Genomic DNA, 55,074 nt, shown 5'->3' with positions numbered 1-55,074 from the left:
CGTCGGCGTCTTCACGACCCTCGGCGCCGCGGTGACCGGCAGCATCATGGGCATGCTCGCCGGCTACTACGGCGGCTGGATCGACTCGCTGCTCTCGCGTCTCACCGACGTCTTCTTCGGCATCCCGCTGCTGCTGGGCGCGATCGTCGCCCTGAACGCCTTCACCCACCGCACCGTGTGGACCGTGGTGGCCGCGATGGTCTTCCTCGGCTGGACCCAGATCACCCGCGTCATGCGCGGTTCGGTGATCACCGTCAAGCAGCAGGACTACGTGCAGGCCGCGCGGGCGCTCGGCGCGAGCACCGGCCGGATCCTGCTGCGGCACATCCTGCCCAACGCGGTCGCCCCGGTGATCGTCGTCTCCACCATCGCGCTCGGTGGCTACATCTCGCTCGAGGCGACCCTGTCCTTCCTCGGCATCGGCCTCCCGGACAGCGCCATCTCCTGGGGCAACGACATCTCGTCCGCGCAGACGGTCATCCGTACCGCGCCGCACGTGCTGTTCTTCCCCAGTGCCCTGCTGAGCATCACCGTGCTCGCGTTCATCATGCTCGGCGACGCGGTCCGCGACGCCCTCGACCCGAAGCTGCGCTGAGGGAGGCGTACGTGACGATCATCGAAGACACCGAATCCGTCCCCGCCTCCACCGAGGAGCACCAGGGGCCGCTGCTGGACGTGCGCGACCTGCATGTCGAGTTCCACACCCGGGACGGCGTGGCCAAGGCCGTCAACGGCGTCAACTACAGCGTGAGCGCGGGCGAGACGCTGGCGGTGCTGGGCGAGTCCGGCTCCGGCAAGTCCGTCACCGCCCAGGCGATCATGGGCATCCTCGACATGCCGCCGGGAAGGATCCCCAAGGGGGAGATCCTCTTCCGCGGCCAGGACATGCTCAAGATGTCCGCCGAGGAGCGCCGCAAGATCCGTGGCCGCCGTATCGCCATGATCTTCCAGGACGCGCTCAGCTCCCTGAACCCGGTGCTGAGCGTCGGCTACCAGCTCGGTGAGATGTTCCGCATCCACCTGGGCCTGTCCCGGAAGGAGGCCAAGGCCAAGGCCATCGAGCTGATGGACCGGGTGAAGATCCCGGCCGCCGCGGCCCGGGTCGACGACTACCCGCACCAGTTCTCCGGCGGTATGCGCCAGCGCATCATGATCGCCATGGCGCTGGCTCTGGAGCCGGACCTGATCATCGCCGACGAGCCCACCACGGCCCTCGACGTGACGGTCCAGGCCCAGGTCATGGACCTGCTCGCGGATCTGCAGCGCGAGTACAACATGGGCCTGATCCTGATCACCCACGACCTCGGTGTCGTCGCCGACGTGGCCGACAAGATCGCGGTGATGTACGCGGGCCGGATCGTGGAGACCGCCCCGGTCCACGAGCTGTACAAGCGCCCCGCGCACCCGTACACCAAGGGTCTGCTGGACTCGATCCCGCGCCTGGACCAGAAGGGCCAGGAGCTGTTCGCGATCAAGGGTCTGCCGCCCAACCTGCTGCACACCCCCGCGGGCTGCGCCTTCAACCCGCGCTGCCCCATGGCCCAGGACGTCTGCCGCACCGACGTCCCGGTCCTGCACCCGGTCACCGAGAAGGACGGCGCCGAGCTGTCCGGCCGCGGCTCGGCGTGCCACTTCTGGAAGGAGACGCTCCATGGCTGAGTCCCCCAAGAAAGACATGACGGCCGACGCCACGCCGAACGTCTCCGACGTCGAGGTGGTGGACGCGCACTCCGAGGAGGAGGCGGTCGCGGCCATCGAGGCACCGGTCGAGCGCGGTGAGCCGATCCTCCAGGTCCGCAACCTGGTCAAGCACTTCCCGCTGACCCAGGGCATCCTGTTCAAGCGGCAGGTCGGCGCGGTCAAGGCCGTCGACGGCGTCTCCTTCGACCTGTACCAGGGCGAGACCCTGGGCATCGTGGGCGAGTCCGGCTGCGGCAAGTCGACGGTGGCCAAGCTCCTGATGAACCTGGAGTCGGCCACGGCCGGCGAGATCTTCTACAAGGGCCAGGACATCACCAAGCTGTCCGGCCGGGCGCTGAAGGCGGTGCGCCGGAACATCCAGATGGTGTTCCAGGACCCGTACACCTCGCTGAACCCCCGTATGACGGTGGGCGACATCATCGGCGAGCCCTTCGACATCCACCCCGAGGTGGCCCCGAAGGGCGACCGGCGCCGCAAGGTGCAGGAGCTGCTGGACGTCGTCGGCCTGAACCCCGAGTACATCCACCGCTACCCGCACCAGTTCTCCGGCGGCCAGCGCCAGCGCATCGGCATCGCCCGCGGTCTCGCGCTCAACCCGGAGATCATCATCTGCGACGAGCCGGTCTCCGCGCTCGACGTGTCCGTCCAGGCCCAGGTCGTCAACCTGATGGAGCGCCTGCAGGACGAGTTCAACCTGTCCTACGTCTTCATCGCGCACGACCTGTCCATCGTCCGGCACATCTCGGACCGCGTGGGCGTCATGTACCTCGGCCGCATGGTCGAGATCGGTACGGACGAGCAGATCTACGAGCACTCGACGCACCCCTACACCCAGGCGCTGCTGTCGGCCGTCCCGGTCCCGGACCCGGACGCCCGTGAGAACCGCGAGCGCATCATCCTGACCGGCGACGTCCCGTCCCCGGCCAACCCGCCCTCCGGCTGCCGGTTCCGCACCCGCTGCTGGAAGGCGGAGGACCGGTGCTCGCAGGAGACCCCGCTGCTGGCGATCCCCGAGCCGTACAAGGCCTCGGACTCCCTGGCCGCCCACGAGTCGGCCTGCCACTTCGCCGAGGAGAAGGACGTCGTGAACGCGGCCTGACCCTCCCGCTCCACCCCGTCGTTCCACCCGGATCCCGGCACCCCTCCAAGGTGTGCCGGGATCCGGCGTTCACGGGCGCGCACCCCGTTCCCGATCGCCTGCGACATGTCCGCCATCCGGATGACCTCCTCACCCGGACGAGTGGAGTCAGTAGGTGAAATGTCGCCTGAATGCTGAGATTGACCGAGAAGGGACAGCGCCCCGGCGCTGAGGTCGGCGCACTCCAGGGAGGCACTCCATGCGGGGAGTCAGGCACGCGAGTTGGGCGGCGGTCATGGCGGTGGCCGCCCTCGTGACGGCCGGCTGCGGGGCGGGCGGCGGCAGCGGCTCCGGGGTGCTCAGCTCGTCCTGGGGCGATCCGCAGAACCCGCTGGAGCCGTCCAACACCAATGAGGTGCAGGGCGGGAAGGTCCTCGACATGATCTTCCGGGGGCTCAAGCGCTACAACCCGCGGACCGGCGCCGCCGAGGACATGCTCGCTCAGAAGATCGACACCACCGACTCGCAGAACTTCACGATCACCGTGAAGGACGGCTGGAAGTTCAGCAACGGCGAGGCGGTCACGGCCACGTCCTTCGTCGACGCCTGGAACTACGGGGCGAGCCTGAAGAACAACCAGAAGAACGCGTACTTCTTCCAGTACATCGAGGGCTACGACAAGGTCCACCCCGAGTCGGGCTCCCAGTCCGCCGACACCCTCTCCGGGCTCAAGGTCACCGGCCCGCGCACCTTCACCGTGCGGCTCGGCCAGAAGTTCTCCTCCTTCCCCGACACCCTCGGCTACGCGGCCTTCGCACCGCTGCCCCGGACGTTCTTCAGCGACCACGCCGCCTGGCTCAGGAAGCCCGTCGGCAACGGGCCCTACCAGGTCGACTCGTACACCAAGGGCTCCCAGATGTCCCTGCGGAAATGGGACGCCTACCCCGGCCCGGACAAGGCACAGAACGACGGGGTCGACCTGAAGGTCTACACCGACAGCAACACCGCCTACACCGACCTGCTGGCCGGCAACCTCGACCTCGTGGACGACGTGCCCGCCACCCAGCTGAAGAACGTCAAGAAGGACCTCGACGGCCGCTACATCAACACCCCCGCCGGCATCATCCAGACACTCGCCTTCCCTTACTACGACGCCCGATGGAACAAGCCGGGCATGGAGAAGGTCCGCACCGGCCTGTCCATGGCGATCAACCGCGACCAGATCACCCGCTCGATCTTCTCCAGGACGCGGACCCCGGCCACCGACTGGACCTCTCCCGTGCTCGGCGAGGCCGGCGGCTACCGGTCGGGACTGTGCGGCGACGCCTGCTCCTACAACCCGGCCCAGGCCAAGAAGCTGATCCAGGAGGGCGGCGGGCTGCCCGGCGGCCAGGTCAGGATCACGTACAACGCGGACACCGGCTCCCACAAGGAGTGGGTGGACGCCCTGTGCAACTCGATCAACAACGCCCTGGGCAACGACAAGGCGTGCGTCGGCAACCCGGTCGGCACCTTCGCCGACTTCCGCAACCAGATCGGCGGGCACAAGATGTCCGGGCCGTTCCGGGCCGGCTGGCAGATGGACTACCCGCTCATCCAGAACTTCCTCCAGCCGCTCTACTACACCAACGCCTCCTCCAACGACGGCAAGTGGTCCAACAAGGACTTCGACAAGCTGGTCGACCAGGCGAACGCGCAGAGCGACACCACCCAGGCCGTGAAGCTGTTCCAGCAGGCCGAGGAGGTGGTGCGGGACAACATGGCCGCCATCCCGCTCTGGTACCAGAACGGCAGCGCGGGCTACTCGTCCCGCCTGTCCCACGTGGTCCTCAACCCGTTCAGCGTCCCCGTCTACAACGAGATCAAGGTCGGCTGAGCCCCGCCCGGCAGCCCCTGACCCCGGAGGACCCATGGGACAGTACGTCGTTCGGCGCCTGCTGCAGATGATCCCGGTCTTCATCGGCGCGACGCTGCTCATCTTCCTGATGGTCAACGTGATGGGAGACCCCATCGCGGGCCTGTGCGGGGAGCGCCAGTGCGACCCCGCCACGGCCGCCCAACTGCGCCGCGAGTTCGGCCTCGACAAGCCCGTGTGGCAGCAGTACGCGACCTACATGGGCCACCTCTTCACCGGTGACTTCGGCACCGCCTTCAACGGGCAGCCGGTCACCGAGCTGATGGGGACGTCGTTCCCGCCCACCATCCGGCTCACGATCGTGGCGATCCTCTTCGAGATCGTCATCGGGATCGTGCTCGGCGTGCTCACCGGCCTGCGCCGCGGGCGCCCCGTCGACACCTCGATCCTGCTGCTCACCCTGGTCGTGATCTCCGTGCCGACCTTCGTCACCGGCCTGCTGCTCCAGCTCCTGCTGGGCGTCGAGTGGGGCTGGATCAAGCCGTCGGTCTCGCCGGAGGCCACCTTCGGCGAGCTGATCGTCCCGGGCCTCGTGCTCGCCTCGGTCTCCCTCGCCTACGTCACCCGGCTCACCCGCACCTCGATCGCCGAGAACAAGCGCTCCGACTACGTCCGCACGGCCATCGCCAAGGGGCTGCCCCGCCACCGGGTGATCGTCCGGCATCTGCTGCGCAACTCGCTCATCCCCGTCGTCACGTTCATCGGCACCGACATCGGCGCCCTGATGGGCGGAGCGATCCTCACCGAGCGGATCTTCAACATCCACGGCGTCGGCTACCAGCTCTACCAGGGCATCCTGCGCCAGAACACCCAGACCGTCGTGGGCTTCGTGACGATCCTCGTCCTCGTGTTCCTGGTGGCCAACCTCGTCGTCGACCTCCTGTACGCCGTACTCGACCCGAGGATCCGCTATGCCTGAGCAGCCGTACGAGCCGGAGGGCGCCATCGCCGGGACCGGCATGGGCGGTGCGATGGACCTCGCCACGAGCGAGGCGACCACCCTGGAGCGCATCCCGGGCGCGCCCCCGGGCGCCGGCCCGGCGGCCAAGCCGCGCAGCCTGTGGTCGGACGCCTGGCGCGACCTGCGCCGCAACCCCGTCTTCATCGTGTCCGGCCTGGTGATCCTCTTCCTGGTCCTCATCTCCGTCTGGCCCTCCCTGATCACCTCCGGCAACCCCCTCACCTGCGACCTCGCCAAGGCCCAGGAGGGATCCCAGCCCGGCCACCCCTTCGGCTTCGACGGCCAGGGCTGCGACGTCTACACCAGGACCGTCTACGGCGCCCGCACCTCGGTCACGGTCGGCGTCTGCGCCACCCTCGGCGTCGCGCTCCTCGGCTCCGTCCTCGGCGCGCTCGCCGGGTTCGTCGGCGGCGGCTGGGACGCGATCCTCTCCCGCGCCACCGACATCTTCTTCGCCATCCCGGTCGTGCTCGGCGGCCTGGTCCTGCTGTCCGTGGTCACCAGCAACACCGTGTGGCCGGTGATCGGGTTCATGGTGCTGCTCGGCTGGCCGCAGATCTCCCGTATCGCCCGAGGCTCGGTCATCACCGCCAAGCAGAACGACTACGTACAGGCGGCCCGCGCCCTCGGCGCCTCCAACTCCCGCATCCTGCTGCGCCATATCGCGCCCAACGCCGTGGCCCCGGTGATCGTCGTGTGCACCATCGCGCTCGGCACCTACATCGCCCTGGAGGCCACCCTGTCGTACCTCGGCGTCGGGCTGAAGCCGCCCAGCGTGTCCTGGGGCATCGACATCTCCGCCGCCTCCCCGTACATCCGCAACGCACCGCACGCGCTGCTGTGGCCCTCCGGCGCGCTCGCGATCACCGTGCTCGCGTTCATCATGCTCGGCGACGCGGTGCGCGACGCCCTCGACCCGAAGCTGAGGTGACGTCCGTGCTGCTCGAAGTGCGCGACCTGCATGTCGAGTTCCGCACCCGGGACGGTGCGGCCAAGGCCGTCAACGGGGTCAGCTACGCGGTGGACGCCGGCCAGACGCTGGCGGTGCTCGGCGAGTCCGGCTCCGGCAAGTCCGTCACCGCGCAGGCCGTCATGGGCATCCTCGACGTCCCGCCCGGCCGGATCACCGGCGGCGAGGTCCTCTTCGAGGGGCGGGACCTGCTCACCCTGAAGGAGGAGGCGCGGCGCAGGATCCGCGGGGCCGAGATGGCCATGATCTTCCAGGACGCGCTGTCCGCCCTCAACCCCGTGCTCACCGTGGGCGAGCAGCTCGGCGAGATGTTCCTCGTGCACCGGGGGATGTCCCGCAAGGACGCCCGGGCCAAGGCGGTCGAGCTGATGGAGCGGGTGCGCATCCCCGGCGCGGCGCAGCGCGTGCGCGACTACCCGCACCAGTTCTCGGGCGGTATGCGCCAGCGGATCATGATCGCCATGGCGCTGGCCCTGGAACCCGCGCTGATCATCGCGGACGAGCCGACCACCGCCCTGGACGTCACCGTCCAGGCCCAGGTCATGGACCTGCTGGCGGAGCTGCAGCGCGAGTACCGGATGGGGCTCATCCTCATCACCCACGACCTCGGCGTGGTCGCGGACGTCGCGGACCGGATCGCGGTGATGTACGCGGGCCGGATCGTGGAGTCCGCGCCCGTGCACGACATCTACAAGGCGCCCGCCCACCCTTACACCCGGGGCCTGCTGGACTCCATCCCGAGGGTCGACCAGAAGGGCCGGGAGCTCTACGCCATCCGGGGCCTGCCCCCGAACCTCATGAACATCCCGCCCGGCTGCGCCTTCCACCCCCGCTGTCCCATGGCCCAGGACGTCTGCCGCACCGATCCGCCGCCGCTCTACGAGGTGACCGGCGGCGCGGGGGGCGGCGGAGGGGACCGGACGAGCGCCTGCCACTTCTGGAGGGAGTGCCTCGATGGCCGGTCCTGAGCCGATCCTCGAAGTCAGCGGGCTGGTCAAGCACTACCCGCTGACCCGGGGGATCCTGTTCAAGCATCAGGTGGGGTCCGTCAAGGCGGTCGACGGCGTCGACTTCACCCTCGGCGAGGGGGAGACCCTGGGCATCGTGGGGGAGTCCGGGTGCGGCAAGTCGACGGTCGCGAGGATGCTGGTCAACCTGGAGCCGCCGACATCCGGTTCGATCAGATATCGGGGCGAGGACATCACCAGGCTGTCCGGCCGGGCGCTGAAGGCGGTGCGCCGGAACATCCAGATGGTGTTCCAGGACCCGTACACCTCGCTGAACCCCCGTATGACGGTGGGCGACATCATCGGCGAGCCGTACGAGATCCACCCGGAGGTCGCCCCGAAGGGCGACCGGCGCCGCCGGGTGCAGGAGCTGCTGGACGTCGTCGGCCTGAACCCGGAGTACGTCAACCGCTATCCGCACCAGTTCTCCGGCGGCCAGCGCCAGCGCATCGGCATCGCCCGCGGTCTGGCGCTCAACCCGGAGATCATCATCTGCGACGAGCCGGTCTCCGCGCTCGACGTGTCCGTCCAGGCCCAGGTGATCAACCTCCTGGCCCGGCTCCAGGGCGAGTTCGGGCTGTCGTACGTCTTCATCGCGCACGACCTGTCCATCGTCCGGCACATCTCGGACCGGGTGGGCGTCATGTACCTCGGGCGGATCGTGGAGACGGGCCGGGACGCCCAGATCTACGATCATCCGACGCACCCCTACACCCAGGCGCTGCTGTCGGCGGTCCCCGTGCCCGACCCGGACGCGCGGGAGCGCCGGGAGCGGATCATCCTGAGCGGTGACGTGCCCTCCCCGACGAACGTCCCCTCCGGCTGCCGGTTCCGCACCCGCTGCTGGAAGGCCCAGGACCGGTGTGCGCGGGAGGTGCCGCCGCTCGCGGTCCCGGTGCGGTTCGTGGGCACCGCGGGTCCCGCCGCACACGACTCGGCCTGCCTCTTCGCGGAGGAGAAACAGGTGGTGCCGCCCGAGGCGGGCGCGTGAACCTCGTTAACACAGGGGCAACTTGATCGACTTGGCGCGGATATACGGGCGCAGCAGAGTGTTTCCCGTACGGCCGTGCGGGTGCCGTGTACGGGCCGGGGTGCTCCATACGGCCCCGGCCCGTTGGCCCGTGCGCTCCCGGGCTAGGAGCCTGCCGCCAGGGACCGCTTGAGGAAGTCCAGTTGGAGCCTCAGCAGGTTCTCGGCGACTGCCTCCTGCGGCGTCATGTGGGTCACCCCGGACAGCGGGAGGACCTCGTGCGGGCGGCCCGCGGCCAGGAGCGCGGAGGACAGCCGCAGGGAGTGCGCCACCACCACGTTGTCGTCCGCGAGGCCATGGATGATCATCATCGGCCGGGCCGGCTCGGCGGCGTCCACCAGGCCCGCGTCGTCCAGCAGCGAGTTGCGGCGGTAGACCTCGGGCTGCTGCTCGGGATGCCCCAGGTAGCGCTCCTGGTAGTGGGTGTCGTACAGCCGCAGGTCCGTCACCGGGGCGCCGACCACCGCCGCGTGGAACACGTCCGGGCGGCGCAGCGCGGCGAGCGCCGCCAGGTAGCCGCCGAAGGACCAGCCGCGGATCGCCACCCGCGTCAGGTCCAGCGGGAAGTCGCCGGCCAGGGCGTGCAGCGCCTCCACCTGATCCGCGAGCACGACCGACGCGAGGTCGTCGCGCACGGCCTTCTCCCAGGCCGGGGAGCGTCCCGGCGTCCCCCGGCCGTCCGCGACGATCACGGCGAAGCCCTGGTCGGCGAACCACTGCGAGGTCAGATGGGCGTTGTGCGCGGCGACCACGCGCTGCCCGTGCGGACCGCCGTAGGGGTCCATGAGGACGGGCAGCGGGGTGTCACCGGAGTAATCCGTTGGCATGAGTACGGCGCATGGAATGCGACGTGCGCCCCCCAGAGTGAGCGTCACGCGCGGGGACATACCGGGATGTTCGGCATAGGACGTCAGGGTCAGGGTCCTGCCGTCGCCGTTGCCGCCGCCGCTCCCGGTCGCCGACGGCCCTGGCTCGCCCGGCTTCCCTTCGCGCAGCACCCGCGCCGTGGCACCCGGGCGGTCGAGTGCCGAGGAGACGAGTACGGTCACGCCCCCAGCGCGCACCGCGGTGTGCACGCCCGGCTCGTGCGACACCCGCTCCACGCCGAGTTCGCTGACCCGGTACACATGGATCTCACCGATCTCCGGATCGGCCGCCGACTCGCCCGCGGATGCCGCCACCAGCACATCGTCGTCCCGCACGTCGAGCACGGCCCGCACGTGCAACTGCGCGCCCGTCAGGGGCCGTTCCCCCACGGCCAGGACCCGCGCGCCCCCCTCGTCGGCGATCCGCACCAGCTGCCCCGACGGGCTCCAGCACGGCACACCGGTGAAGATTTCAAGCCAATCCGGATCTTCGTCCGCGTGCACCATCCGGGTGGTCCCGGAATCCGGGTCGACCGCCAGGAAGAGCTGGCCGCGCTGGTCGCGGGACTGCACCAGGAGGAGCGGCGCACCCGCCGCTGACCAGTGCACTCGCGCCAGATACGGATAGGCGGCCCGATCCCAGACGACCTCCGTGCGCGTTCCGTCCAGGCCCAGGGCGAACAGCCGCACCTCCGCGTTGTCGGTGCCCGCGGCCGGATACGCGACCGACTGCGGCGCGCGTCCCGGATGAGCCGGGTCGGAGATCCACCAGCGGCGCACCTCGGCGTCGTCCACGCGGGCCACCAGCAGCCGGTCCGAGTCCGGTGACCACCAAAAGCCCCGGGAGCGCCCCATCTCCTCGGCCGCGACGAACTCGGCCAGCCCGTAGGTGACCGATCCGGATTCCGGTTCGGCGAGCGCCCGGTCGCCCTCGCCCCCGGCGCCGACGACGCGCAGTGCGCCCCCCGCGACATACGCGACATGGCGGCCGTCCGGTGCCGGGCGGGGGTCCACCACGGGCCCCGGGACGGCCAGTTCACGGGTCGTGCCGGCGCGCAGCTCGGACAGGAACAGCCGCCCTGACAGTGCGAAGGATGCCATCTCCACGGCGCTGTCGGCGGCATACCCGACGATGCCCGCGCCGCCCTCGCGGCTGCGTTCGCGGCGGGCGCGCTCCTCGGGGGACAACTCCTCGGTGGCGCCCGCCAGGAGGGCGTCGGGATCGGCCGCGAGGCGCTCCGCGCCGTCCTCCACATCGAGGACCCGGAGCTGGTTGGCGCGGTCCGTGCCGGAGGTGGAGCGCAGGAACACGACACGGGAACCGTCGGGCGCGACGGTGAACGCGCGGGGTGCGCCGAGCGTGAACCGCTGGGTCCGCGCGTGCCGTCGGGGGAAGGAAGCAGACTCGGTCGTCATGCCCCGACCATATTGGCCATGCGCCCCCTTGTGCGGCCATGCGCCGAGCCATGCGCACGTACGGATAGTTATGATCACTAGCGCATAGTGGGTATGAACCCGCTTGCGTCCAGGTGGGTTTGTCCGGGTGGGCAGCTCCGCGTGGATTCAGTGCCCCCAAGTCCGACCCCCGCGCCCCTGTGGATCTTTGGAGGTGAGCCGCCGTGGCACTCTCGATTTCGGCGGTGGTGCTGCTGGCGATCATCGTCTTCCTGCTGATCAAGAAGTCAGGGCTGAAGGCGGCTCACGCGATCGTGTGCATGCTGCTGGGCTTCTATCTCGCCTCGTCGACCATCGCTCCGACGATCAGCGAGCTGACGACGAACATCGCAGGGATGATCGGGAGCATCAAGTTCTAGGGCCCCCTCCCTTTCCAGGGCCCCTCCTTCGACCGGTCCCCGCCGCGGGCGCCCCCGCGTGTGTCGCACGGCGGCAAGTCGTCGACCGGTGCGCGGGGTTGGGGCCGGTGTGAGGATCGTCCGTTCGTTCTCCTCCTTGTTAGCATCCGCATTCGGTGCCTACCGCCGATGGACTACGGGGTTGACATGGGAAGACCGGACGAACAGGGCGAGTCGCCCGCCCAGTTGAAGAAACGGGCGGACGACCTTCGCGACTGCGCGCGCAGAGCGCGGACCCTCGCGGGGAGCCTCGGGACATTTCTCGACGGCGCGGTGAAGGAGGCGACCCCGACCATCTGGAAGGGCCCGTTCGCCGAGGCGTCCACCGCGACGCTCGGCACCCGCAGCACGTCGCTGCGGTCCATGGCCGCCGATCTGATGGCCGACGCCGGCCGCTGGGACACCGAGGCGGGCCGACTGGACGAGGAGGCCGCCCAGGCCAAGAGCAAGCAGGGCGGGGGCTGACCGATGCCGTTCGCGGGGTTCGACATACCCAAGATCCGAGGGCTCGGGAGCGACGTCAAGGCGCTCGGTGACCGTGCGGGCGCGCTGCACAACGACATCTCCGGCGTGCTGTTCCAGGCCCAGGCGCTGCTGGGCGGCAAGCCCGCCACCACCAGCCCGGCCCTCCAACCGCTCGTCCGCCCGCCCGTCTTCTGGGTCGGGCTGTTCGGCGGCGCCCAGCTGCCGGGCGCACTCGGCCGCGAGCTGCACGACATGTCCGACTCGATCACGCGCCGCTGCAACCAGCTGGAGAAGTGCAGCGCCCTCCTCGACAAGGGGTACGCCATCGATCCGGCGGTCGTCTTCGCCGACGAGAAGGCCCCCGACCAGCAGAAGATCGACGGCGCCCTGTCCGCCGTCGCCGCGTTGAACGGCAAGGGCTTCGGCGAGGACGGCAACCGCGACGACCTGGAGAAGGTCAAGCAGCAGCTCGACGGCCTGACCGCCGCCGAACTCGACGCCTTCCTGGCCAAGGTCCCCCCGGAGGACCTCAAGCGCTACGGCGACCTGGCGGGCAAGACCGACGACAGCGGCATGTGGTGGTGGGAGTCCCACGACGGCATACCCGACAACGAGTTCCGCGACCACCTGAGCGGACTGCTGAGGAAGGCCGGACCGGCGCACTGGGGTGTGCTGGAGAGCGCGTTCCCGGGGATCCAGCCGGGATTCGACACGACGGACGTGTACCTCGACGGGGCCAACTCCCAGCGGGGCGTGAACACGTCGGGCATCACCTACCAGACGCCCACCCTGCCCCTGTTCGCCCACCCGGGCAAGGTCGACGCGTCCACCATCTCGCAGGGGCAGTTCGCGGACTGCTGGTACATCGCGTCCCTCACGGCGACGGCCCAGGCGAACCCGCAGTTCATCGCCGAGGGGATCAAGAAGAACGCCAACGGCACGGTGGACGTCCGGATCTGGGACAAGGACGGCACCAAGCACTGGGTCACCGTCACCCCGGACCTCCCGACGGACGCCAACGGGAACCCGGTGTCGGCGCACGGCAACGGGGAGACCTGGCCCGCCTACTACGAGAAGGCGTTCGCCCTGACGTACGGCGGCGACCAGGGCGGGACGAACGGCCACGACGGCGACCCGCGCTACGACAAGGCGGAGAAGGGCGACTACGGGGCCACCGAGTGGGACCAGACCGACAAGGCCCCGCCGTACGTGACCGGTCACGACTCCTCGTCGATCGACAACAACCTCGACGCCATCAGGAAGTCCTTCGAGTCCCACCACCCGGTGATCGTGGCGACCGGCACCGAGCAGCCTCCCCAGAACGGGCCGTCGGACCTGTCGCAGGGATTCGTCACCCGGCACGTCTACTACGTCAAGGGCTTCACCTCCGACGGGCGCATCAGGCTCGGCAACCCCTGGGGGTCGGGCAACCCCGACGTCCTCGCGACGCCCGAGGAGTACGAGAAGTACTTCAACAGCCCCCAGCAACTGAGGGTGGGAGAATGAGGATCGCGAAGCTGGGCGGTGCCCTCTGCCTCATGGCGCTGGTGACCGCCTGCGGGGCCACGGCGGGCTCCAGGGCGTCCGGCCCCGAGAGTCCGGCCGCCCCGACCACCTCGCGGGTGCCCGCGCCGCCGGCGGACAAGGGGCCGCAGTGCGAGGGCGGCAAGGGCCCCGGGGGCGTCCATGTGCTGCGGGGCGGCACGGCCGCCGTGCCGGGCGGCGGTGGCGAGGTCACCTACGAGGGCGCCGGCGCCGACGGCCGGCACCGGACCGCGGTGCTGTCCCTGGGCGGCACGAAGCGGACCGTGACGGCGGGGCAGAAGGTCGCCCTCGGGGGGCACGCCTTCACCGTCGCCCAGATCTGCACCTACCGCGTGGTTCTCACCACGCACCAGACCAGTCCTGACCAGCAGGGGGCACCGATGAGCAACTGGCCGACGACCATGGACGGCCGCTGGCGGCTGCGCTGGCACGTGCCCGACAACGGGCCCGACTTCGGCGCCGTCGTGACCGACATCCAGGACGGTCCCGCCCGGGTCTCGATCAACGCGGTGTCCACGGCCCGGGGGCCGCTCGCCTTCTACCGTGACGTACGGGTCGGCGAGACCGTGGAGATCGCGGGCCGCCTGTGGAAGGTGGCGGCCATCGACCCCGGGAACATGAACGTCGACGTCGGCTCGCGCGAGTTCAGGGCCGGACACGTGGACCTGCGGGTGACCGGCGACGCCTGACCCGGTCCTCCTCCGAGGCGTCCCGCGGCCCGAGCCGCGGGACGGGTCTCTCGTAGGGTGGTGGCATGACCGATCTGCCCGACCGGCGTCTGCTCCTGGTGCACGCGCACCCGGACGACGAGTCGATCAACAATGGCGCCACCATGGCCAGGTACGCGGCCGAGGGCGCCCAGGTGACGCTGGTGACCTGCACCCTCGGCGAGGAGGGCGAGGTGATCCCGCCCGAGCTCGCCCGGCTGGCCCCCGGCCGGGACGACACCCTCGGCCCCCATCGCGCCCGCGAACTGGCCGCCGCGATGAAGGAGCTCGGCGTCACCGACCACCGCTTCCTCGGGGGCGCCGGCCGCTACCGCGACTCCGGGATGATGGGTGCCCCGCAGAACGGCCGCCCCGGCTCCCTGTGGTCCGCCGGTGACAGCGAGGCCTCCGGGCACCTGGTCGAGGTCATCCGGGAGGTACGCCCCCAGGTCCTCGTCACCTACGACCCGAACGGCGGCTACGGCCACCCCGACCACATCCAGGCCCACCGGATCGCCCTGCGGGCGGCCGAGCTGGCCGCCGACCCCGCCTTCCGCCCGGAACTCGGCGAGCCCTGGGAGATCGCCAAGGTCTACTGGAACCGGATGCCCCGCTCCGTCGCCGAGGCCGCGTTCGCGCGGCTCGGCGAGGAGATCGGGGGGACACCGTTCACGAAGGCCGCCGAGCTGGAGGACGTGCCCGGTGTCGTGCCGGACGCGGTGGTCACCACGGAGATCGACGGCACCGCGTACGCCGCCGCCAAGGCGGCCGCCATGCGGGCGCACGCCACGCAGATCGAGGTCGCCGAACCCTGGTTCGCGCTGTCCAACGGTCTCGCGCAGCCGCTGTTCACCACCGAGTACTACGAATGGGCGGGCGGTGCGCGCCACCGGGACCCGGGCGGGGCCGGCCCCCGCGAGACGGATCTGTTCGAAGGAGTCGCCCCATGATGGCCACGGGCAAGCAGCCCCACCCGACGGACCGGGCGAGCATGCTGGCGCAGCCGCTGGGGCTGCCGTCCGGCGCGCGGGCCGCCGCCTACCTCGGCCTCTTTCTGCTCGGCGCGGTGGTGGGCGTCGCGGGCGGCCTCCTGCAGGCCGCCTGGTTCCCGGGCGGGCTGCTCCTCGCGCTCGTGGGCGCCGCGGGAGCCTTCGCCGGTGGCGCCCAGGCCACCGGCACCCGGGCAGGAGCCGTCGCGCCCGTCGTCGGCTGGGTGGTCGCCGTCGTCATGCTCACCGTCAGCCGCCCCGAAGGGGACTTCCTCTTCGGAGCGGGCGCCGGATCGTATCTCTTCCTGCTCGGCGGGATGGCCGTCGCTGTGATCTGCGCCACCGTCTGCCGGGGGAGGCGGCCCTAGGAGCGGGACGTCCGACTTGGTCATCGACGTACCGTTTCGTCTCCCGGCCAGTGTGATGTTCCCCCCGCGATCCGGGGGTGCGCGCGTGGTGGTCCCGTGCGGGTTTCCACAGCGGGCGCCGACTGAGGGAGGCGAGCGGACAGTATGGTGGTGCGCGCCGCCGAGCCTCCCCATGCTCTCGGCTTCACCCGAGCGGGGGAGACGCCCACCTGTTGAGGTCGAAACAGGCGGTGGAGCGGTGGAGCCAACCGGGAGAACCTGCCTTGAGTCGTGAAACTGACAGTTCGTCCGCCGGACCCCATGGGCCTGGTGGCGCCGCGTACCCCTCGGGCACGCCGCCGTACGGGACCCCCATGGCTTCCGAGTACGGCGACGGCGCGGGCCGCTCGGCCGCGCAGCCGGAGGAACGCAAGACCGAGACCACGCTGACGACCCGTATCCGGATCAACATCCCCGGTTCGCGCCCCATTCCGCCGGTGGTCGTCCGCACACCCGTCGCGGACACCGAGAACGCCGCGGACGAACCCGCCGAGGCCGAGCCGGCCGGGCCGGCGAACGTGCCGGGCCCGCCGACCCCCGCCGAGAGCCCTGCCGCGCCCGCCGCCTCCGTGCCGGCGCCCGCCACCGAGGAGCGGTCGAGCGACTGGTTCGCCCCGCGCAAACCCTCGTCGGGCAACGGCCCGCAGGGCGGCGGTGCGACCAACGGGGCCGGGATGCCCGGCGGTTCCGGCATACAGGGCGGCCCGGCGGCGGCTCCGGCCGCACCGGGCGGACCCGGTGGCCCCGGCGGACCGGGCGGACCGGGCGGACCGGGCACGGGTGGTGCCCGCCCCGGCGCGCCGGGTGGCCCCGCCTCTGCGGGCGCGAACGGCACGGTCGGTGCGAGCGGTGCGAACAGCGCGAACGGCGCACAGGGACCGGCCGGTCCGCGCCCCGGCGCATCCGGTGCTCCGAGCGCCCCGGGCGCACGACCCCCGGGCGGCACGAACCCGTTCGCCGCGCGCCCGAACGCCACCAACGGGAGGGGACTGCCCAGCGCCACCGGCGCGGGCCCCGTCGCGCCGGGCCACGGCGGCGGCACCGGCTCCTTCGACGTGTCGGACGCGGTGGCCGCCAGCACCGGCTCGTTCCCCGTCATCGGGGCCGACGGTCTCGACCGCCCCGACGCGGCCGACGCCACGGGTGAACCCAGCCGCGACGATCTGCCGTACTTCTCCGAGCCGGGCCGCGGCGGCCCCTCCGGTCCCACCGCCGGCCCCGTCCTGGGCGACGGACCGGCCATCCCTCCCGCGGGCCCCACGCCCGGCGGCCCGGGCCTGAGGGTTCCCGGCGTCCCCGGCGGCCCCCGCCCCACGGGCCCCGGCAAGCCGGGCGGACCCCTCGGCTCCGGCGCACGGGGCGTGCCGGGCGCACCCGGTGCCGCGGCGGGTGCCGGACTGCCCGGCGGCGGACTCAGCGACGACACCGCGATCCTCACCCCGCAGAAGCCCGCCCCGCATCCGGGCCCGGGCCAGAGCTTCGGCGGCCCCGGCGAGAACTTCTCCGGGCACACCGTCACCAGCCGTATCCCGGTCGTCCCCACCGACCCCCAGAGCGGGCCGATGGACGGGCCGTTCGCGGACCTGCGGCCCGAGGGCCCCGGCCCGCACACGCCCCCGAAGCTGCCCGACCCCAAGTCGCAGAGCACTGCGAGCGCGAACGCGAAGCCGGCCAAGAAGAAGGGACGCAACAAGCTGGTGCTGCTGGGCGGCGCCGTGGTGGTCGTCGCCGGGGTCGGCTACGGCGCCGGACTGCTGATGAACCACTCCGACGTGCCCAAGGGAACCACCGTGCTCGGCGTCGACATCGGCGGCGGCACGCGTGACGACGCGGTCCGCAAGCTGGACTCCGCGCTGGGCGGCCGCACGGACAAGCCGCTCCAGCTGTCGGTCGACGGCAGGACGGTCTCCCTCAAGCCGGACCAGGCGGGCCTCCAGCTGGACAGCAAGGCCACCGTCGCCGCCGCCGCGCAGAGCGACTACAACCCGGTGTCGGTGATCGGCTCCCTGTTCGGGCGGGGACGTGTCGTCGACCCCGTGATGCCGGTGGACGAGGAGAAGCTCCAGGCCGCTCTGGCGCGCGTCGGGGGCGGGGCGGGCTCGATGGTCGAGGGCTCGATCAGGTTCGAGTCCGGCAAGGCCGTCCCGGTGTACGGCAAGGCCGGCACCGGTGTCGACGCCGCCGCTTCGACCGCGGCCATCGAACAGGCGTACCGCACCCAGGTGGAGACCGACACCAGCACGCCCGTGCGGGTCCCCACGACCGGCCGCAAGCCGACGGTCTCGAACGCGGAGGTCGACCGGATGATGAAGGCGTTCGCCGAACCGGCGATGTCCGCCAACGTCACGGTGCGCGTCGACGCGGCCCACTCCGTCGCGTTCAGCCCGCAGAAGTCCCTGTGGAAGTTCATCCAGGTGAAGAGCGTGGACGGCAAGCTGGTCGAGTACTACGACAAGGCGACCCTGCGGAACCTCTACGGCCACGCGTTCGACGGCATCGTCATCCCGCGCGGCAACGGCTCGAAGACGCCGGTGTCGGTGGACGACGTGATCGGCGCGCTGCGGCCGGCGCTGCTCGGCAAGGACAGCGCCTCGCGCGTCGGGACGATCGACACGAACCCCAGCTAGGGGTCCGATCCGACCGGTTCGGGCCGGATCGTCCATCCCTCCGTGTCCCCTCGGGGGCGCGGAGGGATGACATCTGTCATGTCGAACCCCCGACAGACCGCACTGCCGCGGGCCGCCCCCCTGCCGCGACGATGGGGGCATGACGACGACAGCTGCCGCCACCGAGACGGTGGTCGGCTTCGACCAGGTGACCAAGACCTACGGGAACGTCCGCGCGGTGGACGGACTCTCCCTCGCGCTGCACCCCGGTGAGACGGTGGCCCTGCTCGGCCCGAACGGCGCGGGCAAGTCGACCACCCTCGACCTCCTCCTCGGGCTCAAGCACCCGGACGCGGGCTCGGTCCGCGTGTTCGGCACCGGCCCGCGCGAGGCCATCGTCGCCGGGCGGGTGGGCGCGATGCTGCAGAGCGGCGGCCTGATGGACGACGTCACCGTCGAGGAGCTGGTCAAGCTCGGCTGCTCGCTGCACCCCAGGCCGTACAAGGTGAGCGACGTGCTCGCCCGCGCGGGCGTCTCGCAGATCGCGGACCGCAAGGTCAACAAGCTGTCGGGCGGACAGGCGCAGCGCGTCCGCTTCGCGCTGGCCACCGCCGGCGACAGCGACCTGATCGTGCTGGACGAGCCGACCACCGGCATGGACGTCTCCGCCCGCCAGGCGTTCTGGACCACCATGCGCGAGCAGGCCGACCAGGGGCGCACGGTGCTGTTCGCCACGCACTACCTCGAAGAGGCCGACGCCATCGCGGACCGCGTGCTCGTCCTGCACCGGGGCCGCCTCCTCGCCGACGGCACGGCCGCCGAGATCAAGGCGAAGGCGGGCGCCCGGCGCGTCTCCTTCGACCTGGAGGGCGCCATCGAGGAGGCCCCGCTGCGCGGGCTGCCTTTCCTCACCTCGATAGACATCTCCGGGCAGACGGTCCGCATCCAGTCCGCCGACGCCGACGCCACCGTCCACGCCCTGTACGGGCTCGGCGTCTACCCCCGCAACCTCGAAGTCGCCGGGCTCGGGCTCGAGCAGGCGTTCGTCGCGATCACCGAGGCCGAGGAGGCCAAGCAGTCATGAACAGCCTGATCAAGCTGGAACTGGCCCGCGCGCTGCGCAACCGCAAGTTCCTCTTCTTCTCGGTGATCTACCCCTCGGCCATCTTCCTGCTGGTCGCGGGCAACGCGGCGAGTTCCGACAAGGTCGACGGCAGCGGCCTGTCGGTCGCCGCCTATGTGATGGTCTCCATGGCCTCGTTCGGCGCGCTGACCGCCGTCCTGATGGGCAACAGCGAGCGCATCGCCAAGGAGCGCGAGAGCGGGTGGGTGCGGCAGCTGCGGCTGACCACGCTGCCGGGGCGCGGCTACGTGTTCGCCAAGACGGCCGGCGCGGCCGTGGTGAGCCTGCCGTCCATCGTCGTCGTCTTCGCCGTCGCCGCGGTGGTCAAGAACGTCCGGCTGGACGCCTGGCAGTGGCTCGCCCTCACCGGGGCCATCTGGGCCGGAAGCCTGGTCTTCGCCGCGCTCGGCGTCGCCATCGGCTACCTCGCCAGCGGGGACGCCGTACGCCCCATCACCATGATCATATATTTCGGCCTGTCGATCCTCGGCGGCCTGTGGATGCCGACCACGACCTTCCCCGGCTGGCTCCAGGACATCGCCAAGTGGCTGCCCACCCACGCGTACGCTGCACTGGGACGGGCGATCGAGCAGAGCCAGGCACCGCATGCCCAGGACATCGCCATCCTCGTCGCCTTCTTCGTCCTGTTCGCGGGCGGCGCGGCCTGGCTGTACCGGAAGGACACGTTGAAGGCGTGAGCGCCATGACGGAGGACCAGCGGGCCGGGAAGACCGGCGAGACCAGGGTGGACCGGTTCATCACCATCGGCCGTCCCGCCGGCAACCGGCGGGAGCTGGTGCGCAAGTCGGTGTGGATCGGCGTCTGGCTCGTGTTCCTCAGCTCGCCCGTCCAGGACCTCGTGTCCGGGAACCACACCCCCGCGGCGACCGCGGGCGGCTGGCTCGGGCTGGTCTCCTTCGTCGGGGTCTATCTCACGCTGGTCTTCCGCAACATGGGGTCCCGGCCCTACCCGCCCCGGGTCCTTCTCGCGCTCCTTCTCGCGCTCGCCGTGCTCGCGACCCTGCTGTGCCTGACCCTGAACAGCGCCTGGCTGGGCCTGTTCGTGTACGTCTCCACCTCCTGCGGGGTGACGCTGCCGGTGCGGCAGGCGTACTGGGCGGTGCCGGCGTCCACCGTGCTGATGCTCCTCGTCGCCCGGCACTCCGGTGCGACCGACATGTGGAACCTGGCCCTGCTGATGGTGCTCATCGGCTACGCGATGATCGGCGTCAGCCAGCTGGTCCGCACGACGATCGAACTGCGCAAGGCCCGTGCCACCGTCGCCCAGCTCGCCGCCAACGAGGAACGGCTGCGGCTCGCCCGCGACCTGCACGACCTGCTCGGCCACTCGCTCTCCCTGATCACGCTGAAGAGCGAGCTGGCCGGGCGGATGCTCCCCGGCCACCCGGAGAAGGCGGCGCAGCAGGTCGCGGACATCGAGCAGGTCAGCCGGCAGGCCCTCGTGGACGTGCGCGAGGCCGTCACCGGATACCGGCGCCGCCGGCTGACCGCGGAACTCGCCGGAGCCCAGGTCGCGCTGACCGCCGCCCAGATCGCCGCGGACATCCCCACGGAACCGGACCTCGGCGACCTCACGCAGGAGAACGAGTCCGCCCTCGCCTGGGCGCTGCGCGAGGCGGTGACCAACGTCGTACGGCACAGCGGGGCGGCCCGCTGCCACGTGGAGGTGCTGCGGCGGCAGACCCTGGACGGGCCGAAGATGGAACTGTCCGTCGAGGACAACGGCTCGGGTGGCTCCGGCGCGAGCCCGGGCAACGGACTGACGGGCCTGCGGGAACGTCTGGAAAAGGTCGGGGGGACCCTGGAGGCGGGCCGCCTCAAGCACGGGTTCCGGCTGGTCGCGCGCGTTCCGGCCGAGGAGCCCACGAACGCGGGGCCGGGAACAGACGTACGGCCGGGTGGGTCGGCGGACGTAGGATCCGGAGCATGAGCCGCACGATCAAGGTCCTGCTCGCCGAGGACCAGTCGATGGTCCGGGAGGCGCTCGCCGCGCTGTTGGGCCTGGAGGAGGACATCGACGTCGTCGCCCAGGTCGCCCGCGGTGACGAGGTGCTGGCGGCGGCCCGCGCCCACGACGTGGACGTGGCGCTCCTGGACATCGAGATGCCGGGCGCCACCGGGATCGAGGCGGCCGGGCAGCTGCGCAGGGAACTCCCGTCGCTGAAGGTGGTCGTGCTGACCACGTTCGGGCGGCCCGGCTATCTGCGGACCGCGATGGAGGCGGGGGCGGACGCCTTCCTCGTGAAGGACGCGCCCGCGGCCCAGCTCGCCGAGGCGGTGCGCAAGGTGCTCGCCGGCGAACGCGTCATCGACCCCACGCTCGCGGCTGCGGCCCTGGCCGACGGCGCCAATCCGCTGACCGACCGTGAACGCGAGGTCCTGCGCGCGGCGGCCGACGGCTCCACCAACGCGGAACTGGCCAAGGCCCTGCACCTGTCCCAGGGCACGGTCCGCAACTACCTCTCCACGGCCATCCAGAAACTGGCCGTGCGCAACAGGGCGGAGGCGGTGCGCATAGCCCGGGAGAAGGGCTGGCTGTAGTCCGGTCGGCGCGGGCGGTCAGTTGAGCCTGGCGCGGGCCGCCTGCGCCTGGCCGCGGACCCGTTCGGCCGTGCTCTCGTCGACCGCGGACACCAGCTCGGCGTAGCTGTCCAGTTCCTCGGCACCCTCCAGGAACTCACCCCGCTGCACGAGCAGTTGCGCGCGCTCGTACCGCAGTCTCGCCGGATGCGAGGGCAGCAGCAGCGACAGCTCCACCGCCCACAGGGCCACGTCCGACCGCTCGGGCCGGGCGGCCGCCCAGGCCCGGATGTTGTTGAGGATGCGCACCACCACGTCCAGGGGGTCGGCGGGCTGGAGCACCTCCGGATCCAGCGGAGCGCCCGTCGCCCCGGCGACCAGCGTCTCCGCGTCCCCACCGGTCAGCACCCGGCCCCCGTCGAAGGGGTCGGCCAATACCTGCTCGCCCGCCGGACCGAACCCGACGACGAAGTGCCCGGGCAGCGCGACCCCGTACACGGTCCCGCCCGCCCGCCGGGCCACCTCGATCCACACCACCGACAGCAGGATCGGCAGCCCGCGCCGCCGGAGCAGCACCTCGTGCAGCAAGGAGGACTGGAGCCGGTCGTAGTCCGCGGGGGTGCCGTGGAAGCCGTGGCGCTCGCCGAGGAGGCCGGCCAGCGCGGTGGCCCAGGCCCGCGGCCCGCCCGGCGCGAACGGCAGCTCTCCGGCCAGTTCGTCCAGGCGGATCTGCGCGGCGTCCAGTCCGGCGTCGTCCAGGGTGCGGTCCGCGGCCGCGCCCACGAGCAGGCACAGGGTCGCGAGGTCGGGGCGCGGGGAGCGCGCCTCGTCGTGGAACCGGCGCCGCACCTCGGCGGCCCGTTCCGGTTCCGGGGGATGGGGGGCTGAATCGGGCATGGCGAACTCAAAACCTCTCACGCCGGCCGGCCGGGTTCCGTGACCGCCGGGCCGCCGCGCTCCGACGCGTCCGGCTCCCGGTAGTGGTGATACGCGTGATGCGCCGAGAACCCCAGTCGCGTGTACAGGGCCCGCGCCGCCGTGTTGTCGCTCTCCACCTGAAGCCAGGCGGCCGAGGCGCCCTCGGCCAGGGCCCGGCCCGCCAGAGCCGCCATCACGGCACCGGCCAGTCCCTGACGGCGCCGCTCCGGGGCGACCTCCACGGCCGCGAAGCCGGCCCACCGCCCGTCCACCACGCAGCGCCCGGTCGCCACCGGCGGCTCACCCTCGCCGCCCGGCACCGACGCGAACCAGACCGACGGCCCGCTGCCCAGCACCTTCAGCGCCGCCTCGCTCGCGCCCGTGCGCCGGTAGCGGGCGAGCCATGCCGCGTCGGGCGTGCGCGCGAACACGACCTCGGGTGCCTCACGGTCGGCGAGCGGCGCCAGCGCGCCGGTCCACACCTCGGCATGGACCTCCGGCCGCCAGCCGTGGGCCTCCAGCTCGCCCCGGAGCCCCTCCTGCGTCCCCTCGGCCCCGGTGGCGACCTGCACGAGGGCGGGCAGCCCGCGGGCCGCGTACCAGCGGCGTACGGCCGTCAGCGCGTCCTCGAGCGGCAGCCCCGGGTCGCCCGACGGCAGCACCGAGTTGGCTCGGCGCGTGTACCCGGCCGAGGCCCGCAGCTCCCAGTCGCCGAGGCGCTCCCGCTCCACCGGCTGCCAGGCGTTCGCGCAGATCCGCGCCAGCTCGCCGTACGAGGCCGCGGGGCCCCTGCGACGGGCCGGAGCAGCGGGCACGACCTTGCCCGCCACCAGCGACGCTTCCGGAATCCGGACCTCCTGTCCGTTCCGCCGCGTGATCATCAGCACACCGTCGTCCCATGATGTGAGAACACCGATCGTGTCGGTGAAGGCCTCACCCTTGGCGGCATGTTCGTTCCACCGCCGCACGGAGACGCGTTTCCCCACGTCAGCAGCGGTGACTCGAACCTCGAGCCGTACGCCCGCAGAGATTTCCACAGGTCGGTTCACCCCTCCTGTTCGGATCATGCCCAGGAACGGAGATACTAGGTGCGGGCATCGACGACGCCGCGCTCCCGCGCGCCAGGCGGCGGAGCCTGAGGTGGCCCGCCAGCGCCCTAACGAGGAGGAACGACAGCGTGACCTACGTCATCGCAGAGCCTTGTGTCGACGTCAAGGACAAGGCGTGCATCGAGGAGTGCCCGGTCGACTGCATCTACGAGGGCCAGCGGTCCTTGTACATCCACCCGGACGAATGCGTCGACTGCGGAGCCTGCGAGCCGGTCTGCCCGGTCGAGGCCATCTTCTACGAGGATGACACTCCCGAGGAGTGGAAGGACTACTACAAGGCGAACGTCGAGTTCTTCGACGAGCTCGGCTCGCCCGGTGGCGCCAGCAAGTTGGGGCTGATCGAGCGGGACCACCCCTTCGTCGCGGCGCTGCCCCCGATGAACCAGTAAGCGGCCGCACCACCGTGCCGCCCCGGTCCCGTACGGCGCCCGCCCGCGCCGTACGGGACCGGGGCGTTCGGCGGCCGTGTACCGAGAACCCGTGCACCGCCCGGATCCGAGAAAGTGAGCCCGATCCAGTGTCCGCCCTCTCCGATCGCCTTCCGACCTTCCCGTGGGACAAGCTGGAGCCGTACAAGAAGACGGCCGCCGCGCACCCGGGCGGGATCGTGGACCTGTCCGTCGGCACTCCGGTCGACCCGGTTCCCGGGCTGATCCAGAAAGCGCTCGTCGCGGCGGCGGACTCCCCGGGCTATCCGACGGTGTGGGGCACGCCCGAGCTGCGCGACGCGATCACCGGCTGGGTGGAGCGCCGTCTCGGCGCCCGTGGCGTCACCCACCGCCACGTCCTGCCGATCGTCGGCTCCAAGGAGCTCGTGGCCTGGCTGCCGACGCAGCTGGGACTCGGCCCCGGCGACCGGGTCGCCTACCCGCGCCTCGCCTATCCGACCTACGAGGTCGGCGCGCGCCTGGCGCGCGCCGAGTACGAGGTCTACGACGACCCGACCGACCTGGACCCCGCGAACCTGAAGCTGCTGTGGCTCAACTCCCCGTCCAACCCGACGGGCAAGGTGCTGTCCAAGCACGAGCTGACCCGGATCGTGGCCTGGGCGCGCGAGCACGGGGTCCTCGTCTTCTCCGACGAGTGCTACCTGGAGCTGGGCTGGGAGTCCGACCCGGTCTCGGTGCTGCACCCCGACGTGTGCGGCGGCTCGTACGAGGGCGTCGTCGCGGTCCACTCCCTGTCCAAGCGGTCGAACCTGGCCGGCTACCGGGCGGCGTTCCTCGCGGGTGACCCGGCGGTCCTCGGCCCGCTGCTGGAGATCCGCAAGCACGGCGGAATGATGACGTCGGCGCCGACCCAGGCGGCCGTCGTGGCCGCGCTGGGGGACGACGCCCACGTCCGCGAGCAGCGCGAGCGCTACGCGGCCCGCCGCGCGATCCTGCGTGACGCCCTGCTGAGGCACGGGTTCCGCATCGAGCACAGCGAGGCGAGCCTGTACCTGTGGGCGACGCGGGACGAGTCCTGCTGGACCACGGTCGCCCACCTCGCCGACCTGGGCATCCTGGTGGCCCCCGGCGACTTCTACGGCACGGCGGGCGAGCACTTCGTCCGAGTGGCCCTGACGGCTACGGACGAACGAGTAGCCACAGCAGCCACCCGCCTGTAACCCCACCAAGGGCCGCGGGCACCCACACCGATCAGCCTGCCCAGGGGCGCGGGGAACTGCGCAAATCACCACGACGCACCCGCACTGATCAGCACACGCCCAGCCCCCTCCTCAGGGGCGCGGGGAACTGCGCAAATCCACAACGCACCCGCACGGAACGGCGCACGGGAGGCCCCCCGAAAGGGGCGCGGGGAACTGCGCAAAACCCACGCGCACCCCCGGAGGGGACAGCGCTCAGCCCCCCAGCGGAAGCCCCCGCACAGGCAGCTGCCGCCCCGACAGCCCCCCGCCCGCCCCGCCGAGCACACCCCCGGCCCGCCCCGTGGCCTCCCCGGCCACCCTCTTCGCCGCGGGCGCCGCCGTACCGACGACCCTCCCGCCCACCCCGCTCGCCGCGGGCACCGCCTGCCGCGCCGCCCTGCTCCCGGTCCCGACGGCCTTGCCGCTCGCCGCCCCCGCGGCCCCGGCGACCTTGTGCGCCGCCCCGTCGACCTGGTGGGTGGCCCCGTCGAGCTGGTGGGTCCCGCGGTCGAGGGTGGCGTCGGCCTGGGAGTTGTCCAGGGTGTTGTCCATGGCGGTCAGCCCGGACAGCTGCGGAGTGGCCGGCAGATCGGTCGTCGCCGCGCAGGCGGAGCCGGCCGCACCGACCACGGGCGCCGCTCCCGCCGCGATCAGCAGCGCGGCACGGGCGATCCGGCGGGTCAGGGGGAGGGACATGGTGCTCCTTAGACGGGAGGGAACGGTGAGGTGTCCGCCTTGTCCCGGAACGCGATGCCCGGGCCGGACACAGTGAGTACCGCTCGAAGCCCGCGAAGGTTGCGGTGCACGTGCGTAAAGAATGGGCAACGCATCGCATTATCGGGTGGGGAGGAAATCGGGCAAACAGAGGCGGCCCGCAATCCCCGAGAAATCCTTACTTCCCTTTTCCCGCAAGGGATTCCGCGTCTGCCGCAGCGACGCGACGAAAGAGGCGCACCCGGCCGCCGAGGCGCGCCGTGCATCACCCGCGCGAGTGGGGACCCGTACCTCTGTCCCGCACTCCGCCCTACTCGCCGGTGATGATGCGGACTTGGGCGGAGGACCCCTTCGCGTCGGACCCGCGGTCCGCGCGCCACTCGTCGGCGTACCCCCCACGGGACCACTCGCGGCCCGCGTAGGACACCCGGGCGATGTGCAGGGCCGAGGAGTTGGCCACCGCCCAGTGCGCGAGCTCCCAGCCGCGCTGGGACGCGGTCCCCGACGCGCTGGACCTCCTCGGGACCGGCACCGTCACCGCGGCGGCGGTCGGCGCGGGCGAGGCCGGCGCCGCCGAACGGGACGCCGGGGCGGTGGGCGTGGGCGACGGCGCCCCGCTGGGGCTCACCTCCGCGCCGGCCGTCCGCAGCACATCGCGCCCGAAGTCCCGCACGAGCGCCGCCCGCACCGCGGCCGCGCCGCCGGAGGCCGTGGGAGCCGGACGGCCCTGGCAGGTCAGCGTGGCCGCTGCCCGCCCGGTCAGGGCGTCCGCGAGCATCGAGGCGTCCGACTCGTGCTTCGCGTAGGCCTCGGGATAGCCGCTGCGCTGCACGCGCTGCGCGGCCACGGTCAGCGGCATCCGCGTGTAGTCGGGCACCTTGGCCAGATGCTGGTAGAACATCCCCGCCGCGTACGCCGGGTCCATGATCTGCTCGCGGGAACCCCATCCCATCGAGGGGCGCTGCTGGAACAGGCCGAGCGAGTCCCGGTCGCCGTGCTCGATGTTGCGCAGGTTCGACTCCTGCAGCGAGGTGGCGAGCGCGATGGTCACCGCACGCTCGGGCATGCCGCGCGTGGTGCCGACGGCGGTGATCGTCGCCGCGTTGACCGCCTGCTCGGGCGTGAAGTCGTACGACGCCCCGTCGCCCGTGGCCGACACCACCCGGCACCTGGGCGCCGCCGAACCCGTGAGGTACTGGACGACGACATAGCCCGCGACGGCGAGCATCACCACGAGAGCCGCCCCGAATCGCAGGAGGCGGCCACGGCGCTTGGGGAGGGGCGACGGCTCTGGCACGCGTACACCGTACTGGAGACCTTCGGGCACCTCCCCCGCGCCTGTGGACAACCGTCGGGGCAGCCGGGCGCGGCCGCCGCGCCCCGGCCCCGCGGCGCCGGGGCGCTAGGGTCGACGCCATGGCCGACACCCCTCTTGACCTCACGCTGGACGCCGCGCGACTGACCGCGCAGCTCGTCGACTTCCCCTCCGAGAGCGGTACCGAGAAGCCCCTCGCGGACGCGGTCGAGAGCGCGCTGCGCGGCCTGCCGCACCTGACCGTGGACCGGCACGGCAACAACGTCGTGGCCCGCACACACCTGGGGCGGTCCGAGCGCGTCATCCTGGCGGGCCACATCGACACCGTGCCCATCGCGGACAACGTGCCCTCCCGCCTGGACGACGAGGGCGTCCTGTGGGGCTGCGGCACCTGCGACATGAAGTCCGGCGTCGCCGTCCAGCTCCGGGTCGCCGCGACGGTCCCCGAGCCGAACCGCGACCTCACGTTCGTCTTCTACGACAACGAGGAGGTCGCCGCGCACCTCAACGGACTCGGGCACGTCGCCGACGCCCACCCCGAATGGCTGGAGGGCGACTTCGCGGTGCTCCTGGAGCCGTCCGACGGCCAGGTCGAGGGCGGTTGCCAGGGCACCCTGCGGGTCCAGCTGACGACCAGGGGCGAGCGGGCCCACTCCGCGCGCTCCTGGATGGGCTCGAACGCCATCCACGCGGCGGCCCCGATCCTCGCCCGCCTGGCCGCCTACGAGCCCCGCAACCCGGTGATCGACGGCCTGGAGTACCGCGAGGGCCTCAACGCGGTCGGCGTTCTCGGCGGTGTGGCCGGGAACGTGATCCCGGACGAGTGCGTGGTCACGGTCAACTTCCGCTATGCCCCCGACCGCTCCGCGGACGAGGCCGTCGCGCACGTGCGCGAGGTGTTCGCGGACTGCGCGGTGGACGGGTTCGAGGTGGTCGACCACAGCGGCGCGGCCCTGCCCGGCCTCGCGCACCCCGCGGCCGCCGCGTTCATCGAGGCGGTCGGCGGCACCCCGCAGCCCAAGTTCGGCTGGACGGACGTCTCCCGCTTCAGCGCGCTCGGCATCCCGGCCGTGAACTACGGACCGGGCAACCCGCACCTGGCGCACAAGCGGGACGAGCGGGTGCAGACCGCGAAGATCCTCGCCGGGGAGGAACGCCTCAGGTCCTGGCTGACCTCCTGATCCGCCCAGGACACACAGACGTCCCCCGTCCGTAACCCGAGTGGATCTACCCTGGGTGGAACCCCGACGCGGAGGGAGCACACATGCCCACTGGCAACCCCGAGGGGAAGAAGGTGCCACCGGACGAGCAGCGGCTCGGACCGGTGCTGCGCAGGCGGGGCCAGGTGACCAGGAGCACCACGGACCAGCGGTTGCTGGACGCGGGAGGACCCTCGGACTGGGTCCACACGGATCCGTGGCGTGTCCTGCGCATCCAGTCGGAGTTCATCGAGGGCTTCGGGACCCTCGCCGAACTCCCGCCCGCCATCAGCGTCTTCGGCTCGGCCCGGACACCGGTCGACTCACCCGAGTACGACGCGGGCGTACGGCTCGGCCGCGGCCTCGCCGAGGCGGGCTGGGCCGTGATCACCGGCGGCGGACCGGGCGCCATGGAGGCGGCGAACAAGGGCGCCTGCGAGGCGCGGGGCATCTCGGTGGGCCTCGGGATCGAGCTGCCCTTCGAACAGGGCCTGAACCCCTACGTCGACATCGGCCTGAACTTCCGCTACTTCTTCGTCCGCAAGATGATGTTCGTGAAGTACGCCCAGGGCTTCGTGGTCCTGCCGGGCGGCCTGGGCACCCTGGACGAGCTCTTCGAGGCACTCACCCTGGTCCAGACCCAGAAGGTGACGCGCTTCCCGATCGTCCTCTACGGCACCGCGTACTGGGGCGGCCTGGTCGACTGGCTCAGGAACACCCTGGTGGCCCAGGGCAAGGCCGCGGAGAAGGACCTGCTCCTGTTCCACGTGACGGACGACGTGGACGAGGCGGTGGCCCTGGTGAGCAAGGAGGCGGCCCGCTGACACCGGGGCGGACCAGGGGGCCGGGCAGGGCACGCAACGCCGCGCACCCGCACGCGAAGGGCCCTAGCCCAACCCCCGCCGCCCGACCGCCGGCCCGCGCCACCCCGCGATGGCCGCCACCATGTCCAGCACCTGCCGCGTCTCGGCGACCTCGTGCACCCGGTACACCCGCGCCCCCAGCCACGCCGACACCGCCGTGGTGGCCAACGTCCCGAGCAGCCGCTCCTTCACCGGCCTGTCCAACGTCTCTCCCACGAAGTCCTTGTTGGACAGCGACACCAGCACCGGCCACCCCGTGACGGCCATCTCGTCCAGCCGGCGCGTGGCCTCCAGGCTGTGCCGGGTGTTCTTGCCGAAGTCGTGCCCCGGGTCGATCAGCACCGACTCCCGCGGCACCCCGAGGGCCACCGCCCGCTCCGCGAGCCCGACGGTCACCCCCAGGATGTCGGCCATGACGTCCTCGTACGCCACCCGGTGCGGACGCGTCCGCGGTCGCGCGCCCCCCGCGTGCGTGCACACCAGCCCCACCCGATAGCGCGCGGCGACCTCCGCGAGCCGCGGATCGACCCCGCCCCACGCGTCGTTGAGCAGGTCGGCACCCGCCTCGCACACCGCCTCGCCGACCTCGTGCCGCCAGGTGTCCACACTGATCACCACATCGGGGAAGCGCCGTCGCACCTCGGCGACGAAACCGACCGTCCGCCGCGCCTCCTCCTCGGCGGTGACCTCTTCCCCCGGCCCCGCCTTGACCCCGCCGATGTCGATGATCGCGGCGCCCTCGGCGACCGCCCGCTCCACGCGCGCCAGGGCGGGCTCGTCGCGGAACGTGGCCCCCTGGTCGTAGAAGGAGTCGGGAGTCCGGTTGACGATCGCCATGATCACCTGCTCGTGTGCGGCGAACTCCCGCCTGCCCAGCCTGAGCATCCCTTGTGACCTCTCCCCGTCCGTCCGTTCCGTTCGCCGGCCGCCTGCGACCCTAGCTGTCGCAGGCGCATGGCACGATCTGACCCAGACACATTCGACATCGGCACTTCCGTGCCGGCGCGCAGCGCACCGGCACCGAGCGTGGGGACCTCAGATGTTCATGTTCTTCTTCCTGGTGGTCGCGCTCGCCGTCGTGGTCGCCGCGGTGACCCTGGCCGTGGTGGGCGGCGGCGAGAGCACACCCCTGCCGGAGGTCGCGCCCGACCGGTTCAGCGACCCGCTCCCGCCGGACCGCCCGGTCGGGTGGGACGAGGTGCAGGCCCTGCGCTTCCCGCTCGCCCTGCGCGGCTACCGGATGACCGAGGTGGACAGCGCGCTCGGCCGCCTCGCCGCCGAGATCGCCGAGCGGGACGCCCGCATCGCGGATCTGGAGACCGCGCTCGCCGGCACCCGCGCCGGCGGCCCGTCCCTGGACAAGCCGGCCGAGGGGGACTCCCAGTGAGCGGCGAGGCCCTGGCGGGACCCGACGGGGTCCGCCGCTGCCCCTGGGCACTGTCCACCGAGGACTACGTGGCGTACCACGACGAGGAGTGGGGCCGTCCGGTCCACGGAGACGACGCGCTCTACGAGCGGCTGTCCCTGGAGGCGTTCCAGTCCGGTCTGTCGTGGATCACGATCCTGCGCCGCCGCGAGGGCTTCCGTGCCGCCTTCGCCGGCTTCCGCATCGCCGAGGTGGCCGGGTTCGGCGCGGCCGACCAGGAGCGGCTGCTCGCGGACGCGGGCATCATCCGCAACCGCGCCAAGATCGAGGCGACGCTGTCCAACGCGCGCGTGCTGACCGGGTGGGCGCCGGGTGAACTCGACGAGCTGATCTGGTCGTACGCCCCCGACCGGGCGGCGCGCCCGGTGCCCACGAGCCTCGCCGACGTCCCCGCGGTCACCCCCGAGTCCACGGCGCTGTCCAAGGACCTCAAGAAGCGCGGCATCCGCTTCGTCGGCCCGACCACGGCGTACGCGCTGATGCAGGCCTGCGGCCTGGTGGACGACCACCTGGCGGACTGCGCCGCCCGCAGGGGCTGACCCCCGGGCGGCGGGACGGCCGCGGCCCGGGGCAGTCGCGGCGGCCTCAGCGGCCCAGGTACGTCGGCTTCTCCTTGGCCACGAAGGCCCGCACCGCGATGGTGTGGTCCTGGGAGTCGCCCGCGCGGCTCTGCAGCTCGTCCTCCTTGTCGAGGGTCTCGTCCAGGGAGTGCGACATCCCGTAGGCGAGGGACTCCTTCAGGGCGGCGTAGGCGAGCGTCGGGCCCTCGGCCAGCGACCGGGCCGTCCTCTCGGCCTCCGCGCGCAGGTCGGCCGCCGGTACCAGCCGGTTCGCGATCCCCCACTCGTACGCCTGCTGGGCGCTCACGTTGCGCGGGAAGAGCAGCAGGTCGGCGGCGCGCGAGGGGCCCACGAGGCGCGGCAGCGTCCAGGAGACCCCCGAGTCCGCCGTGAGCGCGACCCCGGCGAACGAGGTGTTGAAGGCCGCGGTGTCCGCGACGACCCGGTAGTCCGCGGCGAGGGCGAAGCCGAAGCCGGCTCCGGCCGCGACCCCGTTGACGGCGGCGACCACCGGCTTCGCCGCCTGGGTCAGCGCCCGGACGATCGGGTTGTAGTGCTCGCGCACGGTGGTCATCACCGATGTCTCGGAGCCCGAGGCCTGTTCCTGGAGCAGCCCGATGTGCTCCTTCAGGTCCTGCCCCACGCAGAACGCCCGGTCACCGGCCGCGGTCAGCAGGATCGCGCGCACGGCCTGATCGTCCGCCGCCTCCTGCGCCGCGTCCCTCAGCGCGACCTTGGTCGCGATGTTCAGCGCGTTCATCGCCTCGGGACGGTTCAGCGTGATCGTGGCGAGTCCGTCGCTCACCTCGTAGAGCACGGTGTCGGCCATGGTGGTCCCCTCCGGTGTCGCGGCTCCGTCGTACCCGTCGGTACGCCCTGCGTCGAAGGACAGCATGGCGGAGATCGTCGCCCGAGGAACGAGCCGGATGTGTGACCTGTGTCAAAGGAGGCGGGTCCGGGGGCGTGACGCCGGGTGTCCGTGCGGGGGCGCAGTATCACAGTCACATCGCCGAATTGAGTGGTTTTGCTCGCGCGTGTTGCGCAAGCGATGCAGACCGATGTTGGTCATCGGGTCCATCGATGCGGGATAATGGCCTGGAAGCAATGTGTTCGATGCCGGTGTGGTGTGTCCTGTGAACGGACCGTGTGCCCTCTCCAGGGCCGTCGGCTGACAATGAGCTGGTTTCAGGAAGGGGAACGAGCATGGCGGCCATGAAGCCGCGGACGGGCGACGGCCCGCTCGAGGTGACCAAGGAGGGGCGGGGCATCGTCATGCGCGTTCCGCTCGAAGGCGGCGGTCGGCTCGTCGTCGAGTTGACCCCTGACGAGGCCGACGCCCTCGGCGACGCCCTCAAGAAGGTCGTCGGCTGAGCGGATAGCGACCCAGTCTTCAGTTGCCCCGGCATCGTACGCGGTGCCGGGGCACCTGTGTGCCGGGCAGGAGCGCGGCCCCGGGCGGGCCCGGGAAGCCCTTCAGACGGTGGGTGTCAGCGCTTGACCGCGCACAGCAACCCGTCGCCCACCGGGAGCAGCGAGGGCACCAGGTCCGCGCTCTCCCGCACCGTGCGCAGCAGCTCCCTCAGCCTGAGGACCTCGCTGGGCTGCGGCCCGGCATCGACCGTCCGCCCGCTCGCGAAGACCCCCTCGAAGACGACGAGCCCGCCGGGGCGCAGCAGGCGCAACGATTCAGCGAGGTAGTCGAGGACCTCCAGCCGGTCGCCGTCGCAGAACACGAGGTCGTAGCCGGAGTCCGCGAGCCGGGGCAGCACCTCCAGCGCACGGCCCGGGATGAACCGGGCGCGGTTGCTCGCGAAGCCGCAGGCGCGGAAGGCGTGGCGGGCGAACTGCTGGTGCTCGGGCTCCAGGTCCACGGTGGTCAGCACCCCGTCCGGCCGCATACCGTGCAGCAGGTGGATGCCGGAGACACCGCATCCGGTCCCGATCTCCGCGACCGCCTTGGCGTCCACGGCGGCGGCGAGCAACTGCAGCGCCGCTCCGGCGCCGGGCGACACAGAGCGCAGCCCTGCTTCACGGGCCCGGTCGCGGGCCCAGCGCAGCGCGTCGTCCTCGGCGACATAGGCGTCGGCGAACGCCCAGCCCGTCTGCCGGTTGCCGGTAATGACCCTCTCCTGTCCCCATGATTGCCTGGGCGTGACTGTATCCGCTGCCCTCGGGAACCCGCAGATGGGACCGGACGTTTGGAAGGGTGGGAAGCGAGGCGGCGGGACGACGCGGGGGACGGCGGGGGAATCGGATGGACCTGGACACCGAGCAAGTGCTGACGGAGGGGTGCCAGCCCCCTCAGCTCGCATCAAATTCTCGCAAAACCGCTTATCCGGAGCTAACGGGCGAGGTGGCTATGGTAGGGGCTCCACTGGACACCACCAGAGCCGACAGGGGAGGTGCGGCTGCGCCTACGGAGCGAGGACGAGTGCTGCGGCGCCTCCTCAGAACGTCGGGTGAGCCGAAATCCGTGACCGACACCGCTGACACACACCACGCTGCCGGATCCGCGCCGACCGCGACCTTCGCCACCGACGCGGACTCGCAGGCGTGGACTCCGCCCACCTGGGAGGAGATCGTCAGCACGCACAGCGCCCGGGTCTACCGGCTCGCCTACCGCCTGACAGGTAACCAGCACGACGCCGAGGACCTGACCCAGGAGGTCTTCGTCCGGGTCTTCCGCTCCCTGTCGACGTACACGCCCGGCACCTTCGAGGGCTGGCTGCACCGCATCACCACGAACCTGTTCCTGGACATGGTCCGCCGCAAGCAGCGCATCCGCTTCGACGCGCTGGGCGAGGACGCGGCCGACCGGCTCGCCAGCCGCGAGCCGACCCCCCAGCAGATCTTCCACGACACGCACTTCGACGCGGACGTCCAGCAGGCGCTGGACACCCTGGCGCCCGAGTTCCGCGCGGCCGTCGTCCTGTGCGACATCGAAGGGCTGTCCTACGAGGAGATCGCCGCGACCCTGGGCGTCAAGCTGGGCACGGTCAGGTCCCGTATCCACCGCGGACGTTCGCAGTTGCGCAAGGCCCTGGCGCACCGCTCGCCCGAGGCCCGCGCCGAGCGCCGGTCCTTCGTGGCGCGCGTGCCCGCGCTGGGGGGAGGGGGCGCGAGCGCGTGAGTGCATCCCGACGCCCCACACCGGCAGAGCAGCATCTGGGAGACCGGCTTTCCGCCCTGGTGGACGGAGAGCTCGGTCATGACACCCGCGAGCGTGTGCTGGCCCATCTGGCCACGTGCGCGAAGTGCAAGGCCGAGGCCGACGCGCAGCGCCGGCTGAAGAACGTCTTCGCGGCGGCGGCACCCCCGCCGCCCTCGGAGAGCTTCCTGGCCCGCCTCCAGGGCCTGTCCGGGGGAGGCGACCGCGACGCCGACGACGAGGGCACCCCCCTCGGCCGGGGAGGCTTCCCCGGACGGCTCCAGTCCGTCACGGGGCTGCCCTCGGGTCCCGGAGCCTTCGGCATGAGGGGCGAGCCGTTCGTGTACGCGCCCTCGGGCCCGCACGCCGCGCTGTCCCCCGCCGGGGAGCGGGGCTTCCGCGTCCATCCCGTGGGCCGTCAGGACGCCGAGCGGTCCTCGCGCGGACTGAGGTTCGCGTTCGTCGCCGCGGGCGCCGTGTCGCTGGCCGCCATCGCGCTCGGCGGGGTCTCGACGGGCATCACGACCGCGGGCGGCGCCGAGTCGCGCGGCGGTACGGGAGGCGGCAGCAATGTGACCCCCCTGCGTTCGCCGGGCACGGGCGGCACGGGCACGACCTCGTCGTCCGAGACGCAGCGCCGGCGCTCGATCGGGCCGCTGCTCGAACAGCGCGCCCAGGACGGGGTGCCGGCCGCTTCGAGGCGGAGCGGGGCTCCGCTGCTCCCCGCGGGCGCGGTCACGGACGTTCAGGACGCCTCGGACATGCGCTCCCTGACCGCTCCCGTGCTCGCGGGCGCCGCGGTGATGCCGCCGCCCCTCATACGCCAGGGCAACGAGACCGCACCCCTCACGCTGACCTCGCTGTCGGCCACCCCCTCGATGGCGGCTCCCGCTCTGCCGGCCGTACCGGTGCCGGCGGCCCCGTCCGCCACCGCGTCGCCATCGTCCTCCCTCACCCTCTCGGCGTTCCCCACCCCCACCGCCTCCGCGCGCGCCGCTCGCTGAACCGGGGTCCGCGCCCGGCCCGGGGCCTGGTTGAATCCGTGGTGGGCCGCGCCCGGCGAAACGTTTCGGGCGCGGATGGGACAAGCCGGCGGCGAGCGAGGGCCGGATGTGGGGAGAGCATGGACGAGGGGAAGCCGATCCTGCCGGCGACGCCCGAAGGGCGGGACGAGGCCGGGGGACGGGACGAGGGCGGGGTGCCGGGCGCCGAGCGCGGTGGCGACCACGAACCGAGCGGCCCGGCCCCCGTGCACGAGCCCGCCGTGGGTGAGCGCCTCACGCCGTTGCACGAGCCCGACGCCTACGACACCCCGCCGTACGGCCGGCCGGGCCCCTGGGCCCCCGCCCCTCCCGTCCAGCGCCCGATGGCGGCCGCGCCCCCGCCGTTCGGCGCGCCCGCGCCGGGCGCCACCCCGCCCCCGACCGACCCCTGGCGGACCTACGACCCCTGGGCGGCCCGCGCGCCCTTCCAGCAGAACGGCGCCCCGATGCCCGGCCGCCGACGGCGCCCCGGGCGGGCCCTGGTGCTCGGGGCCGCGCTGGTCGCCCTGGTCGTCGGGGGGATCGGCGGCGCCGTCGGTTCCCTGCTGGAGCGCGGTGGCGCGGCGGGTGACGCCTCGCCGCCCCAGGCGGCGGGGCCCGCCCGGCACTCCCCGGGCAGTGTCGCGGGGATCGCCGCCGGGGCGCTGCCCGGTGTGGTGACCCTGCACGTCAAGGGCGACGACGGGGAGGGCACCGGTACCGGGTTCGTGTTCGACGGGCAGCGGCACGTCCTGACCAACAACCACGTGGTCCAGGCCGCCGGCCCCGGCGGCCGGATCACCGCGACCTTCGAAGGCGGTGAGACGGCCACGGCCACCGTGGTCGGCCGGGACGCCGGCTACGACCTCGCGGTGGTCGAGCTGAGCGACGCCCACGGCCGGGGGCCCCTGCCGCTCGGCGACTCCGACGGTGTCCGGGTCGGCGACCCCGTGGTGGCCATCGGCGCGCCCTTCGGCCTCGCCGGCACCGTCACCTCGGGGATCATCAGCGCCAAGGAGCGTCCCGTCACGGCCGGCGGCAAGGGCGACGGGAGCGACGTCTCGTATGTCGACGCCCTCCAGACCGACGCCCCGATCAACCCCGGCAACTCCGGCGGCCCGCTGCTCGACGCGCACGGCCGGGTCGTCGGCATCAACTCCGCCATCCGTTCCGCCGACGACACCGGGGGGTCCGGCGACGGCGGCGAGGCGGGTTCCATAGGGCTCGGCTTCGCCATTCCCGTCAACCAGGCCAAGCGCGTCGCCGAGGAGCTGATCCGCACCGGCCGGGCCACCCACCCGGTGATCGGCGTCACCCTCGACATGAACTACTCCGGGGACGGCGCCCGTGTGGGCGCCAGGGCCGCGAGCGGTGGCCCGGCGGTCGCCGCGGGCGGCCCGGGGGCCAAGGCCGGGATCCGGGCCGGGGACATCGTCACCGAGGTCGACGGCGTACGGGTCCACTCGGGCTCGGAACTCATCGTCAGGACCCGGGCCCACCGCCCCGGCGACCGGCTGCGGCTGCGTGTCGTCCGAGCCGGAGCGGAGCGGACGATCACACTGGTCCTCGGGTCCGCGGGCGGTGGCTGACATCGACGGCAAACGCACCGGGACGGGAACAAAGACCGCCCCGTAAGGCAAACAACCCGGAAAACCCGGCCGCCGGACGCCGCCGGAAGGCCGGGACAGTACCGATCCGACCACAACGCCGGGTACCGTTGATCCGGCCCGGACCACGCATGACCCGCACCGACCACTGAGGGCCGGGGGTCGAGGGCCGAGGATCGCGAGGAGCTTCAGGTGTTCAATGACATAGGACCGCTAGAGCTGGTCACGATCGTTGTCCTTGCCGTGCTCGTCTTCGGTCCGGACAAGCTCCCGAAGATGATCCAGGACGTCTCGCGGACGATCCGGAAGATCCGGGAGTTCTCGGAGAGCGCCAAGAACGACATCCGCACCGAGCTCGGTCCCGAGTTCAAGGACTTCGAGTTCGAGGACCTCAACCCCAAGACGTTCCTGCGCAAGCAGCTGGACGGTGACGACCTGGGGCTGAAGGACATCCGCAACGGCTTCGACCTGCGCAAGGAGATGGCCGAGGTCACCGACGCGGTGAACGGCCACGACGTCGGGTCCGCGTCGTCCTCGCCGGCTTCCCCGCCCTCCGCCTCCCCGTCCCCCGGGCCGGTCGACATGACCAAGAAGCCCGGAACGGCCGAGCCCGACGACCGCCCGCCCTTCGACGCGGACGCCACCTGACGCGGTAGGGCCCCCGGCCGCCGGGGGACCGCCCGACGCGAGGGGGCGCGGCCGGATGTGACGCGCACCATACTCCGATCGGCGTGAGCACGGTCACATTGCGCCCTGAAGAGGGGTTCGACTCCTGGCGTCCTGCGGCTGTGCGTGGCGCGGTGGCTATGCTGCCCAGTTGTTGTGCGGACCGTTTTCGGAGCACGGACGCCCGTGGGGGGCGGGCCGGTCGGGTCCGACGAGAGCGAGGAGGCGTCCGGGCAGATGGAGACGACGAGTCGGGTGGGCGCGCAGACGCCGGCCGCGGAGGGCGGATCACCACTCCCCTTCGCCCGGCGAACGGCGGACGGCTACCTCCGGGCGACCTTCCCGTGGTACGGCCTCGACGAGGCGTTCACGGGGCCGCGCTGGCTGATGCAGGTCGGCGCGGCGGCCGACGGCACCGTGGAGCACGGTTCGATCGGGCACGGCGAGGAACCCTCCGCGCGCAGTGAGGCGACCGAGGACAAGGAGCGGTTCGCGGTGGTGGTCACCGTGGCCGCCAACCCCGTGCGGCGCAGCCCGGACGGCACGGGAGTGCTGGAGGCGACGTCCGTCTCCTCCGCCGCCTGGCTCGCGGGAGTGGGCCTGCTGTCGTTCACCTGGCCCGGCCAGCTCGACCACAGCCTGCGGGACGACTGGCTGGACCAGCAGACCGAGACGGCGTGGGTCCTCGCGGACGACCTGGCCGGGTCCTCCTGGTCCACCCTGTCCCTGCCGGTGGACGGCGTCCCGACGCCCTTCCACTACCGCGAGTCCGAGTACGGCTGGGTCCTGGCCGGATCCACGCGGACGGGCGTCCATGTGGGCGCGTACGGCAGGGGCATGAGCGCCTACGGGCTGGGCTTCGCCGCGATCACCGACATCGCGGCCTACGCGTAGCCCGAGAGCCGAGAGCCGCAAGGCGCCGGTACGCCGAGGGGCGCCGTCCCACCGGTGGGACGGCGCCCCTCGGCGCGCTGGACCCGGTCGCCGCGACGGCGCCGAGGTGTCAGAACTTGTTGCGCGGCGTGATCCCCAGCGACATGCCCGACAGGCCCCGCTGACGCCCGCCCAGCTTGCCCGCGATCGAGCGCAGGGCCGCGCCGGCCGGGGACTCGGGGTCGGTCAGGACCACCGGCCTGCCCTCGTCGCCGCCCTCGCGCAGACGGACGTCGATCGGGATGGAACCGAGCACCGGCACCGTGGCGCCGGTGGTGCGGGTGAGGCCGTCGGCGACCGTCTGGCCGCCGCCCGTGCCGAAGACGTCCACCATCTCGCCGCAGTGCGGGCAGGGCAGCCCGGACATGTTCTCGACCACGCCGACGATCTTCTGGTGGGTCTGCACGGCGATGGACCCGGCGCGCTCGGCGACCTCGGCGGCGGCCTGCTGCGGGGTGGTGACCACCAGGATCTCCGCGTTCGGCACCAGCTGGGCCACCGAGATCGCGATGTCGCCCGTGCCCGGGGGAAGGTCGAGCAGCAGCACGTCCAGGTCGCCCCAGAACACGTCGGCGAGGAACTGCTGGAGTGCGCGGTGCAGCATCGGACCACGCCAGACGACCGGCGCGTTGCCCGGGGTGAACATGCCGATCGAGATGACCTTCACGCCGTTCGCCTGCGGCGGCATGATCATGTTCTCGACCTGGGTGGGGCGTCCGTCGGCGCCCAGCATGCGCGGCACGCTGTGGCCGTAGATGTCGGCGTCCACGACACCGACCTTGAGGCCGTCGGCCGCCATCGCCGCGGCCAGGTTCACCGTCACCGAGGACTTGCCGACGCCGCCCTTGCCGGACGCCACCGCGTAGACACGGGTCAGCGACCCGGGCTTGGCGAACGGGACCTCGCGCTCGGCCTGCCCGCCGCGCAGCGCGGTCGCGAGTTCGCGCCGCTGCTCGTCGCTCATCACGTCGAGGGTGACGTCCACACCGGTGACGCCCTCGACCCGGGAGACCGCCTCCGTGACCCGCTGCGTGATCGTGTCGCGCATCGGGCAGCCGGAGACCGTCAGGTACACGGCGACCGCGACCGTTCCGTCCGCACCGATCTCCACCGACTTGACCATCCCCAGCTCGGTGATGGGCCGCTGGATCTCGGGGTCGTTCACCGTCGCCAGTGCTTCGCGCACCGCGTCTTCCGTAACCATAAGGACGATGGTACGGCGCTCCGCGGGGGCCCGGGATAGCCCCGTCAGCGGTCGTCTACGTCACGTCCGCCCGCCCGTTCCGCCGGGAATACGACCGCCCCGTCACCGCGTCGCCCGCCGCCGTCCAGTTCCCTGACGAGGTCCTGGAGTTCGGAGCGGATCCAGTCGCGGGTGGCGACCTCGCCGAGTCCGGTGCGCAGCGCGGCCACCTCCCGGGTCAGGTACTCGGTGTCGGCGATCGACCGCTCGTTCTGCTTGCGGTCCTGTTCGAGGTTGACCCGGTCGCGGTCGTCCTGGCGGTTCTGCGCGAGCAGGATCAGCGGGGCGGCGTAGGAGGCCTGGAGGGACAGCATCAGGGTCAGGAAGATGAACGGGTACGGGTCGAAGCGCAGGGAGTGCGGGGCGCTGATGTTCCACACCAGCCAGATGATGATGACGACCGTCATCCATACGATGAACCGTCCGGTGCCCAGGAACCGCGCGATCCGCTCCGACAGCCGTCCGAAGGCCTCAGGGTCCCACTCGGGCAGCCACCTGGTGCGGCGCGGCTGCGGTTGGTCCAGGCGGGCGCGGTGCGGGCGGGAGGCGGCGGTCGCGCCGGAGGGCATCTTCTCGCGCTCAGGAGCCACTGGCGGCCCCCTCGTCCTCCAGGTGGAACTCCGTCTCGCGCCAGTCGTCCGGCAGCATGTGGTCGAGCACGTCGTCGACGGTCACCACGCCGAGCAGTGAGCCGGACTCGTCGACGACCGGCGCCGAGACCATGTCGTAGGTCGCGAAGAAGCCCGCCACCAGGGGCAGGGGCGCGTCCGGCGCCAGTGGCTGCAGATCGTCGTCCAGGATGGAGCTGACGAGCGTGTACGGGGGGTCGCGCAGCAGCCGCTGGAAGTGCACGGTGCCCAGGTACTTGCCCGTCGGCGTCTCGTCCGGTGGGCGGCAGACGTAGACCTGGGCGGCGAGGGCGGGGGACAGGTCGGGGTTGCGGACCCGGGCGAGCGCGTCGGCGATGGTGGCGTCGGGCCGCAGCACGATCGGCTCGGTGGTCATCAGGCCGCCCGCCGTCTTCTCCTCGTACGACATCAGCCGGCGCATGTCGGCGGCGTCGTCCGGCTTCATCAGGCTCAGCAGGCGCTCCTGCTCGTCCTCGGGGAGCTCCCCGAGCAGGTCGGCGGCGTCGTCGGGGTCCATCGCCTCCAGGACGTCGGCGGCACGCTCCTCCTGGAGCTTGCCCAGGATCTCGATCTGATCGTCCTCGGGCAGCTGTTCGAGGACATCGGCGAGCCGGTCGTCGTCCAGGGCGGCGGCCACCTCCGCGCGCCGCTTGGCGGACAGATGGTGCAGCACGTTGGCGAGGTCGGCGGGGCGCAGCTGCTCGAAGGTGGCGAGGAGGCTCTCCGCGCCCTGGCCCTGCTCCTCCAGCGAGAACCCGGTGACCGCGGACCACTCCACCGTGAGCGTCTCGCCCTTGGCGCGCCGAAAGGCCCCGCCCTTGCCCTTGCGCACGAAGACCTTGTCGACCTCCCACTCCCGGCGGGCGGGAAGCTGCTGCACGGAGAGGTCCAGGACGGTGACCTCCTCGCCGTTCTCGACCAGCTTCACGCGGCGGTCCAGCAGTTCCCCGAAGACCAGCCGCTCGGTGGGCCGCTGCTCGAAGCGGCGCACGTTCAGCACGCCGGTCGTGATCACCTGGCCGGACTCGATGCCGGTCACCCGGGTCATGGGCAGGAAGATGCGGCGGCGGGTGGTCAGTTCCACGACCAGGCCGAGCAGGCGCGGGGGTCGCCGCCCCACGCGCAGCATGACGATCAGATCGCGCACCCGTCCGACCTGGTCGCCGTTCGGATCGAAGACGGCGACGGCGGCCAGGTGGGAGACGAAGATGCGAGGGGCGCTTGCCGCCATGCCCGCGCCTCCTGTTCCAGCCGGTTTGTCCGCTCGCGTGGGCTTCAGGCTAGCCCGTCCCGGTGCGGTACGCCCTGGCGAGAGGCGCGCCAGGACCAGCTCCGGAGGGCTCCTGCCACCCCGGTACGCTGCCGTACGCCGCCCGGGAAGGCGCCGGGCTCTCGCGGGGGCTTTCGCCGGCTTCCGCGGTCGTCCGCAGGAGAGGCAGCACCACCCGTGACTGAGATTCCCCAGGCCCGTACCCGCAGGTCCGCGCTGGTGGCCGCGATGTGCGCGCTGGTCGTCGCGGGGACGGGCCTCACGGGATGCGGCAGCGGCGACCCGGACGCCGGGACGAACGGCGTGGGGAAGCTGCCGGCCGAGCAGATCCAGAGCCGGACGCGCGCCGCGGCGAAGTCGGCGCCGACGGTTCGGCTGTCCGGGACCGTCGTGAGCAACGGCGGCACGTTCAAGCTGGACATGCGCCTCAAGGGCGACGGCGGCACCGGATCCGTCACCTCGAAGAACGGCACCTTCGGTCTGCTGCGGGTGGGCGAACACCTGTTTCTGAAGGCCGACGCCGCCTTCTGGGCCCGGCAGGACGGCGGTTCCACGGACGGCGGGGGCTCGGCGGCGGCGAGCAAGCTGGGCGGCAAGTACGTGAAGGTGCCGACGTCGGACCCGGCCTACAAGCGGTTCAGCGGATTCACCGACAAGGGTCTCCTGCTGGACGGACTCCTCACCCTGCACGGCGCCCTGACGACGGACGGCCACCACGAGCAGGGCGGGGTGCCCACCATCCGGATCACCGGGGACAAGGGTGCCGGCGGCACGCTGGACGTCTCCCTCAAGGGCCGGCCGTACCCGCTGCGGCTGGTCCGCGCGGGCAACGCCGGCACGCTGGCCCTGTCGGACTGGGGAAAGGACTTCCCGCTGGTGCGGCCGCCGGACAACGAGACGGTGGACTACGGGAAGCAGCTGCCGTCGTCCTGAGCGGACGACGCGGCAGGCCGCCCTCGCGGCTCGCTACCGGCGCTTGCGCCGCAGCAGTCGCGGCAGGGCCGCCGGGATCGGCTCGCGGGTGACGGCCGGGGTCGCCGGAGGCGGCGCCGCGAGCGAGTCGTCCGGCAGCGGCAGCGTCGTACCATGCGGCTGAAGCCGCAGGACGCGGCACTCGCGGCGCCAGCGCAGCGGCATCTCCTCGCCGTCACCGGCGTTCAGCCGCTTGCCCTTGAGCTCGGCGACCGCGGCGTCCCACTCGGGCGAGCCCGGCGCCAGCTCCACCACCGTCGCGGGCCAGGCGACGACACGGCCGCCCTTGTCCTTGCTGCGGACCGTGACGACGGCCTCGCCGCCGTCGGTCAGACCGGTCAGCGGCTGCTCGCCGGGGCCGTCGCCGAGCACGCAGGCGGCACCCGCGTGCCACACGTGCCACAGGGGGCGCGCGGGTCCGGTGCCCGCGTCACCCGAGCCCTGGACCCAGATCAGTCCGGACTTCTTCGTGGCCTCCTCGACGAGGGCCGCGTCGAGCAGTTCGCTGGTCATGCGCCCACCCTAGGCCCTGGGCCTGTCCGAGGGCGGTCCCTCACAGCCAGCCGTTGCGCTTCAGGGTGCGGTGGATGCCCAGGCAGATGACCACGGTGACGCCCATGATCGCCGGGTAGCCGTACTTCCAGTGCAGTTCGGGCATGTACGAGAAGTTCATGCCGTACACCCCGCAGACCATCGTCGGTACGGCGATGATCGCCGCCCACGCGGTGATCTTGCGCATGTCCTCGTTCTGCGCGACGGACGCCTGCGCCAGGTTGGCCTGGAGGATGGAGTTCAGCAGTTCGTCGAAGCCCATCACCTGCTCGTGGACCCGCGCCAGGTGGTCCGCCACGTCCCGGAAGTACTTCTGGATGTCCGGGTCGATGAGCCGCATGGGCCGCTCGCTCAGCAGCACCATCGGGCGCAGCAGCGGCGCCACCGCGCGCTTGAACTCCATCACCTCGCGCTTGAGTTGGTAGATGCGGCTCGCGTCCGTGCCGCGGGGCGTGCCCTTCCGGTCCGGCGAGAACACCTCCGTCTCCACCTCGTCGATGTCGTCCTGCACGGCGTCGGCCACCGCGATGTACCCGTCCACGACATGGTCGGCGATCGCGTGCAGCACGGCGGAGGGACCCTTGGCGAGCAGTTCGGGGTCCTCCTGGAGCCGGCTGCGCAGACCGCGCAGCGAACCCTGGCCGCCGTGCCGGACGGTGATGAAGAAGTCCCGTCCGGTGAAGCACATGACCTCGCCGGTCTCCACGACCTCGCTGTTGGCGGTCAGCCGGTCGTGCTCCACGTAGTGGATGGTCTTGAAGACCGTGAAGAGGGAGTCGTCGTACCGCTCCAGCTTCGGCCGCTGGTGCGCCTGCACCGCGTCCTCCACGGCGAGCGGGTGCAGCCCGAACTCGCCCGCGATACCGGCGAACTCGGCCTCCGTCGGCTCGTGCAGACCGATCCACACGAAGCCTCCGTCGCGCCGCACCAGCCGCATCGCCTCCTGCGGCGACAGGGGCGCGGGGGTCTGCACGCGCACCCCGTCGCGGTACACCGCGCAGTCCACCACGGCGGACGGCGTGGCCGGGTCGCGCGTGGTGTCGTAGGTGCCGGTGTCCTTGCGAGGCACGGGGCGGGAGGGGCGGACCGCGGCGCGCAGGTCACGGATCATCGACATGGGGCAGGCTCCTTCGCAACGAGCGGCGAGCAGCGAAGGCGTACGACGACGGGTGGAACTACCCGGAATGAGGACGTCCTGGCAAAAAGACGTTTGGCACGTCCACAAAGCGGGGAGCACCGCACCGTTGCGGTGGCCGGCTTCGCTACTTGACTCGGATCAAACAGATCGGACGGATCAGGTAGAACGAAACGAAGTGCTCTTCCGTGGCGCACGGGTGGATCCGACGTGGGTCCGGATAACCCGGGGAATCCGTACGGAAACGCGGCGCGTGTGCGAGAGGTGGCGATCAGCCAGAGCCGAAACGGCTACATCAGCGGTCGGAAGAGCGGGTGCTACTGCACGGTCGACTTCGATCCATGACAGCCCCACCTCCTCCGGCCAGTCCCCGCTGAGGGACGATCCCATCCCCGTAGGGGATTTCGCATGGCGTCGGGACCCGATCGCGACGCTTCTGCGTGCTGCCCGAAACCACCGGCCAACAGTATCAGCACGCCGAAGTGTCAAGGTGCTGCTTTGCCCGCTACTGACGAGTTCTATGCTCACCGCATGGTTGATGTCCTTCCTCTGGTCGAGGCCCGTTTGCGTACCACGCTGGGTGAACCGGACGCGCGCGCCGCGGTCACCTTCCTGGGTACGGACCGCATCGAGGTGCTGCGCTTCGAGGAGGGGGACGTCCTGCGCTACGCCACGCTCGGCATGTCCGCCCAGCCCATGACGGATCCGTCGGCGATGCTCGCCGACCCGTTGAAGGGCCCCCGGGCCGAACTGGTCCTGTCCGTGCGCGGCGGTCTCGCCGACACCGACAAGGTGCTGCGCCCGCTGGCCGTGCTCGCCGCGTCCCCTCAGGTCGAGGGTGTGATCGTGGCCCCCGGCGCCTCGCTGGACGTGGGGGAGCCGCTGTGGCCGGGCGCCCCGTTCAGTTCGGTCCTGGTCGCCGAACCGGGCGGTCTGGTCGAGGACCTGGAGCTGGACGAGCCCCTGGAGGCGGTGCGGTTCCTGCCGCTGCTGCCGATGACGTCGAACGAGGCCGCCTGGAAGCGGGTGCACGGTGCCCAGGCCCTCCAGGAGCGCTGGCTGACGCACGGGACGGACCTGCGCGATCCGGCCCGCCGGTCGGTCCCGCTGGACTGACCCGGGGCGCACTCCGGACGGGTGATCGTCCTTGACGTGGCGCTGCCCGGGGAGGACCGTGGAGCCCTATGAGGGGCGAACCCAGTTGCCCGAAGTGTGGTGGCCGGGTCAGGGCTCCCGGACTCTTTGCCGACTCCTGGCAGTGCGATGTGCACGGCAATGTCCATCCGTTGCAGCCCGTGATCCCGCCCAGCGTCGAGGCCCTCAGCGTGGTGGTGCACCGCGCCAAGGTGCCGGTGTGGATGCCCTGGCCCCTGCCGGTGGGCTGGCTGTTCACCGGCGTGGCCTACGCGGGCGACGACCGCAGCGGGGGCAGGGCCACCGCGGTCGCCTGCTCGGGCCCCGGGCCGCTCGGCGGGATGGGTGAGCTGATCCTCGTCGCCGAGGAACTGGGCGTCGGACTCGGTGCCCGGTACGCGGGGGTGGACGGCCCCGACCCCGGCCCCTATCTGAACGTCGAGAAGCCGCCCCAGGCGAAGGTGCTGGCCGTGGGCCGCCCCACGCCGCTGTGGCATGTCTCCGGCGCCCCCGTCGACCGCGCGGTCTTCGCGGGCGAGGCGCTGGGCCTGTGGCTGTGGGCGATCGTCTGGCCCGAGCAGACGGGGATGCTGATGTACGACGAACTGGTGCTGACCGACCTGCGGGACGCCGGAGCCGAGGTGGACCTGCTGCCCTGCGGGGCGCTCTCCCCGCGCCTGCTGGAGCCGTGACGCGCCGGGCGCGACGCGGCGGCGGGGTGCGGCGGCGAGGTGGAGGGGGCGGTGTAGGGGGCGCTTCCCCCTCGCGGGTGTGACACGAGGGGTCTCGGACGCCCGTTATCCTGGAGCGTCCCCGTCGTTCGTTCCGTCCTGTCATCGCTTGGAGTCCGTGTCGTGCGCATCGATCTGCACACCCACTCCACCGCCTCCGACGGTACGGACACCCCCGCCGAGCTGGTGCGCGCCGCCGCCGCGGCCGGACTGGACGTCGTCGCGCTCACCGACCACGACACCACCCGGGGCCACGCCGAGGCACTGGACGCCCTGCCCGAGGGGCTGACCCTGGTCACCGGCGCCGAACTCTCCTGCCGCCTCGACGGCGTCAGCATGCACATGCTGGCCTACCTCTTCGACCCGCGGGAGCCCGCGCTGCTCGCCGAACGCGAGCTGGTGCGCGACGACCGCGTGCCCCGGGCCCGGGCCATGACCGCGAGGCTCCAGGAGCTGGGCGTGCCGATCGACTGGGAGCGGGTGGCGCGTATCGCCGGCGACGGCTCGGTGGGCCGCCCGCACCTGGCCTCCGCGCTGGTCGAGCTCGGCGTCGTGGACAGCGTCTCCGACGCGTTCACCCCCGCCTGGCTGGCCGACGGCGGTCGCGCGTACGTCGAGAAGCACGAGACCGATCCGTTCGAGGCGATCCGCCTGGTCAAGGCCGCGGGCGGGGTCACCGTCTTCGCGCACCCCGCCGCCGTCAAGCGCGGCCGGACCGTCCCGGAGTCCGCCATCGCCGACCTCGCCGCGGCGGGACTCGACGGCATCGAGGTCGACCACATGGACCACGACCCGGCGACCCGGGCACGGCTGCGCGGGCTCGCCCGCGAACTGGGCCTGCTGGCGACCGGCTCCTCCGACTACCACGGCAGCCGCAAGACCTGCGTGCCCGGACAGTTCACCACCGACCCCGAGGTCTACGGGGAGATCACACGGCGTGCCACCGGGGCGTTCCCGGTGCCGGGTGCCGGTGGACCCGGGCGGCGGACCGCCTGAGGGCCGGCCCTCAAGGCCTGTTCCCGCCCCGCCTCCCCGGCCCCTTCCTCGCCCCCTCCCTCCTTCTCTTCCTTCCTCATCTCCTTCCCGCCCCCACAGGCCGGCCGTCCTGGGTCGCGCCCATGGCTTCCCCAGGGCACGGCGTGCTCCTCGCCGTGTCGTCACCCGTACTCCCCCGCAAGGCCCTCATGTTCGACGTCGCCGTCTTCGGCTCCCTGTTCCTCACCCTCTTCGTGATCATGGATCCCCCCGGGATCACCCCGATCTTCCTCGCGCTCACCGCGGGACGCCCCGCCAAGGTGCAGAAGCGGATGGCCCTCCAGGCCGTCTGCGTCGCCGGCGGGGTCATAGCGGTGTTCGGTGTCCTCGGCCACCAGATCCTGGACTACCTGCATGTCTCCGTGCCCGCCCTGATGATCGCGGGCGGACTGCTCCTCCTGCTGATCGCCCTGGACCTGCTGACCGGCAAGACCGACGAGCCCAAGCAGACCAAGGACGTCAACGTCGCCCTGGTGCCGCTCGGCATGCCGCTGCTCGCCGGCCCGGGCGCGATCGTCTCGGTGATCCTGGCGGTCCAGAAGGCCGGCAGCGTCGCCACCCAGGTGTCGGTGTGGACCGCGATCCTCGCGATCCACGTCGTGCTGTGGCTGGTGATGCGCTACTCGCTGCTGATCATCCGCGTGATCAAGGACGGCGGTGTGGTGCTGGTGACCCGGCTCGCGGGCATGATGCTCTCCGCCATCGCCGTCCAGCAGATCATCAACGGCATCACCCAGGTCATCCACGGGACCTGAACCTCCCCGGGAGCCCCCCGGGACGCGCTCAGCCCCGTACGGCACTGCTGCCGTACGGGGCTGAGAAGTCTCTGACCGGCGAAACCCCTACGAAACGATGGACGGGTCGGCCGGGCGGATCCACAGTCGCTGCCCGATGGCCGCGGCCTGCTGAACGATCTGCTTGACGGAGGCGGCGTCCACGACGGTCTTGTCCACGGGCGTGCCGTCGACGTCGTCGAGTCGCAAGATTTCGAAGCGCATGGCTTCTCCCTTCGTCTGGTCATCCTCCTGAGGAGAACTACTGGCGTGCGGAGCGCGGGGCAGCTCTGCCCCCCTCCTGTACTGAGTCAACGGGATGCTTGTTACAAACATTCCCTACGCTAAGGAAAATTTTCGAGTCCCTAATGAGTCACGTGTCGCGGCGGGGTTACGGAGCCGTTTCCGGCAGGCCGTGCACGCCGGTCGCTCGGTTGTGTCCGCTGCGTGAGCGCCGGGACAATGGGCGCAGTATGAACGACGACCTGGCGGCGCTCGGCGCCCGTATCGACCACACCAACGAGCTGCTTCGACGCATGCTCGCCGAAGTGGCCAAGACCCCCTCGACCCACGCGATCTTCGTCGACGCCGGGTATCTGTACGCGGCCGCGGGACGCCTGATCGCCGGTACCGAGGACCGCCGGGCCTTCGACCTCGACGCCGAGGGGCTGATCGAGGCACTGATCGACAAGGCGCGCACGATCTTCGCGGACAGCAGGCTGCTGCGCGTGTACTGGTACGACGGAGCCCGCCGACGCATCCACACCGCCGAGCAGCAGACCATCGCCGAACTGCCCGACGTCAAGGTGCGGCTCGGCAACCTCAACGCCAACAACCAGCAGAAGGGCGTCGACTCCCTCATCAGGTCCGACCTGGAGTCACTGGCCCGGCACCGCGCCATCAGCGACGCCGCGCTCATCGGCGGCGACGAGGACCTGGTGTCGGCGGTCGAGGCGGCGCAGGGGTTCGGGGCGCGGGTGCATCTGTGGGGCATCGAGGCGCCGGAGGGCCGCAACCAGGCGGAGCCGCTGCTGTGGGAGGTCGACAGCCAGCGCACCCTGGAGATCGACTTCTTCAAGCCGTATGTGAACCGGCGGACCGCCGCGACCCACGAGGCGTCCGCAGGGACCCGCCCCACCCGTGAGGAGGTCCGCTTCGTGGGCGCCCGGATCGCCGCGAAGTGGCTGTCGGAGCGGGGCCGGGAGGCGCTCGCCGACCTGCTTCCCGGCCACCCCTACCTGCCGGGCTCCGTCGACCAGGATCTGCTGGTGGAGGCCGAGGGGCTGCTCCAGTACTCCCTGCGCGGCCAGGCCGACCTGCGACGCGCGCTGCGGGACGGCTTCTGGGGGCACCTGCAGAGCCAGTTCTAGGACCGGCCCGGCCCCGGCCCGGTACCGGCCGGGCGGGTCAGGCGGACGCGGGCACCTCGTCCCAGAACGCGGCCACGGCGCGGGCCGTCGCCTCGGGCTGGTCCGTGTTGGGGGAGTGGTCCGCCCGTGGCACGACGGTGCGCCGCGCGCCCAGCCGGACGGCCATGTCGTCCAGCAGCTCCACCGGCCAGGTGTCGTCGTGGTCACCCGACAGCACGTGCAGCGGCAGGCCGACGGCGGCCAGTTCCGCCACCCGGTCCGGCTCCTCGCACAGCTGGCGGCCCGTGGCGATGAGCTGGGCCGGGCTGGTGCCCAGCCAGCGGCGGCGCAGGTCGTCGCCGTCCACCAGCCCCTCGTCCAGGTCCGAGGCACCGGCCGCCTGCGCCTCCATGGCCTGCATCACGTCCCATGCCTCGGCCATGGTGATGACCGCGAGGCCGTCGCGCAGCATCGTGACCCGCTCCTGCTGGGAGGCCGCGATCCGCGCCGGTCCGGAGGACATCAGCGTCAGCGAGACGAAGGGGGAGGCGTCGAGGAGGACAGCGGCCCGGGAGACCTGACCGCCCATGGAGTGCCCGAGGAGATGCAGAGGTCCGCCGTCGGCCACGGCCCGCGCCTGGGCGAGCACGTCGTGGGCCAGCTCCGCCTGCGCGTACGGCGCCTCGTCGTCCCGGGGACCCGGCGACTCGTGCTGACCTCGTCCGTCGACGGCGACGGTGCGGTATCCGGCCGCGGCGAGCAGCGGCTGCAGCACGATGAAGTCCTCCTTGCTGCCGGTGAACCCGGGCAGCAGCAGGGCGGTCCCCCTGACCCGCGCGGTCGCCGCTTCCGCGTCGAGCACGGCGAACTCCCCGCGGTCCGTGACAAGACGGTGCGCCCGGACGCCGGGGGGAGGGGTGAAGGTGGGGGGACGGCTCATGGACAGGATGTTACCGGCCAGTTGGAACGCCGGCGGCCCGCCTCCCACGGATGGGGAGGCGGGCCGCCGGCGTGGTGTCGCGTCAGCTCTCGGCAGGCTCCGCGGCCTTGCGCGTACGGCGCCGGGGCTTCGCCGGAGCGTCGTCCGCCTGAGCCGGGATCTCGGGCTCGGCGGCCACCGCCTTGCGGGTACGGCGGCGCGGCTTGGCCTCGGGCTCCTCGGCCGTCTGCGCGGGGATCTCGGGCTCGGCGGTGGTGGCCTTGCGCGTGCGGCGACGCGGCTTCGGCTCCTCCTCCGGGCTCTCGACGGCCGGCTCCGCGGTCTTGCGGGTGCGGCGCGGCTTGGTCTCCGTGGCCTCGACGGTGTCGAGGGCGGCTTCGGCCTTGGCGGCAGCGGTCTTGCGCGTGCGCCGCGGCTTGGTCTCCGTGGCCTCGACGGCCTCGGCGACCGCCTCGGGCTCGGTGGCGGCTGTCTTGCGCGTGCGGCGACGCGGCTTCGGCTCCTCCTCCGGGCTCTCGACGGCCGGCTCCGCGGTCTTGCGGGTGCGGCGCGGCTTGGTCTCCGTGGCCTCGACGGTGTCGAGGGCGGCTTCGGCCTTGGCGGCAGCGGTCTTGCGCGTGCGCCGCGGCTTGGTCTCCGTGGCCTCGACGGCCTCGGTGATCACCTCGGGCTCGGCCACCGCGGCCTTGCGCGTACGGCGTCGGGGCGCGGCCTCGACCGCTTCGACGGCGGCTTCGGCGACCTTGGCGGTCGCGGCCTTGCGGGTGCGGCGCGGCTTGGCCTCCGCGGCCTCGACGGTGTCGAGGACGGCTTCGGCGGCGACCGGGGCGGCCTCCGCCGCCTTGCGGGTACGGCGACGCGGCGTGCTCTGCGGCTCCTGCGCCGACTCCGCGGTGTCCACCGCGGCCACGGCGGCCGGGGCCTCCCGCACGACCGGGACGTCCACCACCGCGGTGTCCGCGACGGTCTCGGCGCTCTTGCGGGTGCGGCGGCGGCGCGACTTCACCGGCTCGGCCGTCTCCACGGCCACCTCCGCGGCGTCGGACACCGCCGGGGGAGCCGACTCGGCCACCGGCGTGACCGCGACCGTCTCCGCCGACTGCCCGGCGCGCATCCGGCGACGGCGACGCGGCGTGCGCGGCGCGTCGGCCTCGGCCGCGTCCGGCGCCTTCACGGCCGCCGTCGTGTCCGTGCCGGCCGGCGCGCCCAGCGCCTCTCCGGCCCGGGTGCGGCGGCGACGACGCGGCGCACGCGCCGGACGCTCACGCTCATGCTCGCGCTCGGCCGGCGCGGGGCCCGAGGAACGGCGTCCGCGCGCACCGCGGCCACCGGTCTCGCCGAGGTCCTCGAGCTCCTCGGCGCCCAGGCCCGCGCGGGTGCGCTCGGAACGGGGCAGGACACCCTTGGTGCCCGCGGGGATGCCGAGGTCGGTGAAGAAGTGGGGCGAGGTGGAGTAGGTCTCCACCGGCTCGTGGAAGCCCAGCTCCAGCGCCTTGTTGATCAGCTGCCAGCGGGGGATGTCGTCCCAGTCGACGAACGTGATCGCCGTGCCCGACGCGCCCGCGCGGCCCGTACGGCCGACGCGGTGCAGGAACGTCTTCTCGTCCTCGGGGGACTGGTAGTTGATGACGTGGGTGACTCCCTCGACATCGATACCGCGCGCCGCGACGTCGGTGCAGACGAGGACGTCCACCTTGCCGTTGCGGAAGGCCCGCAGGGCCTGCTCGCGCGCGCCCTGGCCCAGGTCGCCGTGGACCGCGCCGGAGGCGAACCCGCGCCGCTGGAGCTGCTCGGCGATGTCGGCCGCCGTCCGCTTGGTGCGACAGAAGATCATCGCGAGTCCCCGGCCCTCGGCCTGGAGGATGCGTGCGACCATCTCCGGCTTGTCCATGGAGTGCGCGCGGTAGACGTGCTGCGCGATGTTCGCGACGGTCGCGCCCTGGTCGTCGGGCGCGGTGGCCCGGATGTGCGTGGGCTGCGACATGTAGCGGCGGGCCAGTCCGATGACGGCGCCCGGCATGGTCGCCGAGAACAGCATGGTCTGGCGCTTGGCCGGCAGCATGTTGATGATCTTCTCGACGTCGGGCAGGAAGCCCAGGTCGAGCATCTCGTCGGCCTCGTCGAGGACCAGGCACTTCACGTGCTTCAGGTTCAGCTTCTTCTGGCCCGCGAGGTCCAGGAGCCTGCCCGGGGTGCCGACGATCACGTCGACGCCGTTCTTCAGGGCCTCGACCTGGGGCTCGTAGGCCCGGCCGCCGTAGATCGCGAGGACGCGCACGTTGCGCACCTTGCCCGCGGTCAGCAGGTCGTTGGTGACCTGCGTGCACAGCTCGCGCGTGGGGACGACGACGAGAGCCTGGGGGGCGTCGGTGAGCGCCTCGGGCTTGGCGCGGCCCGCCTCGACGTCCGCGGGGACGGTGACGCGCTCGAGGAGCGGAAGGCCGAAGCCGAGCGTCTTGCCCGTGCCGGTCTTGGCCTGGCCGATGATGTCGGTGCCGGACAGGGCGACCGGCAGCGTCATCTCCTGGATGGGGAAGGGGTTGATGATGCCGACTGCTTCAAGGGCTTCGGCGGTCTCGGGAAGGATTCCGAGATCTCTGAAAGTCGTAGTCAGGGTGCTGCCTCTTCTGTGTGCGCGGTGCGAGGCGAACGCGGGGGTCGTGACCGTACGGACGACGTCGGCCGACTTGGGGGACGGGCCTGTGGCACGGGACCACGCCGACGCTCCAGCGCTCGTACCGCTGAGGGTGTCCCTCCGGACTCCGTACGCACAGTGCCGTACGGACAGGGAGGGCTGTCAGGTCGGAGCCGATCGGGCCACCGACCGGGCATCCTCATACGTGCGGCCCGTCGAATACTCGGCAGGCGCATTACCACCATACCCCGGAATCCCGCACACGTGTTGGCCGATTCGGTCACGTAGTCGTCGTCACAGTGATTGACCAGGGCCTTCCGGCACCCGGTGAGCGGGCTATTGTGCGCTTCATGACGACGCCTGACAACGCTCCCGACGACGCATCCGCCGAACCCACCTCGGTCGCCGCCCAGGACTGGGCGAAGGCCTCCGTCGATCCCCAGTACCGCGCGGCGGTCGTGGACCTGCTCGGCGCGCTCGCCTACGGCGAGCTCGCGGCGTTCGAACGGCTCGCTGAGGACGCGAAGCTGGCGCCCACGCTCGTGGACAAGGCGGAGCTGGCGAAGATGGCGTCCGCCGAGTTCCACCACTTCGAGCGGATCAGGAACCGGCTCACCGAGATCGGGGCCGAGCCGACCGGGGCGATGGAGCCGTTCGTGGCGGCGTACGACAGCTTCCACAAGCAGACGGCTCCCTCGGACTGGCTGGAGGGGCTCGTCAAGGCGTACGTGGGCGACTCGATCGCCAGCGACTTCTACCGCGAGGTCGCGGCCCGTCTGGACTCCGACACGCGTGAACTCGTCCTGACCGTGCTCGACGACACCGGGCACGCGGGCTTCGCCGTCGAGAAGGTGCGTGCCGCGATCGACGCCGACCAGCGGGTCGGCGGCCGGCTCGCGCTGTGGGCGCGGCGGCTGATGGGCGAGGCCCTGTCGCAGTCGCAGCGGGTGGTCGCGGAGCGCGACGCGCTGTCGACGATGCTCGTCGGCGGTGTCGCGGACGGCTTCGACCTGGCCGAGGTCGGCCGGATGTTCTCGCGGATCACCGAGGCGCACACGAAGCGGATGGCGGCGCTGGGGCTGGCCGCCTGACCCGGCCCCTCCGATCCCCGCCCCGACCGGCCGCACCGTGGTGCGGCCGGTCGCATCTCGGCAGGGTGGCGGCGGTGCGCGTCAGGGTGACCGCCGCTCGGGGCGGGCCGTCTCGGGCGGCTCCCTGCGGGGCGTGCCGGGCGAGTCGGGGCCCGGCGGCGGCCTCACGCCGTCGCCGACCGGCGGCGCAGTCTTTCCGCGGGGCGCAGCAGCAGCGACAACGAGGCCGCCGAGACGACGAGCGCGCCGATGAGGATCACCGGGATTCCGGCCGACGCCAGCGCGCTGTGGGTGATGAACGCGCCGAACACGGCACCCGCCACACCGGTCGAGAGCACCAGGGCGCGCAGCGGCAGCCGGTGGGCCAGCCGGTGCGCGGCCCACCACGCGAGGGCGAACCCGAGAACGGCGGAGCCGAGTGCTTCCACGAGCATGAAGATTGTCCCTCCCAAGGCCGCTGCCAGGGCGAATCGGTCGTAGCCGGTCTACCCGTGGCGACCCGCACGCAATCCTGTGGCGTGGGGGGAACCGTGCTCCTTCTGAGCCTGAGGAGCCTTGGGGGGCGAGGATGTCGCCTCCTGACTCCGGAACCCGGAACACACGACGGCGGGAGGTGCCGGAGCTTCTTCACCGACGGCCTCATCGAGCATCCGGCACGCCCCATCGACGAGGGGCTGGACGAACTCGCCGCACTCGCCACCGCGTACGCCT

The 55,074-nt window shown here is 72.1% G+C and carries 55 protein-coding genes and 1 pseudogene (1 of these 56 only partly in view); 39 read left to right on the top strand and 17 right to left on the bottom strand.

The window, feature by feature from the left end; genetic code table 11:
* From AB0C59_RS28935 to AB0C59_RS28900, 8 genes are all read left to right on the top strand, one after another.
* On the top strand, positions 1-595 hold the 3' portion of the coding sequence (locus AB0C59_RS28935) for an ABC transporter permease (RefSeq protein WP_363009714.1). 353 nt of this gene lie to the left of the window's left edge; only the last 595 of its 948 coding nucleotides appear in the window; its start codon lies off the left edge, out of view; it ends in the stop codon at positions 593-595.
* 11 nt (positions 596-606) lie between these two features.
* Entirely contained in the window at positions 607-1,659 is a 1,053-nt protein-coding gene (locus AB0C59_RS28930; protein ID WP_363009712.1) for an ABC transporter ATP-binding protein, read from the top strand.
* A complete protein-coding gene (locus AB0C59_RS28925) occupies positions 1,652-2,800 on the top strand; it encodes a dipeptide ABC transporter ATP-binding protein (RefSeq protein WP_363009711.1) in 1,149 nt (382 codons plus the stop codon). Before AB0C59_RS28930 ends, AB0C59_RS28925 begins: the two co-directional genes overlap by 8 nt.
* A 238-nt stretch (positions 2,801-3,038) precedes the next feature.
* Entirely contained in the window at positions 3,039-4,655 is a 1,617-nt protein-coding gene (locus AB0C59_RS28920; RefSeq protein ID WP_363009710.1) for an ABC transporter substrate-binding protein, read from the top strand.
* Between the two features lie 34 nt (positions 4,656-4,689).
* Positions 4,690-5,613: an ABC transporter permease gene (locus AB0C59_RS28915; protein WP_363009708.1), complete on the top strand. Its 924-nt coding sequence runs from the start codon at positions 4,690-4,692 to the stop codon at positions 5,611-5,613.
* Positions 5,606-6,586 carry an ABC transporter permease gene (locus AB0C59_RS28910; protein WP_363009707.1) on the top strand — a complete coding sequence of 327 codons (981 nt, stop codon included), beginning with the start codon at positions 5,606-5,608 and terminating at the stop codon, positions 6,584-6,586. The genes AB0C59_RS28915 and AB0C59_RS28910 overlap by 8 nt, the downstream gene beginning before the upstream one ends.
* Positions 6,587-6,591: 5 nt before the next feature.
* Positions 6,592-7,593, top strand: coding sequence for an ABC transporter ATP-binding protein (locus tag AB0C59_RS28905; RefSeq protein WP_363009705.1), 1,002 nt, complete (start codon positions 6,592-6,594; stop codon positions 7,591-7,593).
* Positions 7,580-8,623 (top strand): dipeptide ABC transporter ATP-binding protein, encoded by a 1,044-nt coding sequence (locus AB0C59_RS28900; protein ID WP_363009703.1) that lies wholly within the window; start codon positions 7,580-7,582, stop codon positions 8,621-8,623. The genes AB0C59_RS28905 and AB0C59_RS28900 overlap by 14 nt, the downstream gene beginning before the upstream one ends.
* A 143-nt stretch (positions 8,624-8,766) precedes the next feature.
* Here AB0C59_RS28900 and AB0C59_RS28895 read toward each other — a convergent pair whose 3' ends face one another.
* Entirely contained in the window at positions 8,767-10,944 is a 2,178-nt protein-coding gene (locus AB0C59_RS28895; RefSeq protein ID WP_363009702.1) for a prolyl oligopeptidase family serine peptidase, read from the bottom strand.
* Between the two features lie 203 nt (positions 10,945-11,147).
* Between AB0C59_RS28895 and AB0C59_RS28890 the strand changes: the two genes are divergently transcribed.
* The 11 genes from AB0C59_RS28890 to AB0C59_RS28840 all read left to right on the top strand — a co-directional run bounded on the left by AB0C59_RS28890 (position 11,148) and on the right by AB0C59_RS28840 (position 21,785).
* On the top strand, positions 11,148-11,342 hold the full coding sequence (locus AB0C59_RS28890) for a hypothetical protein (protein ID WP_363009701.1): 195 nt from the start codon (positions 11,148-11,150) through the stop codon (positions 11,340-11,342).
* A 186-nt stretch (positions 11,343-11,528) separates the two neighbouring features.
* Complete coding sequence (locus tag AB0C59_RS28885; protein WP_363009700.1) at positions 11,529-11,846, top strand: hypothetical protein; 318 nt, start codon at positions 11,529-11,531, stop codon at positions 11,844-11,846.
* Between the two features lie 3 nt (positions 11,847-11,849).
* The gene (locus tag AB0C59_RS28880) at positions 11,850-13,352 is read left to right on the top strand and encodes a C2 family cysteine protease (RefSeq protein ID WP_363009698.1); all 1,503 of its coding nucleotides are present in this window, start codon (positions 11,850-11,852) and stop codon (positions 13,350-13,352) included.
* The gene (locus AB0C59_RS28875; protein WP_363009696.1) at positions 13,349-14,080 is read left to right on the top strand and encodes a hypothetical protein; all 732 of its coding nucleotides are present in this window, start codon (positions 13,349-13,351) and stop codon (positions 14,078-14,080) included. Before AB0C59_RS28880 ends, AB0C59_RS28875 begins: the two co-directional genes overlap by 4 nt.
* Before the next feature lie 65 nt (positions 14,081-14,145).
* Positions 14,146-15,048, top strand: coding sequence for an N-acetyl-1-D-myo-inositol-2-amino-2-deoxy-alpha-D-glucopyranoside deacetylase (mshB, locus tag AB0C59_RS28870; protein WP_363009694.1), 903 nt, complete (start codon positions 14,146-14,148; stop codon positions 15,046-15,048).
* The gene (locus tag AB0C59_RS28865) at positions 15,045-15,455 is read left to right on the top strand and encodes a DUF6113 family protein (protein ID WP_363009692.1); all 411 of its coding nucleotides are present in this window, start codon (positions 15,045-15,047) and stop codon (positions 15,453-15,455) included. Before mshB ends, AB0C59_RS28865 begins: the two co-directional genes overlap by 4 nt.
* A gap of 263 nt (positions 15,456-15,718) precedes the next feature.
* Positions 15,719-18,121 (top strand): hypothetical protein, encoded by a 2,403-nt coding sequence (locus AB0C59_RS28860; protein ID WP_363009690.1) that lies wholly within the window; start codon positions 15,719-15,721, stop codon positions 18,119-18,121.
* Positions 18,122-18,260: 139 nt separating this feature from the next.
* Positions 18,261-19,184, top strand: coding sequence for an ABC transporter ATP-binding protein (locus tag AB0C59_RS28855; RefSeq protein WP_363009688.1), 924 nt, complete (start codon positions 18,261-18,263; stop codon positions 19,182-19,184).
* Positions 19,181-19,921, top strand: a complete 741-nt coding sequence (locus tag AB0C59_RS28850) for an ABC transporter permease (protein ID WP_363009686.1) — start codon at positions 19,181-19,183, stop codon at positions 19,919-19,921. Before AB0C59_RS28855 ends, AB0C59_RS28850 begins: the two co-directional genes overlap by 4 nt.
* A gap of 5 nt (positions 19,922-19,926) precedes the next feature.
* Positions 19,927-21,174 (top strand): histidine kinase, encoded by a 1,248-nt coding sequence (locus tag AB0C59_RS28845; protein WP_363009752.1) that lies wholly within the window; start codon positions 19,927-19,929, stop codon positions 21,172-21,174.
* Complete coding sequence (locus AB0C59_RS28840) at positions 21,171-21,785, top strand: response regulator transcription factor (protein ID WP_363009684.1); 615 nt, start codon at positions 21,171-21,173, stop codon at positions 21,783-21,785. Before AB0C59_RS28845 ends, AB0C59_RS28840 begins: the two co-directional genes overlap by 4 nt.
* Before the next feature lie 18 nt (positions 21,786-21,803).
* On the opposite strand, the gene AB0C59_RS28835 is transcribed toward AB0C59_RS28840, so the two are convergent.
* Together AB0C59_RS28835 and AB0C59_RS28830 are read right to left on the bottom strand one after the other, a co-directional pair.
* The gene (locus AB0C59_RS28835; RefSeq protein WP_363009682.1) at positions 21,804-22,661 is read right to left on the bottom strand and encodes a transglutaminase-like domain-containing protein; all 858 of its coding nucleotides are present in this window, start codon (positions 22,659-22,661) and stop codon (positions 21,804-21,806) included.
* Positions 22,662-22,678: 17 nt separating this feature from the next.
* On the bottom strand, positions 22,679-23,749 hold the full coding sequence (locus AB0C59_RS28830; protein ID WP_363009680.1) for a GNAT family N-acetyltransferase: 1,071 nt from the start codon (positions 23,747-23,749) through the stop codon (positions 22,679-22,681).
* Positions 23,750-23,859: 110 nt separating this feature from the next.
* On the opposite strand from AB0C59_RS28830, the gene fdxA reads away from it, so the two are divergent.
* Together fdxA and AB0C59_RS28820 are read left to right on the top strand one after the other, a co-directional pair.
* Positions 23,860-24,180, top strand: a complete 321-nt coding sequence (gene fdxA / locus AB0C59_RS28825; RefSeq protein WP_307068547.1) for a ferredoxin — start codon at positions 23,860-23,862, stop codon at positions 24,178-24,180.
* Positions 24,181-24,308: 128 nt separating this feature from the next.
* Complete coding sequence (locus AB0C59_RS28820; RefSeq protein ID WP_363009678.1) at positions 24,309-25,400, top strand: bifunctional succinyldiaminopimelate transaminase/glutamate-prephenate aminotransferase; 1,092 nt, start codon at positions 24,309-24,311, stop codon at positions 25,398-25,400.
* A 234-nt stretch (positions 25,401-25,634) separates the two neighbouring features.
* Here AB0C59_RS28820 and AB0C59_RS28815 read toward each other — a convergent pair whose 3' ends face one another.
* Both AB0C59_RS28815 and AB0C59_RS28810 read right to left on the bottom strand, forming a co-directional pair.
* The gene (locus tag AB0C59_RS28815) at positions 25,635-26,117 is read right to left on the bottom strand and encodes an ATP-binding protein (protein ID WP_363009676.1); all 483 of its coding nucleotides are present in this window, start codon (positions 26,115-26,117) and stop codon (positions 25,635-25,637) included.
* A gap of 328 nt (positions 26,118-26,445) precedes the next feature.
* Positions 26,446-27,432 carry a heavy metal transporter gene (locus tag AB0C59_RS28810; protein ID WP_363009674.1) on the bottom strand — a complete coding sequence of 329 codons (987 nt, stop codon included), beginning with the start codon at positions 27,430-27,432 and terminating at the stop codon, positions 26,446-26,448.
* Between the two features lie 119 nt (positions 27,433-27,551).
* Between AB0C59_RS28810 and dapE the strand changes: the two genes are divergently transcribed.
* Complete coding sequence (gene dapE, locus AB0C59_RS28805; protein ID WP_363009672.1) at positions 27,552-28,631, top strand: succinyl-diaminopimelate desuccinylase; 1,080 nt, start codon at positions 27,552-27,554, stop codon at positions 28,629-28,631.
* A gap of 83 nt (positions 28,632-28,714) precedes the next feature.
* Positions 28,715-29,473, top strand: coding sequence for a TIGR00730 family Rossman fold protein (locus AB0C59_RS28800; protein WP_363009670.1), 759 nt, complete (start codon positions 28,715-28,717; stop codon positions 29,471-29,473).
* 63 nt (positions 29,474-29,536) lie between these two features.
* Here the strand turns inward: AB0C59_RS28800 and folP are convergent, their stop codons facing one another.
* Complete coding sequence (gene folP, locus AB0C59_RS28795) at positions 29,537-30,397, bottom strand: dihydropteroate synthase (RefSeq protein WP_363009668.1); 861 nt, start codon at positions 30,395-30,397, stop codon at positions 29,537-29,539.
* A gap of 154 nt (positions 30,398-30,551) precedes the next feature.
* Here folP and AB0C59_RS28790 point away from each other — a divergent pair, with 154 nt between their 5' ends.
* Complete coding sequence (locus tag AB0C59_RS28790) at positions 30,552-30,899, top strand: DivIVA domain-containing protein (RefSeq protein ID WP_363009666.1); 348 nt, start codon at positions 30,552-30,554, stop codon at positions 30,897-30,899.
* Complete coding sequence (locus AB0C59_RS28785; RefSeq protein ID WP_363009664.1) at positions 30,896-31,477, top strand: DNA-3-methyladenine glycosylase I; 582 nt, start codon at positions 30,896-30,898, stop codon at positions 31,475-31,477. Before AB0C59_RS28790 ends, AB0C59_RS28785 begins: the two co-directional genes overlap by 4 nt.
* 46 nt (positions 31,478-31,523) lie before the next feature.
* Here the strand turns inward: AB0C59_RS28785 and AB0C59_RS28780 are convergent, their stop codons facing one another.
* The gene (locus AB0C59_RS28780; RefSeq protein ID WP_363009750.1) at positions 31,524-32,327 is read right to left on the bottom strand and encodes an enoyl-CoA hydratase-related protein; all 804 of its coding nucleotides are present in this window, start codon (positions 32,325-32,327) and stop codon (positions 31,524-31,526) included.
* A 374-nt stretch (positions 32,328-32,701) separates the two neighbouring features.
* Here AB0C59_RS28780 and AB0C59_RS28775 point away from each other — a divergent pair, with 374 nt between their 5' ends.
* The gene (locus AB0C59_RS28775) at positions 32,702-32,869 is read left to right on the top strand and encodes a DUF3117 domain-containing protein (protein WP_003966491.1); all 168 of its coding nucleotides are present in this window, start codon (positions 32,702-32,704) and stop codon (positions 32,867-32,869) included.
* 116 nt (positions 32,870-32,985) lie between these two features.
* Here the strand turns inward: AB0C59_RS28775 and AB0C59_RS28770 are convergent, their stop codons facing one another.
* On the bottom strand, positions 32,986-33,684 hold the full coding sequence (locus tag AB0C59_RS28770) for an O-methyltransferase (protein ID WP_363009748.1): 699 nt from the start codon (positions 33,682-33,684) through the stop codon (positions 32,986-32,988).
* Positions 33,685-33,857: 173 nt separating this feature from the next.
* On the opposite strand from AB0C59_RS28770, the gene sigE reads away from it, so the two are divergent.
* The 5 genes from sigE to AB0C59_RS28745 all read left to right on the top strand — a co-directional run bounded on the left by sigE (position 33,858) and on the right by AB0C59_RS28745 (position 38,835).
* Positions 33,858-34,628 (top strand): RNA polymerase sigma factor SigE, encoded by a 771-nt coding sequence (gene sigE / locus AB0C59_RS28765; protein ID WP_363009662.1) that lies wholly within the window; start codon positions 33,858-33,860, stop codon positions 34,626-34,628.
* A complete protein-coding gene (locus tag AB0C59_RS28760; protein WP_363009660.1) occupies positions 34,625-35,650 on the top strand; it encodes a zf-HC2 domain-containing protein in 1,026 nt (341 codons plus the stop codon). Before sigE ends, AB0C59_RS28760 begins: the two co-directional genes overlap by 4 nt.
* Before the next feature lie 119 nt (positions 35,651-35,769).
* The gene (locus AB0C59_RS28755) at positions 35,770-37,257 is read left to right on the top strand and encodes a trypsin-like peptidase domain-containing protein (RefSeq protein WP_363009658.1); all 1,488 of its coding nucleotides are present in this window, start codon (positions 35,770-35,772) and stop codon (positions 37,255-37,257) included.
* A 210-nt stretch (positions 37,258-37,467) separates the two neighbouring features.
* Complete coding sequence (locus AB0C59_RS28750; RefSeq protein ID WP_363009656.1) at positions 37,468-37,923, top strand: sec-independent translocase; 456 nt, start codon at positions 37,468-37,470, stop codon at positions 37,921-37,923.
* A 255-nt stretch (positions 37,924-38,178) separates the two neighbouring features.
* Complete coding sequence (locus AB0C59_RS28745) at positions 38,179-38,835, top strand: hypothetical protein (protein WP_363009654.1); 657 nt, start codon at positions 38,179-38,181, stop codon at positions 38,833-38,835.
* 109 nt (positions 38,836-38,944) lie between these two features.
* On the opposite strand, the gene AB0C59_RS28740 is transcribed toward AB0C59_RS28745, so the two are convergent.
* Genes AB0C59_RS28740 through AB0C59_RS28730 form a run of 3 tightly spaced genes read right to left on the bottom strand, consistent with a single transcriptional unit; the run spans position 38,945 to position 41,977 of the window.
* A complete protein-coding gene (locus AB0C59_RS28740) occupies positions 38,945-40,078 on the bottom strand; it encodes an Mrp/NBP35 family ATP-binding protein (protein WP_363009652.1) in 1,134 nt (377 codons plus the stop codon).
* 44 nt (positions 40,079-40,122) lie between these two features.
* Positions 40,123-40,686 (bottom strand): DUF1003 domain-containing protein, encoded by a 564-nt coding sequence (locus AB0C59_RS28735; protein WP_363009746.1) that lies wholly within the window; start codon positions 40,684-40,686, stop codon positions 40,123-40,125.
* A 10-nt stretch (positions 40,687-40,696) separates the two neighbouring features.
* Complete coding sequence (locus AB0C59_RS28730; RefSeq protein ID WP_363009650.1) at positions 40,697-41,977, bottom strand: CBS domain-containing protein; 1,281 nt, start codon at positions 41,975-41,977, stop codon at positions 40,697-40,699.
* A gap of 216 nt (positions 41,978-42,193) precedes the next feature.
* Here AB0C59_RS28730 and AB0C59_RS28725 point away from each other — a divergent pair, with 216 nt between their 5' ends.
* Positions 42,194-42,949, top strand: coding sequence for a hypothetical protein (locus AB0C59_RS28725; protein ID WP_363009648.1), 756 nt, complete (start codon positions 42,194-42,196; stop codon positions 42,947-42,949).
* Positions 42,950-42,982: 33 nt separating this feature from the next.
* Here the strand turns inward: AB0C59_RS28725 and AB0C59_RS28720 are convergent, their stop codons facing one another.
* Together AB0C59_RS28720 and AB0C59_RS28715 are read right to left on the bottom strand one after the other, a co-directional pair.
* Positions 42,983-43,501, bottom strand: a complete 519-nt coding sequence (locus tag AB0C59_RS28720) for a hypothetical protein (RefSeq protein ID WP_363009646.1) — start codon at positions 43,499-43,501, stop codon at positions 42,983-42,985.
* Between the two features lie 40 nt (positions 43,502-43,541).
* The gene (locus AB0C59_RS28715; protein WP_363009644.1) at positions 43,542-44,657 is read right to left on the bottom strand and encodes a magnesium and cobalt transport protein CorA; all 1,116 of its coding nucleotides are present in this window, start codon (positions 44,655-44,657) and stop codon (positions 43,542-43,544) included.
* A 549-nt stretch (positions 44,658-45,206) separates the two neighbouring features.
* Here AB0C59_RS28715 and AB0C59_RS28710 point away from each other — a divergent pair.
* The 4 genes from AB0C59_RS28710 to AB0C59_RS28695 all read left to right on the top strand — a co-directional run bounded on the left by AB0C59_RS28710 (position 45,207) and on the right by AB0C59_RS28695 (position 48,330).
* Complete coding sequence (locus tag AB0C59_RS28710; RefSeq protein WP_363009642.1) at positions 45,207-45,791, top strand: suppressor of fused domain protein; 585 nt, start codon at positions 45,207-45,209, stop codon at positions 45,789-45,791.
* Between the two features lie 68 nt (positions 45,792-45,859).
* Positions 45,860-46,501, top strand: coding sequence for a DUF6758 family protein (locus AB0C59_RS28705; protein WP_363009640.1), 642 nt, complete (start codon positions 45,860-45,862; stop codon positions 46,499-46,501).
* 162 nt (positions 46,502-46,663) lie between these two features.
* Positions 46,664-47,536: a PHP domain-containing protein gene (locus AB0C59_RS28700; RefSeq protein WP_363009638.1), complete on the top strand. Its 873-nt coding sequence runs from the start codon at positions 46,664-46,666 to the stop codon at positions 47,534-47,536.
* Between the two features lie 188 nt (positions 47,537-47,724).
* Positions 47,725-48,330 (top strand): MarC family protein, encoded by a 606-nt coding sequence (locus tag AB0C59_RS28695; protein WP_363009744.1) that lies wholly within the window; start codon positions 47,725-47,727, stop codon positions 48,328-48,330.
* A gap of 87 nt (positions 48,331-48,417) precedes the next feature.
* Here AB0C59_RS28695 and AB0C59_RS28690 read toward each other — a convergent pair whose 3' ends face one another.
* Entirely contained in the window at positions 48,418-48,573 is a 156-nt protein-coding gene (locus AB0C59_RS28690; RefSeq protein WP_363009636.1) for a hypothetical protein, read from the bottom strand.
* Between the two features lie 248 nt (positions 48,574-48,821).
* Between AB0C59_RS28690 and AB0C59_RS28685 the strand changes: the two genes are divergently transcribed.
* Entirely contained in the window at positions 48,822-49,718 is an 897-nt protein-coding gene (locus tag AB0C59_RS28685) for an NYN domain-containing protein (RefSeq protein ID WP_363009634.1), read from the top strand.
* 37 nt (positions 49,719-49,755) lie between these two features.
* Here AB0C59_RS28685 and AB0C59_RS28680 read toward each other — a convergent pair whose 3' ends face one another.
* Together AB0C59_RS28680 and AB0C59_RS28675 are read right to left on the bottom strand one after the other, a co-directional pair.
* Positions 49,756-50,637, bottom strand: coding sequence for an alpha/beta hydrolase (locus tag AB0C59_RS28680; RefSeq protein ID WP_363009632.1), 882 nt, complete (start codon positions 50,635-50,637; stop codon positions 49,756-49,758).
* 82 nt (positions 50,638-50,719) lie between these two features.
* The gene (locus tag AB0C59_RS28675) at positions 50,720-53,158 is read right to left on the bottom strand and encodes a DEAD/DEAH box helicase (RefSeq protein ID WP_363009630.1); all 2,439 of its coding nucleotides are present in this window, start codon (positions 53,156-53,158) and stop codon (positions 50,720-50,722) included.
* Between the two features lie 455 nt (positions 53,159-53,613).
* Between AB0C59_RS28675 and AB0C59_RS28670 the strand changes: the two genes are divergently transcribed.
* On the top strand, positions 53,614-54,363 hold the full coding sequence (locus tag AB0C59_RS28670; protein ID WP_363009628.1) for a ferritin-like fold-containing protein: 750 nt from the start codon (positions 53,614-53,616) through the stop codon (positions 54,361-54,363).
* Positions 54,364-54,527: 164 nt separating this feature from the next.
* Here the strand turns inward: AB0C59_RS28670 and AB0C59_RS28665 are convergent, their stop codons facing one another.
* Positions 54,528-54,797, bottom strand: a complete 270-nt coding sequence (locus AB0C59_RS28665) for a hypothetical protein (protein ID WP_363009626.1) — start codon at positions 54,795-54,797, stop codon at positions 54,528-54,530.
* Positions 54,798-54,893: 96 nt separating this feature from the next.
* Here AB0C59_RS28665 and AB0C59_RS28660 point away from each other — a divergent pair.
* Positions 54,894-55,074, top strand: a pseudogene (locus tag AB0C59_RS28660) (hypothetical protein); the annotation flags it as partial.

This window comes from Streptomyces sp. NPDC048664 (genome assembly GCF_040650555.1).
Lineage (GTDB): Bacteria > Actinomycetota > Actinomycetes > Streptomycetales > Streptomycetaceae > Streptomyces.
Note: the sequence above shows the minus strand (reverse complement) of the source record. Positions and strands in the feature narration are given on the sequence as shown.

Excerpts from the sequence above, each read along its gene's own strand:
- AB0C59_RS28925 (WP_363009711.1), top strand. The coding sequence starts at position 1,652 with ATGGCTGAGTCCCCCAAGAAAGACATGACGGCCGACGCCACGCCGAAC.
- AB0C59_RS28920 (WP_363009710.1), top strand. The coding sequence starts at position 3,039 with ATGCGGGGAGTCAGGCACGCGAGTTGGGCGGCGGTCATGGCGGTGGCC.
- AB0C59_RS28915 (WP_363009708.1), top strand. The coding sequence starts at position 4,690 with ATGGGACAGTACGTCGTTCGGCGCCTGCTGCAGATGATCCCGGTCTTC.
- AB0C59_RS28910 (WP_363009707.1), top strand. The coding sequence starts at position 5,606 with ATGCCTGAGCAGCCGTACGAGCCGGAGGGCGCCATCGCCGGGACCGGC.
- AB0C59_RS28900 (WP_363009703.1), top strand. The coding sequence starts at position 7,580 with ATGGCCGGTCCTGAGCCGATCCTCGAAGTCAGCGGGCTGGTCAAGCAC.
- AB0C59_RS28895 (WP_363009702.1), bottom strand. The coding sequence starts at position 10,944 with ATGACGACCGAGTCTGCTTCCTTCCCCCGACGGCACGCGCGGACCCAG.
- AB0C59_RS28885 (WP_363009700.1), top strand. The coding sequence starts at position 11,529 with ATGGGAAGACCGGACGAACAGGGCGAGTCGCCCGCCCAGTTGAAGAAA.
- AB0C59_RS28880 (WP_363009698.1), top strand. The coding sequence starts at position 11,850 with ATGCCGTTCGCGGGGTTCGACATACCCAAGATCCGAGGGCTCGGGAGC.
- AB0C59_RS28875 (WP_363009696.1), top strand. The coding sequence starts at position 13,349 with ATGAGGATCGCGAAGCTGGGCGGTGCCCTCTGCCTCATGGCGCTGGTG.
- mshB (WP_363009694.1), top strand. The coding sequence starts at position 14,146 with ATGACCGATCTGCCCGACCGGCGTCTGCTCCTGGTGCACGCGCACCCG.
- AB0C59_RS28865 (WP_363009692.1), top strand. The coding sequence starts at position 15,045 with ATGATGGCCACGGGCAAGCAGCCCCACCCGACGGACCGGGCGAGCATG.
- AB0C59_RS28855 (WP_363009688.1), top strand. The coding sequence starts at position 18,261 with ATGACGACGACAGCTGCCGCCACCGAGACGGTGGTCGGCTTCGACCAG.
- AB0C59_RS28850 (WP_363009686.1), top strand. The coding sequence starts at position 19,181 with ATGAACAGCCTGATCAAGCTGGAACTGGCCCGCGCGCTGCGCAACCGC.
- AB0C59_RS28845 (WP_363009752.1), top strand. The coding sequence starts at position 19,927 with ATGACGGAGGACCAGCGGGCCGGGAAGACCGGCGAGACCAGGGTGGAC.
- AB0C59_RS28840 (WP_363009684.1), top strand. The coding sequence starts at position 21,171 with ATGAGCCGCACGATCAAGGTCCTGCTCGCCGAGGACCAGTCGATGGTC.
- AB0C59_RS28835 (WP_363009682.1), bottom strand. The coding sequence starts at position 22,661 with ATGCCCGATTCAGCCCCCCATCCCCCGGAACCGGAACGGGCCGCCGAG.
- AB0C59_RS28830 (WP_363009680.1), bottom strand. The coding sequence starts at position 23,749 with ATGATCCGAACAGGAGGGGTGAACCGACCTGTGGAAATCTCTGCGGGC.
- AB0C59_RS28815 (WP_363009676.1), bottom strand. The coding sequence starts at position 26,117 with ATGTCCCTCCCCCTGACCCGCCGGATCGCCCGTGCCGCGCTGCTGATC.
- dapE (WP_363009672.1), top strand. The coding sequence starts at position 27,552 with ATGGCCGACACCCCTCTTGACCTCACGCTGGACGCCGCGCGACTGACC.
- AB0C59_RS28800 (WP_363009670.1), top strand. The coding sequence starts at position 28,715 with ATGCCCACTGGCAACCCCGAGGGGAAGAAGGTGCCACCGGACGAGCAG.
- folP (WP_363009668.1), bottom strand. The coding sequence starts at position 30,397 with ATGCTCAGGCTGGGCAGGCGGGAGTTCGCCGCACACGAGCAGGTGATC.
- AB0C59_RS28790 (WP_363009666.1), top strand. The coding sequence starts at position 30,552 with ATGTTCATGTTCTTCTTCCTGGTGGTCGCGCTCGCCGTCGTGGTCGCC.
- AB0C59_RS28780 (WP_363009750.1), bottom strand. The coding sequence starts at position 32,327 with ATGGCCGACACCGTGCTCTACGAGGTGAGCGACGGACTCGCCACGATC.
- AB0C59_RS28775 (WP_003966491.1), top strand. The coding sequence starts at position 32,702 with ATGGCGGCCATGAAGCCGCGGACGGGCGACGGCCCGCTCGAGGTGACC.
- sigE (WP_363009662.1), top strand. The coding sequence starts at position 33,858 with ATGGTAGGGGCTCCACTGGACACCACCAGAGCCGACAGGGGAGGTGCG.
- AB0C59_RS28755 (WP_363009658.1), top strand. The coding sequence starts at position 35,770 with ATGGACGAGGGGAAGCCGATCCTGCCGGCGACGCCCGAAGGGCGGGAC.
- AB0C59_RS28745 (WP_363009654.1), top strand. The coding sequence starts at position 38,179 with ATGGAGACGACGAGTCGGGTGGGCGCGCAGACGCCGGCCGCGGAGGGC.
- AB0C59_RS28740 (WP_363009652.1), bottom strand. The coding sequence starts at position 40,078 with ATGGTTACGGAAGACGCGGTGCGCGAAGCACTGGCGACGGTGAACGAC.
- AB0C59_RS28735 (WP_363009746.1), bottom strand. The coding sequence starts at position 40,686 with ATGCCCTCCGGCGCGACCGCCGCCTCCCGCCCGCACCGCGCCCGCCTG.
- AB0C59_RS28730 (WP_363009650.1), bottom strand. The coding sequence starts at position 41,977 with ATGGCGGCAAGCGCCCCTCGCATCTTCGTCTCCCACCTGGCCGCCGTC.
- AB0C59_RS28720 (WP_363009646.1), bottom strand. The coding sequence starts at position 43,501 with ATGACCAGCGAACTGCTCGACGCGGCCCTCGTCGAGGAGGCCACGAAG.
- AB0C59_RS28715 (WP_363009644.1), bottom strand. The coding sequence starts at position 44,657 with ATGTCGATGATCCGTGACCTGCGCGCCGCGGTCCGCCCCTCCCGCCCC.
- AB0C59_RS28710 (WP_363009642.1), top strand. The coding sequence starts at position 45,207 with ATGGTTGATGTCCTTCCTCTGGTCGAGGCCCGTTTGCGTACCACGCTG.
- AB0C59_RS28705 (WP_363009640.1), top strand. The coding sequence starts at position 45,860 with ATGAGGGGCGAACCCAGTTGCCCGAAGTGTGGTGGCCGGGTCAGGGCT.
- AB0C59_RS28695 (WP_363009744.1), top strand. The coding sequence starts at position 47,725 with ATGTTCGACGTCGCCGTCTTCGGCTCCCTGTTCCTCACCCTCTTCGTG.
- AB0C59_RS28690 (WP_363009636.1), bottom strand. The coding sequence starts at position 48,573 with ATGCGCTTCGAAATCTTGCGACTCGACGACGTCGACGGCACGCCCGTG.
- AB0C59_RS28685 (WP_363009634.1), top strand. The coding sequence starts at position 48,822 with ATGAACGACGACCTGGCGGCGCTCGGCGCCCGTATCGACCACACCAAC.
- AB0C59_RS28680 (WP_363009632.1), bottom strand. The coding sequence starts at position 50,637 with ATGAGCCGTCCCCCCACCTTCACCCCTCCCCCCGGCGTCCGGGCGCAC.
- AB0C59_RS28675 (WP_363009630.1), bottom strand. The coding sequence starts at position 53,158 with ATGACGCTGCCGGTCGCCCTGTCCGGCACCGACATCATCGGCCAGGCC.
- AB0C59_RS28665 (WP_363009626.1), bottom strand. The coding sequence starts at position 54,797 with ATGCTCGTGGAAGCACTCGGCTCCGCCGTTCTCGGGTTCGCCCTCGCG.